This is a genomic window from Streptomyces sp. NPDC006385 (assembly GCF_040612485.1).
Taxonomy (GTDB): domain Bacteria; phylum Actinomycetota; class Actinomycetes; order Streptomycetales; family Streptomycetaceae; genus Streptomyces.
Map to the genome: position 1 here is coordinate 1 of NZ_JBEXQG010000062.1, position 55,547 is coordinate 55,547.

At 72.2% G+C, this 55,547-nt stretch carries 46 protein-coding genes and 4 pseudogenes; 21 read left to right on the forward strand and 29 right to left on the reverse strand.

The window, feature by feature from the left end:
* A pseudogene (locus ABZ078_RS33745) lies at nt 1-93 on the reverse strand (cbb3-type cytochrome c oxidase subunit I); the annotation flags it as partial.
* A 96-nt stretch (nt 94-189) separates the two neighbouring features.
* Here ABZ078_RS33745 and ABZ078_RS33750 point away from each other — a divergent pair.
* Nucleotides 190-513, forward strand: a complete 324-nt coding sequence (locus ABZ078_RS33750) for a hypothetical protein (protein WP_356581644.1) — start codon at nt 190-192, stop codon at nt 511-513.
* A complete protein-coding gene (locus ABZ078_RS33755) occupies nt 510-2,792 on the forward strand; it encodes a glycoside hydrolase family 3 N-terminal domain-containing protein (RefSeq protein WP_356581646.1) in 2,283 nt (760 codons plus the stop codon). The genes ABZ078_RS33750 and ABZ078_RS33755 overlap by 4 nt, the downstream gene beginning before the upstream one ends.
* On the opposite strand, the gene ABZ078_RS33760 is transcribed toward ABZ078_RS33755, so the two are convergent.
* The 6 genes from ABZ078_RS33760 to ABZ078_RS33785 form a co-directional block, all read right to left on the reverse strand.
* Nucleotides 2,756-3,661, reverse strand: a complete 906-nt coding sequence (locus ABZ078_RS33760; RefSeq protein WP_356581720.1) for a carbohydrate ABC transporter permease — start codon at nt 3,659-3,661, stop codon at nt 2,756-2,758. The genes ABZ078_RS33755 and ABZ078_RS33760 overlap by 37 nt on opposite strands.
* Before the next feature lie 5 nt (nt 3,662-3,666).
* Nucleotides 3,667-4,707, reverse strand: a complete 1,041-nt coding sequence (locus ABZ078_RS33765; protein ID WP_356581648.1) for a sugar ABC transporter permease — start codon at nt 4,705-4,707, stop codon at nt 3,667-3,669.
* 2 nt (nt 4,708-4,709) lie between these two features.
* On the reverse strand, nt 4,710-6,080 hold the full coding sequence (locus ABZ078_RS33770) for an extracellular solute-binding protein (protein WP_356581650.1): 1,371 nt from the start codon (nt 6,078-6,080) through the stop codon (nt 4,710-4,712).
* Nucleotides 6,081-6,210: 130 nt separating this feature from the next.
* Complete coding sequence (locus ABZ078_RS33775) at nt 6,211-6,831, reverse strand: peptidyl-prolyl cis-trans isomerase (RefSeq protein ID WP_356581652.1); 621 nt, start codon at nt 6,829-6,831, stop codon at nt 6,211-6,213.
* Nucleotides 6,828-11,063, reverse strand: coding sequence for an NEW3 domain-containing protein (locus tag ABZ078_RS33780; RefSeq protein WP_356581654.1), 4,236 nt, complete (start codon nt 11,061-11,063; stop codon nt 6,828-6,830). The genes ABZ078_RS33775 and ABZ078_RS33780 overlap by 4 nt, the downstream gene beginning before the upstream one ends.
* A gap of 163 nt (nt 11,064-11,226) precedes the next feature.
* Nucleotides 11,227-12,111: a MurR/RpiR family transcriptional regulator gene (locus ABZ078_RS33785; RefSeq protein ID WP_356581656.1), complete on the reverse strand. Its 885-nt coding sequence runs from the start codon at nt 12,109-12,111 to the stop codon at nt 11,227-11,229.
* A 159-nt stretch (nt 12,112-12,270) separates the two neighbouring features.
* On the opposite strand from ABZ078_RS33785, the gene ABZ078_RS33790 reads away from it, so the two are divergent.
* Nucleotides 12,271-13,035 carry an SIS domain-containing protein gene (locus tag ABZ078_RS33790; RefSeq protein WP_356581658.1) on the forward strand — a complete coding sequence of 255 codons (765 nt, stop codon included), beginning with the start codon at nt 12,271-12,273 and terminating at the stop codon, nt 13,033-13,035.
* On the opposite strand, the gene ABZ078_RS33795 is transcribed toward ABZ078_RS33790, so the two are convergent.
* The gene (locus ABZ078_RS33795; RefSeq protein WP_356581660.1) at nt 13,036-16,104 is read right to left on the reverse strand and encodes a beta-N-acetylglucosaminidase domain-containing protein; all 3,069 of its coding nucleotides are present in this window, start codon (nt 16,102-16,104) and stop codon (nt 13,036-13,038) included.
* Between the two features lie 179 nt (nt 16,105-16,283).
* On the opposite strand from ABZ078_RS33795, the gene ABZ078_RS33800 reads away from it, so the two are divergent.
* Complete coding sequence (locus tag ABZ078_RS33800) at nt 16,284-16,865, forward strand: hypothetical protein (RefSeq protein ID WP_356581661.1); 582 nt, start codon at nt 16,284-16,286, stop codon at nt 16,863-16,865.
* Nucleotides 16,866-16,924: 59 nt separating this feature from the next.
* Here ABZ078_RS33800 and ABZ078_RS33805 read toward each other — a convergent pair whose 3' ends face one another.
* Nucleotides 16,925-17,674, reverse strand: a complete 750-nt coding sequence (locus ABZ078_RS33805) for a DUF4142 domain-containing protein (protein WP_356581663.1) — start codon at nt 17,672-17,674, stop codon at nt 16,925-16,927.
* Nucleotides 17,675-17,793: 119 nt separating this feature from the next.
* The gene (locus ABZ078_RS33810; RefSeq protein ID WP_356581665.1) at nt 17,794-18,849 is read right to left on the reverse strand and encodes an alpha/beta fold hydrolase; all 1,056 of its coding nucleotides are present in this window, start codon (nt 18,847-18,849) and stop codon (nt 17,794-17,796) included.
* 196 nt (nt 18,850-19,045) lie between these two features.
* Here ABZ078_RS33810 and ABZ078_RS33815 point away from each other — a divergent pair, with 196 nt between their 5' ends.
* Nucleotides 19,046-22,225 (forward strand): SpoIIE family protein phosphatase, encoded by a 3,180-nt coding sequence (locus ABZ078_RS33815; RefSeq protein WP_356581666.1) that lies wholly within the window; start codon nt 19,046-19,048, stop codon nt 22,223-22,225.
* On the opposite strand, the gene ABZ078_RS33820 is transcribed toward ABZ078_RS33815, so the two are convergent.
* Both ABZ078_RS33820 and ABZ078_RS33825 read right to left on the reverse strand, forming a co-directional pair.
* A complete protein-coding gene (locus tag ABZ078_RS33820) occupies nt 22,197-22,733 on the reverse strand; it encodes an alpha/beta hydrolase (protein WP_356581668.1) in 537 nt (178 codons plus the stop codon). The genes ABZ078_RS33815 and ABZ078_RS33820 overlap by 29 nt on opposite strands.
* Nucleotides 22,734-22,779: 46 nt before the next feature.
* Nucleotides 22,780-23,091, reverse strand: a pseudogene (locus ABZ078_RS33825) (alpha/beta hydrolase); the annotation flags it as partial.
* A 265-nt stretch (nt 23,092-23,356) separates the two neighbouring features.
* Between ABZ078_RS33825 and ABZ078_RS33830 the strand changes: the two are divergent.
* The 8 genes and pseudogenes from ABZ078_RS33830 to ABZ078_RS33865 all read left to right on the forward strand — a co-directional run.
* Nucleotides 23,357-23,734, forward strand: a pseudogene (locus ABZ078_RS33830) (pyridoxal-phosphate dependent enzyme); the annotation flags it as partial.
* Between the two features lie 15 nt (nt 23,735-23,749).
* Nucleotides 23,750-24,457, forward strand: coding sequence for a hypothetical protein (locus ABZ078_RS33835; protein WP_356581722.1), 708 nt, complete (start codon nt 23,750-23,752; stop codon nt 24,455-24,457).
* Nucleotides 24,441-25,706, forward strand: coding sequence for an MFS transporter (locus tag ABZ078_RS33840; protein ID WP_356581669.1), 1,266 nt, complete (start codon nt 24,441-24,443; stop codon nt 25,704-25,706). The genes ABZ078_RS33835 and ABZ078_RS33840 overlap by 17 nt, the downstream gene beginning before the upstream one ends.
* A complete protein-coding gene (locus tag ABZ078_RS33845; protein ID WP_356581671.1) occupies nt 25,703-26,500 on the forward strand; it encodes a class I SAM-dependent methyltransferase in 798 nt (265 codons plus the stop codon). The genes ABZ078_RS33840 and ABZ078_RS33845 overlap by 4 nt, the downstream gene beginning before the upstream one ends.
* Before the next feature lie 16 nt (nt 26,501-26,516).
* On the forward strand, nt 26,517-28,082 hold the full coding sequence (locus tag ABZ078_RS33850) for an ABC transporter substrate-binding protein (protein ID WP_356581673.1): 1,566 nt from the start codon (nt 26,517-26,519) through the stop codon (nt 28,080-28,082).
* A complete protein-coding gene (locus tag ABZ078_RS33855; RefSeq protein ID WP_356581675.1) occupies nt 28,079-29,038 on the forward strand; it encodes an ABC transporter permease in 960 nt (319 codons plus the stop codon). Before ABZ078_RS33850 ends, ABZ078_RS33855 begins: the two co-directional genes overlap by 4 nt.
* Nucleotides 29,035-29,826, forward strand: a complete 792-nt coding sequence (locus ABZ078_RS33860; protein WP_356581677.1) for an ABC transporter permease subunit — start codon at nt 29,035-29,037, stop codon at nt 29,824-29,826. The genes ABZ078_RS33855 and ABZ078_RS33860 overlap by 4 nt, the downstream gene beginning before the upstream one ends.
* Entirely contained in the window at nt 29,823-31,373 is a 1,551-nt protein-coding gene (locus ABZ078_RS33865) for an ATP-binding cassette domain-containing protein (protein WP_356581679.1), read from the forward strand. Before ABZ078_RS33860 ends, ABZ078_RS33865 begins: the two co-directional genes overlap by 4 nt.
* Nucleotides 31,374-31,443: 70 nt before the next feature.
* On the opposite strand, the gene ABZ078_RS33870 is transcribed toward ABZ078_RS33865, so the two are convergent.
* The 3 genes from ABZ078_RS33870 to ABZ078_RS33880 are packed head-to-tail and all read right to left on the reverse strand — an operon-like array spanning nt 31,444 to nt 34,396.
* Entirely contained in the window at nt 31,444-32,151 is a 708-nt protein-coding gene (locus tag ABZ078_RS33870) for a DUF2470 domain-containing protein (RefSeq protein ID WP_356581681.1), read from the reverse strand.
* Nucleotides 32,152-32,165: 14 nt separating this feature from the next.
* Nucleotides 32,166-33,641, reverse strand: a complete 1,476-nt coding sequence (locus tag ABZ078_RS33875; protein ID WP_356581683.1) for a HAMP domain-containing sensor histidine kinase — start codon at nt 33,639-33,641, stop codon at nt 32,166-32,168.
* Complete coding sequence (locus tag ABZ078_RS33880) at nt 33,638-34,396, reverse strand: response regulator transcription factor (protein WP_356581685.1); 759 nt, start codon at nt 34,394-34,396, stop codon at nt 33,638-33,640. Before ABZ078_RS33880 ends, ABZ078_RS33875 begins: the two co-directional genes overlap by 4 nt.
* 144 nt (nt 34,397-34,540) lie before the next feature.
* On the opposite strand from ABZ078_RS33880, the gene ABZ078_RS33885 reads away from it, so the two are divergent.
* From ABZ078_RS33885 to ABZ078_RS33910, 6 genes are all read left to right on the forward strand, one after another.
* Nucleotides 34,541-35,827 carry a ferredoxin reductase family protein gene (locus ABZ078_RS33885; protein ID WP_356581723.1) on the forward strand — a complete coding sequence of 429 codons (1,287 nt, stop codon included), beginning with the start codon at nt 34,541-34,543 and terminating at the stop codon, nt 35,825-35,827.
* An 18-nt stretch (nt 35,828-35,845) separates the two neighbouring features.
* Nucleotides 35,846-36,541 (forward strand): FMN-binding protein, encoded by a 696-nt coding sequence (locus ABZ078_RS33890; protein WP_356581687.1) that lies wholly within the window; start codon nt 35,846-35,848, stop codon nt 36,539-36,541.
* A gap of 1 nt (nt 36,542) precedes the next feature.
* Nucleotides 36,543-37,283 (forward strand): FAD:protein FMN transferase, encoded by a 741-nt coding sequence (locus ABZ078_RS33895; protein WP_356581688.1) that lies wholly within the window; start codon nt 36,543-36,545, stop codon nt 37,281-37,283.
* 104 nt (nt 37,284-37,387) lie between these two features.
* Entirely contained in the window at nt 37,388-38,530 is a 1,143-nt protein-coding gene (locus tag ABZ078_RS33900) for an ABC transporter ATP-binding protein (protein WP_356581689.1), read from the forward strand.
* Nucleotides 38,527-39,213: an ABC transporter permease subunit gene (locus tag ABZ078_RS33905; RefSeq protein ID WP_356581691.1), complete on the forward strand. Its 687-nt coding sequence runs from the start codon at nt 38,527-38,529 to the stop codon at nt 39,211-39,213. Before ABZ078_RS33900 ends, ABZ078_RS33905 begins: the two co-directional genes overlap by 4 nt.
* Entirely contained in the window at nt 39,210-39,875 is a 666-nt protein-coding gene (locus ABZ078_RS33910; protein ID WP_356581693.1) for an ABC transporter permease, read from the forward strand. The genes ABZ078_RS33905 and ABZ078_RS33910 overlap by 4 nt, the downstream gene beginning before the upstream one ends.
* On the opposite strand, the gene ABZ078_RS33915 is transcribed toward ABZ078_RS33910, so the two are convergent.
* The 5 genes from ABZ078_RS33915 to ABZ078_RS33935 are packed head-to-tail and all read right to left on the reverse strand — an operon-like array spanning nt 39,872 to nt 44,814.
* Nucleotides 39,872-40,288 carry a Rid family hydrolase gene (locus ABZ078_RS33915; RefSeq protein ID WP_356581695.1) on the reverse strand — a complete coding sequence of 139 codons (417 nt, stop codon included), beginning with the start codon at nt 40,286-40,288 and terminating at the stop codon, nt 39,872-39,874. The genes ABZ078_RS33910 and ABZ078_RS33915 overlap by 4 nt on opposite strands.
* Nucleotides 40,289-40,334: 46 nt before the next feature.
* The gene (locus ABZ078_RS33920; RefSeq protein ID WP_356581725.1) at nt 40,335-40,862 is read right to left on the reverse strand and encodes an ATP/GTP-binding protein; all 528 of its coding nucleotides are present in this window, start codon (nt 40,860-40,862) and stop codon (nt 40,335-40,337) included.
* 34 nt (nt 40,863-40,896) lie between these two features.
* On the reverse strand, nt 40,897-41,337 hold the full coding sequence (locus ABZ078_RS33925) for a DUF742 domain-containing protein (protein WP_356581697.1): 441 nt from the start codon (nt 41,335-41,337) through the stop codon (nt 40,897-40,899).
* A gap of 19 nt (nt 41,338-41,356) precedes the next feature.
* A complete protein-coding gene (locus ABZ078_RS33930; RefSeq protein WP_356581699.1) occupies nt 41,357-41,833 on the reverse strand; it encodes a roadblock/LC7 domain-containing protein in 477 nt (158 codons plus the stop codon).
* Nucleotides 41,830-44,814 carry an ATP-binding protein gene (locus ABZ078_RS33935; protein ID WP_356581701.1) on the reverse strand — a complete coding sequence of 995 codons (2,985 nt, stop codon included), beginning with the start codon at nt 44,812-44,814 and terminating at the stop codon, nt 41,830-41,832. The genes ABZ078_RS33930 and ABZ078_RS33935 overlap by 4 nt, the downstream gene beginning before the upstream one ends.
* Nucleotides 44,815-45,122: 308 nt before the next feature.
* Between ABZ078_RS33935 and ABZ078_RS33940 the strand changes: the two genes are divergently transcribed.
* The gene (locus ABZ078_RS33940; protein WP_356581703.1) at nt 45,123-46,076 is read left to right on the forward strand and encodes an ABC transporter substrate-binding protein; all 954 of its coding nucleotides are present in this window, start codon (nt 45,123-45,125) and stop codon (nt 46,074-46,076) included.
* A gap of 58 nt (nt 46,077-46,134) precedes the next feature.
* On the opposite strand, the gene ABZ078_RS33945 is transcribed toward ABZ078_RS33940, so the two are convergent.
* From ABZ078_RS33945 to ABZ078_RS33985, 9 genes and pseudogenes are all read right to left on the reverse strand, one after another.
* Nucleotides 46,135-47,514 carry a glycoside hydrolase family 43 protein gene (locus ABZ078_RS33945; RefSeq protein ID WP_356581705.1) on the reverse strand — a complete coding sequence of 460 codons (1,380 nt, stop codon included), beginning with the start codon at nt 47,512-47,514 and terminating at the stop codon, nt 46,135-46,137.
* Nucleotides 47,515-47,707: 193 nt separating this feature from the next.
* Nucleotides 47,708-48,295, reverse strand: a complete 588-nt coding sequence (locus ABZ078_RS33950; protein WP_356581706.1) for an ATP/GTP-binding protein — start codon at nt 48,293-48,295, stop codon at nt 47,708-47,710.
* Nucleotides 48,282-48,641, reverse strand: a complete 360-nt coding sequence (locus ABZ078_RS33955; protein ID WP_356581708.1) for a DUF742 domain-containing protein — start codon at nt 48,639-48,641, stop codon at nt 48,282-48,284. Before ABZ078_RS33955 ends, ABZ078_RS33950 begins: the two co-directional genes overlap by 14 nt.
* Before the next feature lies 1 nt (nt 48,642).
* Nucleotides 48,643-49,062: a roadblock/LC7 domain-containing protein gene (locus tag ABZ078_RS33960; protein WP_147997842.1), complete on the reverse strand. Its 420-nt coding sequence runs from the start codon at nt 49,060-49,062 to the stop codon at nt 48,643-48,645.
* Nucleotides 49,063-49,073: 11 nt separating this feature from the next.
* The gene (locus ABZ078_RS33965) at nt 49,074-51,383 is read right to left on the reverse strand and encodes a nitrate- and nitrite sensing domain-containing protein (protein ID WP_356581710.1); all 2,310 of its coding nucleotides are present in this window, start codon (nt 51,381-51,383) and stop codon (nt 49,074-49,076) included.
* 166 nt (nt 51,384-51,549) lie between these two features.
* Entirely contained in the window at nt 51,550-52,545 is a 996-nt protein-coding gene (locus ABZ078_RS33970; protein WP_356581712.1) for a substrate-binding domain-containing protein, read from the reverse strand.
* A 241-nt stretch (nt 52,546-52,786) separates the two neighbouring features.
* Nucleotides 52,787-52,920 (reverse strand): annotated as a pseudogene (locus ABZ078_RS33975) (SAM-dependent methyltransferase); the annotation flags it as partial.
* Between the two features lie 46 nt (nt 52,921-52,966).
* The gene (locus ABZ078_RS33980; RefSeq protein WP_356581714.1) at nt 52,967-53,377 is read right to left on the reverse strand and encodes a DUF6114 domain-containing protein; all 411 of its coding nucleotides are present in this window, start codon (nt 53,375-53,377) and stop codon (nt 52,967-52,969) included.
* Nucleotides 53,377-54,024 (reverse strand): DUF6230 family protein, encoded by a 648-nt coding sequence (locus ABZ078_RS33985; RefSeq protein WP_356581716.1) that lies wholly within the window; start codon nt 54,022-54,024, stop codon nt 53,377-53,379. Before ABZ078_RS33985 ends, ABZ078_RS33980 begins: the two co-directional genes overlap by 1 nt.
* Before the next feature lie 721 nt (nt 54,025-54,745).
* Here ABZ078_RS33985 and ABZ078_RS33990 point away from each other — a divergent pair.
* Nucleotides 54,746-55,399 carry a Tat pathway signal sequence domain protein gene (locus ABZ078_RS33990; protein WP_356581718.1) on the forward strand — a complete coding sequence of 218 codons (654 nt, stop codon included), beginning with the start codon at nt 54,746-54,748 and terminating at the stop codon, nt 55,397-55,399.
* Nucleotides 55,400-55,547 lie beyond the last annotated feature (148 nt).

Genomic DNA, 55,547 nt, shown 5'->3' on the forward strand with positions numbered 1-55,547 from the left:
GAATCCGATGGCCCAGAGCATGGGGGTCTCGAAACTCAGCGATCCGTTCCACATGGTGCCGATCCAGTTGAAGAACTTCACGCCGGTGGGGAGCGGGCGCTGGGCGTGCCGCAGGACGTCCTGCCGCCGGACGACCCGGGCCCGTACGACGAAGCGCCCTGGACACGGGCCCGGCGCGAGGCCTACCGCATGCACCTCCTCCCCGCCGTCATGGACCGGCCGCCGGTCCGGCTGGCCCGGTTCGCACCGCTCGTCGCCGAGGCCGCCCGGCAGCGGGACGCCGCCGCCGCGGGGATCCTGGAAGCGGCCGCCGACCACCTCACCGGCACGGTCCGCGCGCTCGCCCCCCGGCCCGGCGAGCGCCTCGTCGCCACCGGTGGTCTGCTCGGCCCCGACGGCCCGCTCACCGAGCCCCTCACCGCCCGCCTCCAGCCCCTCGGACTCACCCTCGACTGGGTGCCGGACGGCTCCCTCGGGGCGGTGGCGCTCGCACGCCTGGGGTGTGAGGGATGACCGGCCTCGCCGGACGACGGCAGCACGCCGGCCCCGCCGGCATCCCGATCTACCGCGACCCCACCGCCCCCGTCGACGCCCGCGTCCGCGACCTCCTCTCCCGGATGACCCTGCGCGAGAAGGCCGGCCAGCTCAACCAGCGGATGTACGGCTGGAACGCCTACCGCCGCACGCCCGACGGCGGCTTCGCACTCACCGACGCCCTGTACGCCGAGACCGACCGCTTCGAGGGCCTCGGCGCGCTCTACGGGCTCCAGCGCGCCGACGCCTGGTCCGGTGTCGACCACACGTGCGGACCCCTCGCGCAGGACGGCGCGGCCCTCGCCGACCTGGTGCAACGGCATGTCGTGGAGCGGAGCCGGCTCGGCATACCGGCGCTGTTCGTCGAGGAGGTGCCGCACGGCCTCATGGCCCTGGACGGCACGGTCCTGCCCGTCAATCTGGCCGTCGGCGCCACCTGGGACCCCGAGCTGTACGAGCGCGCCGCCGCCCACGCCGCCGCCGAACTGCGGGCCCGTGGCGGGCATGTCGCCCTGGTCTCGGCACTCGACATCGCCCGCGACCCCCGCTGGGGCCGCACCGAGGAGTGCTTCGCCGAGGACCCGCACCTGGCGGCCCGCTTCACCGAAGCCCTCGTACGCGGCATGCAGGGCGAGCCCGGCGAGTACTTCGACGCCGACAAGGCCGCCGTCGTCCTCAAGCACTTCGCCGGCCAGGGAGCCACCGTCGGCGGCCGCAACTCCGCCGAGTCCGAGCTGGGGCCGCGGGAACTGCACGAGATCCACCTCCCCGCCGCCCGCGCCGGAATCCGCGCCGGGGCCGCCGCCGTCATGGCCGCCTACAACGAGGTCGACGGCATGCCCTGCTCCGGCAACAGGGCCCTGCTCACCGAACTCCTTCGGGACCGCTGGGGTTTCGACGGCCTCGTCATGGCCGACGGCCTCGCCGTGGACCGGCTGGCGCGTATCACCGGCGACACGGTGTCCGCGGGCGCGCTCGCGCTCGGCGCCGGGGTCGATCTGAGCCTGTGGGACGAGGGCTTCACACACCTGGAGGAGGCGGTCGAGCGGGGACTGGTGGCCGAGGAGGCCCTGGACACCGCCGTCGCCCGTGTCCTGCGGCTGAAGTTCCGACTGGGGCTGTTCGACCGGCATGCCGTGACGACCACGCCCCTCCCGGACCACGGCAGGGAGGTGAGCCTCGCCGTCGCCCGCGGCGCGGTCACCCTCCTCCACAACGACGCCGGCGTCCTGCCCATACCCGAGACCGTCTCCCGTATCGCCGTCCTCGGGCCCCAGGCGGCCACCACCACCCACCAGTCGGGCGACTACACCGCCCCGCAGCGCCCCGGCACGGGCACGAGCGTGCTCGACGGACTGCGGCGGCTCGCCCCGACCGGCGCCGACCTCCGCCACGCCCCCGGCTGCGCCCTCACCGGCGACGACCTCTCCGGCATCCCGGCCGCGGTCGCCGCGGCCGCCGCGTCCGACCTGGCCGTGCTCGTGCTGGGCGGCAGCAGCGCCCGTACGCCCGACACGGAGTTCGACGCCAACGGGGCCGCGCGGACCGCCGTTTCACACATGACCTGCGGCGAGGGCGCCGACCTCGCCGGACTGCGGCTCGGCGCCGCCCAGTACGCCCTGCTGGACGCCGTCACCGCGACCGGCACACCCACGGCGGTCGTCCTGGTCCAGGGCCGCCCGCACGCCGTCCCCGAGGCGGCGGACCGGGCCGGCGCGCTGCTCACCGCCTGGTACCCCGGCCCCTGGGGCGGCGAGGCGATCGCCGAGGTCCTCCTGGGACTCCGGGAACCGACCGGCCGCCTGCCCGTCTCGGTGCCGCGCTCGGCCGCCCAGCTCCCCGTCCACTACAACCACAAGGACACCGAGTACGGCGGCTACGTGGACGAGGACGCCGGGCCGCTCTACTCCTTCGGGCACGGGCTGTCGTACACCGGCTTCGCCTACGGCCCGGCGCGGTTGTCCGGGCACACCGTCGAGGCCGACATCACCAACACCGGTCACCGGCACGGCCGTACCGTCGCCCAGCTGTACCTGCGCCGGCTGCGCACCCCCGTCTGGCCGCGCACGCTGGAGCTGCACGGCTTCCAGGCCGTCGAGCTGGCGCCGGGCGAGACCCGCACGGTCGCGTTCCCGCTCGGCGCCGGCCTGCCCGGCACGGGCACGGTGGTCGAGTTCCGCGTCGCCGAGTCGGCTCGGGCGGCACTGACCGCCCTACCGACTCAGAGCTTCACGGCCCCCGACGACACGCCCCGGTAGAACCACCGCTGCGTGATCACGAACAGCAGCAGCACCGGGATCACCGAGATCACCGACCCCGCCATCACCAGCCGCTGGTCGTACCCGAACGACGACGTCTGCAGCCGGGCCAGGCCCAGCGTCAGCGTGAAGTGCTCCTCGGAGCGCAGCACGATCAGCGGCCAGAGGAAGTCGTCCCAGGCGCTGATGAAGGTGTTGATGGTGACGACCAGGATCGCGCCGTACGCGGAGGGCAGGTACAGGTGGCGGAATCGCTTCCACTCGCCCGCGCCGTCCAGCATCGCCGCGTCCTCGATCTCGCGCGGGACGGCGAGGAACGCGGCCCGCATGATGAGGACGTTGATCGCGGCGACGAATCCGGGCAGCCAGACGCCGACGAGGTGGTCGACCAGGCCCATGTCCCGGATGCTGAGGAACAGCGACACCATGATCGACTCGAAGGGGAACATCATGGACGCCATCAGCAGCACCCACACCAGCTTGCGGCCCTTCCAGCCGGGCTTGGAGAGCATGTAGCCGGCCATGGTGGAGAAGAGGAGCTGGCTGGTGATGGAGATGACCGCGACGAACAGGCTGTTCCTGATGTACGTCCACACCGGCACCTGGGCGAAGACCTCGCGGTAGGCCCGCAGGGTCGGGTGGTGCGGGATCAGGGAGGCGCCCGCGCCGAAGACGTCCTCGCCCGCGCCCTTGAGCGACGACAGCGCCTGCCACAGCAGCGGGCCGACGGTGAGGAACAGGACGAGGACCAACAGCAGGTAGCGGACGACGAGTTCGCGGGGGCGGCCGTAGTCGCGCCAGCGCGGCAGCAGCCGTCGGCGCCCCGCCGCGGCCGGCGCGCTCCTCGCGCCCTCGGCGGCGGTCGTCATGCCGGTCATGCGTCGTCCTCCTTCGTCAGGCGCTGGGCGAGCAGCGTCAGGCCCAGGGTGAGTGCGAACAGGGCGACGCTGACCGCCGCGCCGTAGCCGGCGTTGCCGGTGAGGGGGTCGAGTCCGACGTCCCGGATGTAGAAGGGGAGCGTGCGGTCGGCGCCGCCCGGGCCGCCGGTGGCGCCGCCGAGCATGTAGATCTCGGTGAAGACGCGCAGCGAGCCGATGCCGGTGAGGGTGCCGACCAGCATCATCGACTGCCGGACGCCGGGCACCGTGACGTGCCAGAAGCGGCGTACCGCGCCCGCGCCGTCCACGGCGGCGGCCTCGTGCAGTTCCCTGGGCACGTTCCCGAGGGCGGCCAGGTAGAAGATCATGTACCAGCCGAGGCCCTTCCACAGCGTCAGCCCCATCGCCGACAGCAGGATCAGCCACGAGTCGGACAGGAACGGGATGGCCTCGCGGATGAGGTGCGCCTTCTGGAGCCAGGTGTTGACCAGGCCCTGGTCGCTCAGCAGCCACTGCCAGCTCAGGCCCACGACCACGCTGGAGGCGAGGACGGGGGTGTAGAAGGCGGAGCGGAAGAAGCCGATGCCGGGGAGGTTCTTCTCGACGAGGATGGCCAGCAGCAGCGGCAGCAGCACCATCAGCGGGACCACGATCAGCGCGTACAGCAGGCTGTTGCGGGTGGCCAGCCAGAAGTCGGGGTCGGAGAGCATCCGCTTGTAGTTGGCGAGACCCACCACGTCGTACGCGCCGCCGAGCGGTTTGGCGTCGGTGAAGGACACCACGATCGTGTTGAGGAACGGGAACACCCCGAAGACGGTCGTGCCCACGATCGCGGGGAGCATCCACAGCCACGGCAGCCACCAGCGTCGGTAGAGCGCCGCGCCGCCCGCGTCCGCCGTCGGACCGGGCTTGACGGCACGCAGGACACGACGCAGCGGCCCCCACGACGGTGGCGTGGGGGAAGCGCCGGGGCGCGGGGCGCCCGCCCCCGGGGAAGCGGGGACGGGCGCCTTGGCCGGTGCGGTGTGCTGAGTCATCGTCAGCTACCCTGCGCGATCAGCTGGTTGGCCTTGGTCTGGGCCTCGTTCAGTGCGTCCTGCGCGCTCTTCTTGCCCTGCATCGCGAGCTGGATCTGGGCCGAGATGGCGTTCAACTCGCCCGGCGTCAGGGCGATTTCGTCGGCCGTGGCGGTCTGCCGGTCACCGGCCACGATCTTGCGGGCCTCGGCGAAGGGGTCGGTGCCCTCGACCTTCTGGAAGAACGGGTCCTTCAGCGACTCGGTCGTCGAGGGGAAGATGACGACGTTCGGGTCCTTCGCCCAGGCGAGCTGGTTCTTCGCGTTGGTCAGGAACCGTGCGAAAGCGAGTGCGGTCACCGCGTTCTTGCTGGTGGACGCGACCCCGATGTACTGCGGGGCGCCGACGGTGTGGCCGAGGTCGTCCAGCATGTAGCGGGCGACGCCGGTCTTCTTGTAGATGGACGGGTTGTTCTGCTCGATGAAGCGCAGGAAGTTGGGGTTGGTGGAGCCGTAGACCAGCTTGCCCTGGCCGTAGACGTTGGCCGGGTCCTGGTTCGAGGAGAGCGAGTCCTTCGGCATCGCGCCGGCCTTGTAGAGCTTGGTCATGCCCTCGACCCACCGCACGGTCTTCGGGTCGTCGGCGAAGGTGAACTTCTTGCCGTCGGCGGACAGCACCTTGATGCCCATCTGCTGCCAGTCGGCCGGGATGCGCAGCGAGGGGTTGGCGAGGAAGGCGTAGTACTGGCCGTCGGAGACCTTGGCGATCTTCTCGGCGTCGGCGAACAGGCCGAGGACGGACGTCGGGGGTTCGGCCGGGTCCAGGCCCGCCTTCTTCAGCAGGTCGGTGTTGAAGGTCTGCACGATGCCGCCGGAGTACCAGGGCAGCACGCTGTGCACCTTCGTGCCGTCGGCCTGCGCGTAGGTGCTCGACTTCCACATCGAGGCGGTGAACGGCTTGCCCGCGTCCGGTGCCTTCTCGTCGAGGTTCAGCAGGTAGCCGTTCTTGGTCAGCGCCACCGCCGTGTTGACGTTGAGGTTGACGACGTCCGGCAGTGTGCAGCCCTGCGCGTCGGCGACCAGGCGCTGGGTGAACGTGGCGTCGCCCGGATCGTCGATCCACTTCACCTTCGCGCCCGGGTGCTCCTTCTCGAAGGCGTCGATGACGCCGTTGAAGTAGTGGCCGAAGTCTTTCTTCAGATTGGTCGTCTGGAAGGTGATGTCGCCCTTCACCTCGCCGGAGAGCTCGCCGGCCCCGACGTTCGCCTTGTCGACCTTGCAGCCGCCCGCGGTGGCCCCGCCGCCGTCGGAGCCGCCCGAGAGGCCGCAGCCGGCGGCCCCGAGTGCCAGGGCGAGGAAACATGCCAGGGATCCGGGAAGTCTGCTTGCGCGCATGGGTGCCCTCCTGCGGCCGACCGAGACGGTTGGTTCAAATCACCAACTTGGACTCTGATTGATGAAAAGGTGGACCAGAATTCATCGGAGGTCAATGGGTTGCCGGTTGCTTTTACGTTCCGTCCGCGGATCAGTGCCGGTGCTCGTGGTCGGCGTGGGACGGATCGCCCGGGTGCTCGTACCCCGGGGCGTACTCCACCCCCGTCCGCGCCCGGTCGAGCCAGTCGAAGAAGGCCTGCCGCCCGGCCGCCCGCCGCAGCTCGCGCACGATCCCCTCGCGGGCCCGCTCGTACGGCAGGACGTCCGCCGCCTCGTGGAAGGGGTCGGCGCCACGCCTGAGCGCCTCGGGGGTGAGGAAGCGGTCGCGGTTGCGGTCGTAGTAGTCGCGTACGGCCCTCTCCGGGACGTCCTGTTCCGCCTCCAGTTCGGTGAGCAGGAGACGGGCGGCGGGGGAGTGGGCCAACGCCGCCGCGATGATGCTGCCGAGGTCGGCGACGTCCGTCTCGGCCACCGTGAGCAGGAGGGACGGGGACACTTCCTCCGGTGGCTTCAGCCCTCGGTCGGCGCAGGCCCGCCGGGCGAGTTCGTCGGTCACCACCACCTGGGTCGCCCAGCGCCGCCGCTGCCGTTCGGCACGCGCGAGAGCCTCGGGACGGGACTCGCGATCACGGGGTGGCACGGTTTCCAGGAAGGCGTCCACGCGGCCCTTCGGGACCGCTTCACCCTGGACGACGACGGCGTGTTCCGTCACGGCGTCACCTCCAGCTCGACCGCCTCCGTGTAGGCGACGCAGCCGTGCCAGCCCACCTTCGCCATCAGCCAGTACGACCCGGGCGGCACCGCCCCGCCGTCCACCTCGATCGCGCACTCCAGCTGTTCGCCGCCCGGCACGGTGAAGCCCTGGCAGCCGGGGGTCACACCCGCCCAGGTCCCCCATGAGGACACGGCCCACAGCGTGCCGCCGACCGGCCCCCGGGTCGGGTTGCGCAGGGTCACCGGGACGCGGACCCGTTCGCCCCGGCGTACGCAGACGCGTTCCACGCCCAGGGACGTCACGAGCGTCGGGCCCTTGTGCCCGTCCGGCACGTCCAGCGCCACGACGTCCTCGTACGTCTGCCCGCCGTACGACAACCGAGCCGTGAGCCAGTGCCGCCCTGGCTCGGCGTCGGGCGGCGGCGTCACCGTGGCCTCGGCGACCGTGAAACCGGCGGGGCCCAGCGCGTACGGCAGTTCGGCCGGTTCGACGGACCAGCCGGGCGGGACGCGCAGGTCGACCGTGCCCGACACCGGGGCGTCCGTCAGCTCCGAGCCGACCCGGACCGTCGCCGTGACCGGGCCCTCGGAGACGGTGAGCGCGGCCGGCGACAGATAGACCGCGACCGGCATGTTCCCGCGCGGGGCGGGGCCGGAGTTGTGGAGCCAGTAACGGGTGGCGACGGGCTGGGCGGGTTCGTGGGCGGCGACGCCGGCGCCGGGTGCGGTTTCCGCGTCGGTGCCGGCCAGGACGGTGGCCACCTCGAAACCGGTCAGGTCGAGTTCGAGCACCCCCTGACCAGCGGGCGCGAGCGGCTCCCCGCGCCGCTCCAGCACGTCCGCCCGGGCGCCCTCCGTCCACTCCCGCGGTCCGCGCACCCGCGCCCGCACCGAGCGGCCGTTCACCTCGTGCATCCGTACGACGACCCCGCGCCCCGGGTCGGCCGCCGCCGCACTGCCCCGCGCGAGGGGCGACCCGAGCGGCTTGAGCGCGTCGAGCAGCACCTCCCCGGCGGGGTCGAGTCCCAACAGCGCCGTCCTCCTGGGCAGTACGGCGTCTTCGGCGGCCGCCGTCCGCAACCGTGCCGTCAGCGGATGGTTGAACGCATGCCCGGCCTGCGGCAGCCGCAGCTCCCGCCAGTCGCCCGGGCCCGCGACCACGGCGTACTCGAAGGTGTGGGACCAGCGCTGGAGCTGGAAGGCGGAGCCGTCGGGCGCCGTGCGCCGGGGCGGGTCGACCCAGATGCCGGAGGGCCAGCCCGTGCAGGAGCGCATCAGGGACATGTAGAGGTCGCCCGACGACGTCACCACGCACCCGGGTGTGCCCCTGTTCAGGACGGCGAAGCCGCGCCCGTCCCACGCGTCCCCGGGCGGCAGGGCCTCCCCGCCGCCCGCCGCGGTGGCCCCCACGACCGCGTCGTCCAGGTCGGCGATCAGCGCGTCCACCGCCTTGGCGTCGTCCTCGGGCCGGGCGCCCGCCACCACCAGCAGCGGCAGCCGCTCCAGGTCGCGCAGGTCGGCGCCGGGCACCCACTCCTCCCGCAGCGAGGCGCGCGGCGCGACCCAGACGGCCGCCACGCCCCGCTCGGCGAGCTGCCGCCGCAGCTCCCGCCCGGCCGCCGGATCCCAGCCGAGGGCCTCGGCGACCACGGAGTTGCGCTCGGGGGCGCCGACCGCGATCCGGATGTCGGGCAGGTTGGAGTCGACCTCCAGGTCGCCGTAGCGCGGGCCCCCGGCGATCGTCGAGGTCGCCGTCACACCCACCCGCACCAGGGCCGCCGCGAGCGCGGTGCCCAGCTCCCCGGCGTCGTCCCAGGAGGAGTACACCAACTCGGCGACACCGATGGACCGTTCGCCGAGCGGACGGCCCGACCCGTCGGTCAGCGCGACCCGCGCGGTGGAGCCCAGCCCGAACCAGGTGTTGGCCGGATTGTCCAGCGTCCACGGGAACCGCTCGCTGTCCACCTCCACGAACCCGAACCCGCGCCCGATCACCGCGTCGGCCACCTCGTGCACCGGGAGCCCGCCCCGTACGTCGGAGGGCCAGCGGACCCGGATGAGGCGGTCGGCGCCGTCGTAGCCGTCGAGGGTGGTGGTGACGTCGAGGCGGTCCACGCCCTTCCACAGCGTCAGGCGCTGCGTGTACCGGAACAGGCCCAGGTCGGCGCGGACGGTGATCCGCGATCCGGCGGGGGAGTGCTCGACATCGATGTCGGCCGCCACGTCCCGGCTGCGGGCGGCCGTGGTGCCGGTCGGCGTGAGGTGCCAGGGGCCCTCGCCGAAGCGCGGGTGCCTCGGGTACTCCTCCTGCACGACGAGTTCGTTGCCGATGTCACCGGGACGCAGCAGCTCCCGGCCGCCCTCGGAGAGGGACCGCAGGCCGCTGACGGCGCCGCCGCGCGCGGGATCGACCGTCACCTCGTAGAACTCGTTGCGGATGGTGGCGCCCTCGCCGCGCGTCCACTCGGGGACGGTGCCCTCGGCGAGCGGAAGCGCCTTGAGGCCCATGCCGGGCACCTCCGGTACGACGACACGCAGTTCGCCGTCCTCCCGTACGGCGGGCAGGGGCAGCCCGGTGTCGTCCAGCGGGACGAGCCCCGGGTCCTCGACGGCCAGCACGTCCCGCCGCTCCCAGGTCGCCGCGTTGAAGACCACCAAGTCCTTTGCACCGCCCGGTAGTTGGGCCACCCTGCGGGCCAGGGCGTCGGTCGCGTCGGCGTGCACGGCCTCGGCGAGGTCGTACAGCTCCCGCCAGCCGGTGAGCAGGTCGATGTAGACCTGGTCGGACTCCGAGCCGGTGATGGCGTCGTGGTGGGCCCCGTAGATCAGCTGCCGCCACGCCTTGTCGAGCGCCGCGTCCGGATAGGGGTGCCCGGCCACCAGCGAGGCGAGCGTCGCCCAGGCCTCCGCGTCGGCGAGCAGCGTCTCGCCGTACCGCTGGGCCTGCTTGGTGTCGATGTAGGAGACGTCCTTGCCGGTGTAGATCGGGTTCATGTCCCGTGTCTGCGGCGACGCCTTGCGGCCCTCGGCGTCCAGCTCCGCGCGGACGGCGGCGAAGAAGTCCCGCGGGATCCCGCTGACGAAGCGCGGCCAGACGTACCGGGCGTTCCAGTCCCGGTGGATGCCCATCACCCAGCGGCACGGCGGCGCGTAGTCACCGCCGACCGGGAGCAGCACATTGCGGGTGAGCGCGACCTGCTTCAGCCCCTTGAACAGCTTGAACGCGGCGGCCTCCGCCTCGGGCAGGGTGGGCGCGTTGTCGATCGCCCAGCCGGCGCCGTAGTGGTTGACCATGTAGGCGGTCAGCAGCCCGCGCCCGGACGGGGCGATCCAGCTGAACTCCGCCGGGAACTGCATCCGCCGCGGGTCCCGGGGCTCCTCGCCGAACACGGAGAGGGTCGGCCCCCACTGGTGGAACGGCCCGCGCGCCCACGAGCTGGAGCTGACCCCGGCGTCCGCCATCAGCCCCGGGAACTGCGGATCGTGCCCGAACGCGTCCAGCTGCCAGGCGGTCTCCGGCGACGCCCCGATGATCCCGCGCTGGAAACCGTCGCCGTACAGGGCGTTGCGTACGGTGGCCTCGGCGCCGGTGAGGTTGGTGTTGGGCTCGTTGTAGGTGCCGCCCATGATCTCGACGCGGCCGGTGCGGATCAGCTCGCGCAGGAAGGCGCGCTCCTCCGGGAAGGCGTCCCAGTAGGGCTTGAGGTAGTCGACCTCCGCGAGCACGAAGGTGTACGCCGGGTCGCGGCGGGCCAGGTCGCAGTGGGCGCGGACGAGACTCATGCCGGACTGGCCCCGCGAGTCGAAGGTGCGGGCGGGCAGGCCGGTGGTGGCGGGGTCGTCGGCGACGTCCCAGGTCTCGGTGTAGGCGCCCTGGGTGTTCCACCACACGGGGTCGTAGTGGAAGTGGCTGACCATGAACATGGTCCAGCCGGGTTCGGCGGCCGTGAACGCGCCGCCCTGCCGGGCGACCTGGTCCCCGTCGGCCGCGGTCACCGTGATCTCGCGGCGGTCGCCGGGGGCGAGGCCGTCGGCGGTCACGGGTATCTCGGCGCGTACGGTGCCGTCCTCGCCCACGGTCGCCTCGGCGGAGCCGTGGACGCCGGCCCCCTCGACGGTGAGGCGGACTGCCTGGCCGGGTGTGTGGCCGACCTCGACGGCCACCACTTGGTGCGGGTGGTCCTCGGTGCCGACGAAAAGCTCGGTGGACTCGACAGAGATGACGCGCATGGGGCTCCTACGAGTGCTCGCGGGGAGCCCCATCCTGGCATCGGCAGATGGTTCAAACAACCACCAGAATGTTTTCTCGGTGGTTCATCCATGCAGTCCCGGACAGGCGGTCCCGGACAGGTGGTCCCGGACAGGCGGTCCCTGCGGGCCGGTCCGGACGGACTCAGCGCCCCCGGCGCGACTTCACCGCGTGCTGCGGGGTGATGTGGTCGGTCAGCGCCAGCGAGGCGCTCGCGCGCTGGTAGGTGAGCTGGGCGACGCGGACGTACAGGCAGTCCACGAGCATCAGGACGGAGTGCCGGCTGCTGATGCTCTCGGCGCGGAAGCTGGTCTCCGAGGACGACGAGATGAGCCGGATGTCGGCGGCCCTGGCGAGCGGGGAGCGCGGGTCGGTGGTCAGGGCGATGGTGGTGGCGCCCCGCTCCTTGGCCATCTCGAACGGTTCGAGGGTCTCGCGGGTCGCCCCGGAGTGGGAGATGCCGATGGCCACGTCCGCCGGGGTGAGCAGGGCCGCGGAGGTGGCCGCAGCGTGCACCTCGGTCCAGCCGCGCACCGCGCAGCCGATGCGGAACAGCCGTGTCTCCGTCTCCTGCGTCACGGCACCGCTGCCGCCCACGCCGTAGACGTCGATACGCCGGGCGCGGGCCAGGGCCTGGGCCGCGCGTTCGAGCGCGTCCAGGTCGATCCGGTCGATGGTCTGCTGGATGGCCCGCAGGTCGGCGGTGCCCACGACCTGGACGACCCGCTCCAGGCTGTCGTCGGGGGAGATGTCCGGGCCGATCTCGGCGGTGCCCCAGTCGGAGACCTCGCCGCGGCCGCGTTCCTGGGCCAGTTCGATCAGCAGGTGCTGGTAGGAGTCGAGGCCGATGGCCCGGCAGAAGCGGGTCACCGTCGCCTGGGAGGTGCCGGTGCGGCGGCCCAGCTCGGCGGCCGAGCAGTGGGTGACGGCGGCCGGATCCTCCAGGATCAGCTCGCCGACCTTCCGCAGGGAGCCGGCCAGCCGGGGCAACTCGGTGCGGATGAGGGTGGTGACGTCCGTCGGAGGCATGGGAAAGAAGGTACCAGCCACCGTTTGCCGCGCAGCTTGAATACCAGGACCGAGCACGGGCCGAGCCGGGCTCATTGCCCGTGCCGACCGCTCTGTGATTTATTGATTCACCCATGGAGTCGTACAGGGTGGTTCAATCCACCCGGTGGGGAGTGACGCGTGTCCGACGAGTCTGTGAGCGCCCGGCGCTTCACGCGCGAGAGCATGGCCCTCCTCGACCATATGACCGAGTCCGCCCGCGACGACGTGGCACGCGCCGCCGAACTGATCGCCGACTGCGTACGCGCGGACGGCGTGATCCAGGCGTTCGGCACCGGCCACTCCCAGGCCATCGTCCTCGAACTCGCCGGACGGGCCGGGGGACTCGTGCCGACGAACCGGCTGAGCATCGCCGACCTCGTCCTGTACGGCGGCGAAACCCCGAGCGTCCTCGACGACCCGCTCCTGGAGCGGAAGGCGGGCGTCGCCGACCGCATCTACGACCTGGCCGCACCGCGCCCCCAGGACCTCTTCGTGGTGATCTCCAACTCCGGCGTCAACAACGTCATCGTGGAGATGGCCCTGCGCGTCAAGGAGCACGGCCACCGCCTCCTGGCCCTCACCTCCCTCACCCACAGCCGCGCCGTCCCGGCCGGACACCCCAGCGGCCAGAAGCTCGCCGACCTCGCCGACGTCGTCCTCGACAACCGGGCCCCGCGCGGCGACGCGCTGCTGGACCTGCCGGGCGGCGGCGCGGTGTGCGCCCTGTCCACGCTGACCGGCGTGATGCTGGTCCAGATGGCGGTCGCGGAGGCGACGAAACTGCTCCTCGCCGCCGGGGAGCGCCCGCCGGTGTACGTCTCGGCCAATGTGCCGGGCGGCTTCGAGGGCAACTTGGAGCTGGAGAGGCGGTACGCCGGACGGATCCGGCGCACCGCGAGCTGATCACTCCACGGGTACCGGCGTCAGCGCCACGGCCAGCGGATAGGCGCCGGTCTTCAAGGGCGCCCGAGTGGTGCCCGACGCGGTGTCGACCGGTACCAGGGCGTTTCCGTCCGCGGTGGTGACGTAGGCCGTACGACCGTCCCAGTCCAGGCCCACGTCGAAGGCGGACCTCCCGACCGTGACCTCGGCGCCGGGGGCGCCGGTCACCGTGTCGACCGGCGTGACGTGGTCGCCGTTGCTCGGGCTGACCCACAGCGTCCGGCCGTCCGGCGACAGACCGAGGCCGTACGCCTGGCCGGAGACCAGCAGCGTCGGCTCGGTGTCGTTCGTCGCCGTGTCGATCGGGGTCACCGTCGAGCCGCCGGAGTTGGAGACGTACACCGTCCTGCCGTCCGGCGCCGCGACCACGTTGAAGGGACGGGGGCCCACGGGGATGGCCTGGCCGGCGACCTCGGTGGTGAGGTCGACGGGGCTGACCGTGTTGTCGTGGATGTTGGCCACGTACAGCGTCCTGCCGTCCGGTGTGATCGCCATGTTCTCCGGACCGGAGCCGACCGCGACGGGCGGCCCCGCCTTCAGCGTCCCGGTGTCCACGGGCTGGACCGTGCCGTCCGTGTAGTTGGCGACCCAGAGCGTGTCGCCGTCGGGGGTGAGGGCGAGACCGGCGGGGACCTTGCCCACGGCGACCGTGGCGGTGACCGTGCCGCGCGCCACGTCGATCACGCTGACCGAGTCGGAGCCCTGGTTGGCGGCGTAGGCGGTACGGCCGTCCGCGGCGACGACGACCTCGCCGGGGTTGTTCCCGACGGCGATGTGCGTGGTCGTACCGGAGTCGAGGTCGAGGGAACTGACCGACGCGCCGCTGAAGTCGGCCGTCAGCGCCCGGGACGTGCCGGCGCCGTCGGTGACCCGGACCGGGAGCGCGCGGGTGAGGACGCCGTCTCCCGACACCACGACCGAGTGCACGCCAGGCGTCCGGGCGGTCAGCGTGACGGTGGCCGACGCGCTGCCGCCGGCCGGTACGGTCACGCTGCCCCCGGTGGGCGAGGCCGTGACCCCGTCGGGCACGTCCAGCGTCCAGGTGACCGTCCTGGCGGCGGTGGACCGCTCCTCGGACAGGGCGAGGGTCACGGTCCCGGAGGAACCGGGCTTCAGCGAGAGCGAGCCGGGTGTGAAGGAGGCGTCGACGCCGGGGTCGGGGGCGTTCTCCAGCAGCGTGGTGTAGAGGAACTGGTCCATCACCCCCGGGGACACCTGCTGGGGGATGGCGTCCAGTTCCTTGCGCTCGCCCCTGAGCCGGTTCCAGTACCTCGACACGGCCTCGGTGTCGCCGCGCCTGCCCGCGAGCAGCAGGTCCACCGCCGTCTCACCCGCGGTGCCGTAGCGGCCGAGCTTGTCCAGCCAGGCCGAGGTCTCCTCCAGGAACCCGGGGTTGTCGAGGCGGGCGCGCAATGCGGTGGGGGTGGCGGCCATGTCGCTGAAGTAGGCCCTGAGTGCCGCGGCGGCCCGGTCGAGGCCGGTGTCGTCGTCGTGGGCCTTGCGGAAGGCGGCGATGAGGGCGGTGAGCGTGGGGGACTCGGTCGGGTCGAGCTGGGAGGAGTGGTTGTTCTCGGCGAAGATCCGCAGCCATCTCGCGGCCCCGGGTCCGGCCAGGTCGCGGACGGAGGCGAGGAAGGCCGCTCGCGGGTCGTAGGCGTCCGGGTTCCAGAGGTAGGCGGCCGAGGTGAACAGGGCGATCCTGCTCGCCTCGCCCTGGACCATCGGGTTGGCGGTCACCCCGGTCACGGCGCTCGCCACCCCCGCCTCGCGGCCGGTGTAGGGGCCGAGGAGGAGACGGCTGGTGACGTAGTCGTTGACCGGATAGTTGTCCCAGATCAGGATCGGGTGGCCGTAGATCTCGCGCGCCCGCTTCACCTGCTCGGTGGTGATGGTGGGCGCGATGACGCCGACGCCGGTCCACTCGACGACCACGGACTCGTCGAGCCGCTCCCGAAGCGCCTTCTTGTACGGGGAGTCGGCGAGGTCGGAGTACTCGGTGGGGACCATCTCCAGCGGCTGGAGCCCGGTGTGGTCGCCGGAGAACTCCTTCCAGACGGTGTTGAGCAGGTGTGCCTGCGCGGCCCCGGCCGCACCGCCGCCCGTGCCGAACTCCCGCTCGTCCTCGGCGCAGTTCCACTTGGTGTAGCTGATGTCGTCCAGCGGGACGGCGAAGGAACGCACCCCGATGTCGTACAGCGAGTCGAACTTGGCGGTGAGCGCCTTGATGTCGGCGTCGGAGGAGTAGCAGACGGAGAGCCCGGGGGAGAGGGCGTAGGTGAAGCGGACGTGGTTGGCGCGGGCCCGGTCGACGAGTTCCCTCAGCTTCGCCAGTTCGGCGGGCGGGTACGCCTCGCGCCAGCGGGCGCGCAGGTAGGCGTCGTCCTTCGGGGAGTAGACGTAGACGTTCTGCTTCGTATGGCCGTAGAAGTCGAGTTGGCGCAGTCGTTCGGCGTGGGTCCAGGGGGTGCCGTAGAAGCCCTCGATCACACCGCGCAGGGCGGCGGTGGGCCAGTCCCGGACCGTGGTGACGGGCACCTTCTTCCTGTGGTCGATGAGCTGGCGCAGGGTCTGGGCGGCGTAGAAGGTGCCGGTGGTGTCGGTGCCGGAGAGGGCGACGAGGGCGCGGCCGTGGGAGCGTCCGGAGGCGAGGACGTAACCGCCGGAGGGCAGGCCCGCCGGGGACTTGGCGCCGAGTCGTCTCAGCGCGGCCCCGGTGGCGGTGTTCTCGGCGGGGCCGCCGACATAGACCGTCAGGCCGGCGGGGGGCGGCTTCTCGCCCGCCCGCACGGTGACGACGCGCTGGGCGCCGGCGCCGCGCAGGACGGTTTCGACGAGGTGCCGGGCGGAGGGGTCGGTGTCCGGGCCGACGACCTCGACGACCCGGTCGGGGACGGTGAGCCGGCCCGAGCCCGGGTGCAGGCTCTTGGGGGTCGGCCACACCTGTGGGGCGGGGGTGGCCGGCTCGGGTGCGGCCGCGGCCGGTGCGGTGAGGCCGAGGGCCAGGAGCAGGGCGGCGACGGTGGCCGACATGACCCGGCGCCGTGGACGTCTGACGCGAGGGGCTGAAAGCACAGGTCCTCCCGGGATGAATGTATCCACCGGGGGATGCTAGGGATGGCGAATGTTTCATTCAATGGTCGGAACTGCGCGGCCGACGGCGGGTGGGCGCACACTGGAAGAGTGCTGTCGGTGCTCAAGGGGGTGTCGGCATGGCTGCGTCGGAGTGCACGAGGGTGCGGCTGTGGCGGTGGCGGCGCAGCCCGCTGAGGCGGCGCAGTGACCTCGTCGAGGCCTGGGTCGTGCTGTGCGGGTGGGTGGTCGCGCTGGTCGGCGGCGTGTTCGGGGGCCTGCTCGCGGCGGACGCGGTCGTGGCCTCCGCGGAGCAGCAGCGGGCCGAGAGCCGCAAGGTGACGGCCGTGCTGGTGAAGGACGCGGAGGATCCGGGGCCCTCGCGGGTCACCACCGACCATCTCGTGTGGGCGACCGTGCGCTGGACCGATGCCGACGGCACCACCCGCACCGACGAGGCACGGGTGTCGCCCAGGACACAGGCGGGCAGCAAGGTCGAGGTGTGGACGGACCGCGACGGCGCCGTCGTCAACGAGCCGCTGTCCGAGAACGAGCTCCTGCTGCACTCGATCGCCGGAGGCGTCCTGGCCGCGGCCGGTGTCGGCGGCGTCGTGCTCGGGTGCACCTGGACGGTGCGGCTGGGGCTGGAGCGGCGGAGGCTGGAGCAGTGGGCCGCCGAGTGGGAGCGGATGGACACGCCGTGGGGGTGGAAGACGGGCTGAGACGCCCTCTCCCGCCCGCCGCGGCGAACACCACGGTCAGCCGCGGCCCACCGCCGCCGTCACCTGACGTCCGCGCTCGGCAGCGCCGACGGGGACGCGGTGTTCAGGTCCTCCAGGCCCTTGGGGATGGCCAGCGTGAGCACGGGCGCGCCCGGCTGGGGCGCGGGCGGCGTGAGCTGCTCCTTGGGGAGCTTGGGGGGCGTGGTCTGCTGGAAGTTGTTCGCGTCGAAGTTCACCAGGCCGGTCTTCTCCAGGACCGTGATGTGGTCGAGCACGGTGTCGTTCGCCAGGTCGGCGAGCTGGCGGACCATGGTGTTCTGCGTGTTGGCCCGGATCTTCGCGATCACCGGGAAGATCTGCCCGTGCGTGACGCGCATGATGGCGACTCCGGTGGCGTCGAACTCCTTGCCCGTCTTGGAGTCCACGGTCGCCACGAACTGCTCCTGCTGCGGGCTGGCCTGGTTCGGCAGCGTGATGTTCAGCTCGGTCGCGATCTTGCGGCACGCGAGGTCGAGCCGGGCGTGGCCGACCACCAGGTGCTCGCCGGCCTCCTTCATCTCCGGCGTGGTGCCCCGCTCCATCGCCATCATGCCCAGCGGGTGCTCCCACAGACCTGCCGCGCGGACCTTGACCACGAAGTCGCGGTCGGCCTCGGTCAGCGGGCCGTACTGGGTGTTGGCGATGACGCGGTCCTGCGAGGAGGAAGCGGTTTCCACGCCGAGCATGGCGGGGTAGGCGAGAGCGGAGAGGGTGAGGACGAGGGCGCCTCCCACGAATACGGTGCCTACCATGCGGCGCGAGATGGGCATCGTGCCTCCTGACGTGAGCGACTGGGTCCCCAGGAGGTACGTACGGAACGCGCGAAACAATCACCGCCGCGGGCAGAAAGTCGGGGGCCTGCTGTGCGTCGTGCGTCACACTCCCGGTCTCAGCGCAGATGGCGCGCGAAGAAGGCCAGGGTGACGTCCATGGAGTCCGGCCACCGCGGCCCGAACGTGTGCCCCTCGCCCGGATACGTCCGCAGCTCGACGTCCTTGCCGGCCGCCTCGAACGCGGCCGCGGTCCGCTTCGACCAGGCCAGGGGGCAGCTCGTGTCGGCGGTGCCGTGGTGGATCAGCAGGGGTTCGGTGACCCGGTCGACATAGGTGATCGGCGAGACCTGCCGCCAGAACTCCGGGTTCTCCTCGGGCGTGCCGTGCGCGGCCTCGATCTCGTCGACGACCGGGTCGCCCTCGGGCCGCTGGAACTGGTCGATGTTCTCCTCGGGCCGCGAGCTGACCGGGGCGAAGACGACGGCCGCGTCCACCAGCCCGGGCGCCACGACCAGCGTGTTGTGGACGACCCCACCGCCCATCGAGCGCCCCAGCAGGCCGATCCGCTCGTCGTCCACGTTCGGCCGGCCGGCGGCGCGCAGAGCGTGCACGGCTGCGATGACGTCCTCGGTGTAGCCGAGCCGCAGATTGACGTCGTTGTCCGGGTCGTCGTCCGAGCCCGCGTGGTTGCGGTAGTCGGTGTGCAGGACGACGTAGCCGTTACGGGCGAGGAGGTCCTGCTCGCGGGGCAGGCCGCGGCCGGTGGTGTACACGTCCGGGTCGATGTAGCCGTGCGCGAGGACGAGCGCCGGGAACGGGCCCTCGCCCCGGGGGACGTTCATGATTCCCGAGATCGTCAGGCCGTCGGACCGGTAGGTGACGGCGTACTGCGTGTAGGCGTCGGTGCGCAGGCGTACGGCGGCGAGGCGGAGGTCGGAGCCCCGGTGCTCGCGCCGCATCAGGGCCGGGAGGGAGACCGGGTCGGCGGGCGTGGGGACGGTGGGGGAGGACGAGGGGGTCGTGGCGGGGGGTTCGCCGCCGGTCCGGGTCGATGCCGCCGGGGTGCCGGCCGGCGCGGTGTCCGGGCCGCCGCCGGCATGCCCGGTGCAGCCGACGGCGGCCACCAGCACGAGCCCGGCGGCGAGACAGCCCACGCTCCGCGGTGAGCGCATGCCGCCAGTATCCCGCGCTCCGGTTCCATCGGGCCGGTGGCTCGGAGGGCCGGGTCTCGGATGACCGGGCCGCCGAGACCCGGTGAGCCATTGTGATGCCCATCACATTGGAGCTAGGGTGAAAGCGCCTGGTGCAGCCCACGGGCCGTGGGCCGAATGACGGCGCCCGCGACGTGGCCGACTCCAGGTGAGGGAAGTGATCCCGTTGTCCGTCGCCTGGGACGACATCGGCGGCCTCGTCGATGCCCATGAACGGTTCCTCGCCGGCTCACTGGTCGAGGCGGACGTCCGCGACGCGGTGCTCGATTCCTGGAAGCGCTGCCGCTCCGCCGGGCTCGATCCGGACCGCCTGCTGGTCCGCTACACCGAGGACGTCTCGCTGGACGACCGGCTGCTGCGCGCCGCCGACCCGGTCCTGAAGAACCTGACCGCCTCACTCACCGAGGTGGGCATGACGATCGCGCTCTGCGACGGGCAGGGCCGCATGGTCCAACGTCTCGGTGGCGGCCGGCAGTTGTGCGAGGTCCTCGACGAGGTGCAGTTCGCCCCCGGGTTCGACGCCTCCGAAGCGGTCGTGGGCACCAACGGGGTCGGCACCGCCCTCGCCGAGCGCAGCCCCGTCTATGTCGCCGGCCGGGAGCACTTCGCCGACTGCATGCAGCCCTTCACCTGCGCGGGCGCGCCCGTACGGGATCCCCTCAGCGGGCGTATCGAGGCCGTCCTCGATCTGACCTGTCTGCGCGATCAGGGCGACCCGGCCATGGTGCGGATGGTCCGCGAGGCCGCCCGGAACATCGAGGCCCGGCTGCTGGAGCAGGCCACGGAGCGCGAACGTGCCCTTCTCGCCGCGTACCGCAGGGCCGACGGACACACGCGGGGCTGGCCGAAGCAGCCCGAGGGGCCGCTGCGCGGCGAGGACGGCGGCGCGCTCGGGCGGATCGACCTGGCGGTGCTGCGCGAGAAGGCCGAGGAACTCCTCGCCTCGCCGCATCGCACCCTCGACGAGGTCACCCTGCCCAGCGGCCGGACCGCCACGCTGCTGCGCCGTCAGGTCCAGGGAGCCGCGGGGGAGACCGGCGTCGCCGTCGAGGCCCGCGTCCTCGACGGCCCTCGCCTGCGCCACGTCCACCGGCCCACGCCGGCCACGCGGGGTCCGGTCGGGGTGGTTCCGCCGGCGCCGGTCGCGCCGGTTGGGCAGGGCGTACCGGCTGGGCAGGGGATGCGCATCGCGCAGGGCACGCCGATCGTGCAGGGCACGCCCACCGCGCCCACCGCGCCCACCGCGCTGACCAAGCCGAGCGTGCGGGACGAGCCGACCAGGCGCGGGGAGCCGCCCGCCGCCGCGTCGGCGCCGCCGCCCGTTTCCGCCGAGCCCGTGCCGCCCGCCTCCCCGGCACCCCCGCTCCGGACCACCCCGCAGCCCGCCGAGGCACAACCCGCGCCGGCGGAGACCGCACCACCGTCCGCGCCCCACCGGGACGCGGCACCACCCGTCCCGACACGCACCGGCGAACCCCCACCCCCCTCCCCGCGGCCCTCGACCCCGGACGCCGACGGCGACGGCGCCGCGCCCACCTCGCTGCTCGGCCTCCCCGTGCCCCAGCCCCCCACCACCGCGCCCCACCCCGACGGCGACGACGGCGGTGGAGCCGAAGGCTGGTTGCTGCTCGTCGGGGAGCCCGGGGTCGGCCGGCTGGCCGTACTGGCGCGGCGGCGGCTGGAGTTGCTGCATGACGCCAGCGTCCGCATCGGCACCACCCTCGACGTCACCCGCACCGCGGAGGAACTCGCCGAGGTGACCGTCCCCCGGTTCGCCGACTTCGCCGCCGTGGACCTGGTCGACTCGGTGCTGCGCGGTGAGGAGCCGGAAACGCTCGACGGGCGGACCGCGTTGCGCCGGGTGGCCATCCGCGCCGTACGCGAGGATCCGCACCATCTGTACGAGGTCGGCGACCTCGTCGAGTACGTGCCGTCCACGCCGCAGGCCCGCTCCCTGGAGACCAGGAAGTCCGTGCTCGAACCCGTTCTCGAGGAGGCGGGCGGCTGGTTGGCGCAGGACCCGGAGCGGCTGAGGAAGGTGATCGCGGCGGGCATCCACTCCCTGATCACCGTGCCGCTGCGGGCCCGCGGCACGACCCTCGGCGTGGTCAGCTTCTACCGTTCCCTGCAACCCGCCCCCTTCGAGGAGGACGACCTCTCCCTCGCCCAGGAACTGGTCGGCCGCGCGGCGATCTGCGTCGACAACGCCCGCCGCTACACCCGCGAGCACAACACCGCCCTCACCCTCCAGCGCAGCCTGCTGCCCCGCGGCCGCCCCGAGCAGAGCGCCGTCGAGGTCGCCTACCGCTACCTGCCCGCGCAGGCCGGTGTCGGCGGTGACTGGTTCGACGTCATCCCGCTGTCCGGCGCCAGGGTCGCGCTCGTGGTGGGCGACGTGGTCGGGCACGGACTGCACGCCGCCGCGACGATGGGCCGGCTGCGCACCGCCGTGCACAACTTCTGTTCCCTGGACCTGCCGCCCGACGACCTCCTCACCCACCTCGACGACCTGGTCGGCCGGCTCGACCGGGGCGAGGGCTGGGCGGCGGAGGGCACCCCGGACTCCGGCATCGTCGGAGCGACCTGCCTCTACGCCGTCTACGATCCGGTGTCCCGGCGCTGCACCCTCACCCGCGCCGGGCACCCCATGCCCGCGGTCGTCGCCCCCGACGGCACGGTCGAGTTCGTCGACCTGCCCTCCGGTCCTCCCCTCGGCCTGGGCGGCCTCCCCTTCGAGACGGTCGAGCTGGAGCTGGCCGAGGGCAGCCAACTCGTGCTCTACACCGACGGTCTGATCGAGGACCGGCACCGCGACATCGACGCCGGCCTGGACAAGCTGCGCACCGTCCTGGCCAGCACCGACCGCCCGCCGGAGGAGACCTGCGAGGCCGTCCTCGACGCCCTGCTCCCGGCCCGCCCCGGCGACGACGTGGCCCTGCTCGTCGCCCGCACCCGCGCGCTGGGCGCCGACCGGGTGGCGCAGTGGGACCTGCCCAGCGATCCGGCGGTCGTCTCCCGCGCGCGCGAGGCGGTCACCGGCCAGCTGACCGCCTGGGGCCTCGACGACCTGGCCTTCACCACCGAACTGGTCGCCAGCGAAATGGTCACCAACGCCATCCGTCACGCCGCCGGCCCCGTCCAGCTCCGCCTGCTCCGCGACCGCGCCCTGATCTGCGAGGTCTCCGACAGCAGCGCCACCTCACCGCGCCTGCGCCGGGCCCGGAGCACGGACGAGGGCGGGCGTGGCCTGTTCCTCGTCGCCCAGCTCACCGAGCGCTGGGGGACCCGCTACACGCCCGACGGCAAGGTCATCTGGACGGAGCAGCCGTTGCCGTGACCGGCAGCCCCGGACCGGAACAGCGCACGTCGGCCGCGGGCACCGTCCCGTCGACGAGGTGGGCACCCACCGCACCGTCCACGCACGTGTTGCCGCGGCTGGCGAACACGCCGTGGGAGTAGTCGTCCTCCAGGGTCACCAGGCGGGACCCGGGCAGCACTTCCCGCAGCCGGCGGGCGCCCTCGATCGGCGTCACCGGATCGTGCGCGGAGGCGACCAGCAGGACGGGCGGGGCGTCGGGGCCGCCGAGGGGGGTGCGGTGGGCCGGGCGGTGGTGCCAGTACGCGCACGTCGACGCCTCCATGCCGGTCAGGATCGGCTGCGGGTCGAGACGCCGGGTGCGGCGGACGTCCGCCACGATCCGGTCAGGCGTCGGTCCGGGGCCGTCCGCGCATTTCACGATCCGGTTGGCCGCCTCGTAGGCGCGGGACTCCGGGCTGTCGAAGGCGGCGGCGGGGCGCAGACCGTCGGTGCTGCCGTCGGCGAGATACGGGGCCGTACGAGACACCGAGGAAGCTCGTGCGCGGCTCGCCCAGCGCGGCGCGGATGGCGTCCATGTCGTACGCCGTCCACTCGGTGGACAGGTACGGCAGCACATCCGGGCCCGCGCCCGCCGCGCAGTCGTCGGCCATGTGCCGCAGCGACGCGAGGTACGCCCGCTCGGCCCGCGGGGTGGTCGGCACCGGATCCGCTCCCGGACCGGTGAACAGCCCGCCCATCGCGCCGCAGTCCACCGGGACGCTGAGGCCGACCCCGCGGGGATCGAAGCCTATGACGTCGTATGAACGCCGCACCCTCTCGGGGAGTTTGGCGCGCTTGGTCACCGCGTAGGGGAGGCCGGAACCGCCCGGGCCGCCGGGGTTCACCAGCAGGATGCCGCGTCGCTCGGCGGGGGTGCCGGAGGCGGGGACGCGGGAGACGGCGATCTCGACGCGAGGTCCGGTGGGGCGCCTCCGGTCGAGCGGGACGGAGAAAGGGGTAGCAAATGAAAATGATTGTCGCTAGCGTGTGCGCGTCAAGTCCGCAACCCCTCCGGCCGAGGGGTGTCCCGGGCTGTCCGGAAGTCTGAACTCGCGGCACGAAAAGGGGAGTTGTGGCTCATCTGCTGGTGGTGGAGAGCTGGGTCGGGTCGACACCGCCGGTTACGCCTCCCTCGCCGCCGAACTCAGCGTCCAGCTCGACCACCTGGATGTCCTGGTGTGCAGCGTCGGCACCGGCGGCCACAGCGCCGGCGTCATCGGCCCGCTGCGACGGCACTGGCCCGCGCTCCGGCTCATCGGCGTCGACGCCACCGGCTCCACGATCTTCGGCCAGCCCGCCCGACCCCGTCTGATGCGCGGCCTCGGCAGCAGCATCCACCCGCGCAACGTCGCCTACGACGCCTTCCACGAGGTCCACTGGATCGGCCCCGCCGAGGCCGTGGACAGCTGCCGAAGGCTCGCCCAGGGCTCCTTCGTCAGCGGCGGCTGGAGTACGGGCGCGGTGCGCGCGGGTCGCCGATCCACTCTCTCCCGGAAGGACACAGTGAAGGCCCACCTGCGCACCGTACGTCTCGAACTCGCCGAGCCGTTGCGCATCTCCCGCTCCACCATGACCGCCCGCGACGCCGTGTGGCTGGGCGTCGAGCACGACGGCGTGACCGGATACGGCGAGGCCGTCAGCAGCGTGTACTACGGGCTGGACGCCGACACGCTCGTGCGGCTGATCTCGGCGGTCGGTGTGGAACGGTTCGCCGATCCCGAGAGCGCCCTGGAGGCCCTGCCCTCGGGTGCCGTACCGCCCGCCGTCATCGCCGCCGTCGAGTCCGCGCTGCTGGACCTCGTCGGCAAGCGGGACGGTGTGCCCGTCCACCGCATGCTGGGGACCGAGGCGTCGTCCGGCGTCGCCACCGCACGCACCATCGGCATCACCTCACCCGCGCACGCCGCCGCCGAGGCCCGGCGCCTGGCCGCGAGCGGCTTCCAGGTCATCAAGGTGAAGGCGGGCACCCCCGACCCCGAGATCGAGGGCAGCGGCACCGAGCTGATGCTCGGCTGCCTCACCGCCAGCACCCTCGGCCTCGCGCCCGCCGTCCACCTCGCCGACCGCGCCCGCTGGACCGACCTCGACGGACACCTGCTGCTCGCCCACGACCCGTGGCGCGGGATCGGCGGCGCCGACGGCTGCGTACGCCCAAGTGGCCGCCCCGGACTGGGAGTCGAGGAGGTGACAGCCCATGCGGACGTGGCGTGAGATGCGGGGCTTCCCGCTCGCGGTCCGGCTCCTCCTCGTCAACCAGCTCGGCGTCAACACCGGCTTCTACCTCCTCATCCCGTACCTCGCCACCCACCTCGGCGAGAACCTCGGCATGTCGGCGGCGGTCGTCGGGATCGTCCTCGGCGTGCGCACTCTCAGTCAGCAGGGCCTGTTCATCATCGGCGGCTCGGCCTCGGACCGGCTCGGGGCGCGAGGCGTGATCATCGCCGGGTGCGCCCTGCGGACCGTCGGCTTCGGGCTGTTCGCGCTGGGCGACGGGCTGCCGGTGCTGCTCGCCGCGTCCGTGCTCAGCGGGCTGGCCGGGGCCTTGTTCAACCCGGCCGTGCGGGCGTATCTCGCGCAGGAGGCGGGGGACCGCAAGGCGGAGGCGTTCGCCCTGTTCAACGTGTTCGCCACGACGGGCGCGCTGATCGGGCCCCTGCTGGGCAGCGTCCTGCTCCTGGTCGACTTCCGCACGTCCGCGCTGACCGCCGCCGGCATCTTCGCCGTGCTCACCGTCGCGCAGGCCCTCGTCCTGCCCGCGCGGAAGGTCGAGCCCAGCGGCAACAGCGGTGTCCTCGCGGACTGGCGCGAGGTGCTCGGCAACCGGGCCTTCCTGGCCTTCGCGCTCGCCATGGTCGGCATGTTCACCCTGGAGAACCAGCTCTACCTGCTGCTGCCCGCCGGGGCCCGCGAGGCCACCGGCTGGGAGGGCGCGGCGGGCATCGTCTTCCTCGTCGGCACGGTCGCCAACCTGGCGCTTCAGCTCAGAATCACGCGGAGCCTCAAGTCCCGCGGCCCCAGAGCGCGTTGGATCGCCATCGGGCTCGCCGTGATGGGGGTGGCGTTCCTGCCGCCGGCCCTGTCGGCGGGCGCGGGGTCCCCTGGGTGGGCCGACGCCGGCCCCGTCCTGCTCGGCGCGCTGCTGCTCTACCTCGGCGTCATGATCGCCTCGCCGTTCGTGATGGAGCTGATCCCCCGGTTCGGACGGTCCGAGCTCACCGGCACCTACTTCGGGATCTTCTACGTCATGTCCGGTATCGCCGCGGCCGTCGGCAACACCGTCGTCGGATGGGCCATGGACACCGGCGAGAACGCCGGCCACGCCTGGCTGCCGTGGCTGTGCTGCACCGCCTTCGGCCTGACCTCGGCGGCCGGCGTGGCCCGGCTCCACCGGCGCGGGGCGCTGCCGGCCGATCCGGCCACGACGACACCGGCACGCCCCGAGGAGCGGAGCAACGCATGACCAGTGGCAACCTCCTCACCGACAACCCCGCCCTGTACGAGGCCCGCTTCCCCGACCCCGACCGGCTCGCCGGACGCTGGGTCGAGGACTGTCTGCGCCGGCACGGTGCCGGGGGCCGGGTCCTGGACATCGGTTGTGGCACCGGGCGCGACGCCGCTCACCTGCACTCCGTCGGTCGTACGGTGACCGGTGCCGATCTGTCCGAGGCGATGCTCGCGTACGCCCGCGCCCGCCACCCGGGGCCGGCGTACGTCCGGGCCGATCTGCACGGCTTCGAACCGCGTGAGGTGGGCGGCGTCGGTTTCGACGCCGTCGTCTGTCTGGACAGCTCCCCGCTGTACTGCCACACCGACGACCAGCTCGACGGCTTCCTCGCCTCCTGCCGCGGCGCGCTCGCGCCGGGCGGGCTGCTGGTCGCGGAGATGCGCAACGGGGCGTATTTCCTGGGACGTACGGACCTGCTCGACGCCCCGTCCGTCCACGCCTTCACCTGGCAGGGCACCGGCTACCGGTCGACCACCACCCTGACCGTCGACCGCACCGCCCAACTGCTTCGCCGTATCCGCGTATGGACGGCCGACGACGGATCACCGCCGGTCGAACAGCTCTCCGCCTGGCGGCTGCTGTCCCCGCAGGAGCTGCGGTACCTCCTCGCCGCGCACGGCTTCGAGGTGCTCGAACTCCACGACGGACCCGGGCCGCGCACCGAACCCCCCTGGCGCGAGGGCGAGTCGCCCGGCAGCGCCGCCGACGGCGACCGGCTGCACGTCGTCGCCCGCCGCCACACCGACTGACACGAAGGACCGAGTCATGTACGACGAACGTTTCCCCGGCCTGCGCCGCCGCGGCTTCCTCGCCGCCACCTCGGGCGCCGCCGCCCTCGCCCTCGTCGGCTGCGGAGGCGGCACCGACGACAAGGCGGACAGCGCGTCCGGCGCCCCCAAGCGCGGCGGCCGGCTGCGCGCGGCGTTCGCCGGCGGCGGCGCGAGCGAGACCCTCGACCCGCACCTGGCCAACCTCTTCGCCGACGTCGCCCGCGCCAAGGCCCTCTTCGACAAGCTCGCCGACTACGGCGCCGACCTCTCCGCCCAGCCCCGCCTCGCCGAGAAGTGGGAGTCGAACAAGACGCTGGACCGCTGGAAGGTGACACTGCGTCAGGCCACCTTCCACGACGGGAAGCCGGTCACCGCCAAGGACGTCCTCTACAGCTACCGCCGGATCGCCGACCCGAAGCAGGCGTTCCGCGCCAAGGCGTCCCTGGAGCCCATCGACCTCGATGCCAGCCGCGCCACCGGCGAGCGGTCCATCGAGTTCGTCCTCAAGCGGCCCACCGCCGAATTCCCGAACATCCTGGCCGCGTTCGGCGCCTACGTCGTCCCGGAGAACGCCACCGAGTTCGACAAGAAGCCCATCGGTTCCGGCCCCTTCCGGTTCGTGTCCTTCGCGCCCGGCCGCTCCGCCGTCTTCCGGCGCTACGACGACCACTGGGACGGCGCCCCGCTCCTCGACGAGATCGAGTTCGTCGTCGCCAACGAGGAGTCCGCCCGCGTCAACGCCCTCCTCGGCGGCCAGGTCGAGTACGCCCACGAGCTCAACCCGACCACCGCCCGCGCCCACGAGGGCAAGGGCCAGATCGAGATCGTGCGGCTGCGCAACAGCGCCATGCAGGCGTTCTGCATGAAGACCGACCGGGCGCCCTTCGACGACAAGCGGGTCCGCGAGGCGTTCTTCCTCATCGCCGACCGCCAGGAACTCGTCGACGGCGCGCTGTCCGGCGCGGGCGAGGTCGGCAACGACCTGTTCGGCAAGGGCTACGAGTACTACGCCGCCGACCTGCCGCAGCGCGAGCAGGACCTCGACAGGGCCCGGGCCCTGCTGAAGCAGGCCGGTGCCGAGAAACTCAAGGTCACCCTGGACACCTCGGCCGTCGCCGCCGGGTTCACCGAGGCCGCCGGCATCTTCCGCGACCAGGCCGCCAAGGCGGGGGTCACCATCGAGGTGAAGATGGGCAGCAAGGACTCCTACTGGAGCGACATCCTCGACGGCGGCGCCCTGTGCTGCTACCGCTCCGGCGCCATGCCCATCGAGGCCCACATCTCCCAGCGCCTGCTCACCGACTCCACCACCAACGCCACCAAGTGGCAGCACAAGGACTTCGACGCCCTCTACCAGCAGGCGCAGTCCACCCGCGACAAGACCGAGCGGGCCGCCGTCTACGAGCGGATGCAGCGCCGCCTGTACGCCGAGGGCGGCTTCCTCGTGTGGGGCTTCGCCGACTGGATCATCGGAACCGCCCGCACGGTGAAGGGAGTGGAGACGAAGGCGCCCGCCAACACCCTCGACTGGGCCCGTTTCGACAAGGTGTGGCTCGCGTGAGAACGAGCGGACTGCGCTCCTTCGTCGCCCGGCGGCTGCTTCTCGGCGCCGCGCAGACCATGGCCGTCGTGCTGCTGGTCTTCGCGCTGACCGAGGCGCTGCCGGGCGACGCGGCCGTGGCCCTCGCCGGCGACCAGCCGGACCCCGCGCGCATCGCCGCGATCCGCGAGGCGATGGACCTGGACCGGCCGGCGTACGAGCGGCTGGCCGACTGGGCGGCGGGCCTGCTGCACGGCGACTTCGGCACCTCCCTGGCCTCCGGCCGCCCGGTCACCCAGTACATCGCCGACGGTTTCGGCCCGACCCTGCTGCTGGCCGCGCTCACGGTGGCGCTCCTCGTCCCGCTCGGCCTCGGCCTCGGCGTGCTCGCCGCCCGCCACGAGGGACGGCTCGTCGACCGGCTGGTCAGCTCGGTGACGCTGGCGGTGTACGCGGTCCCCGAGTTCGCCCTCGGCGTCCTGCTGGTGACGGTCCTCGCCCTGAAGCTGGCCTGGCTGCCGCCGACCGCGCTCGGCTACGGCACCGACCTGCTCGCCCATCCGGCGGCACTGGTCCTGCCCGTGCTGGTCCTGCTGTCCCGGCCCGTGTGCTCGCTGTCCCGCCTGGTGCGGGCCGGCATGGTCGACGCCCTCGCCTCCCCCTACGCGGCCCACGCCCGCCGCTACGGCGTCCCCGGCGCCCGGGTCCGCTACGCCCACGCCCTGCCGAACGCCCTCGCCCCGGCCGCGCAGCAACTCGCCCGCACCGTCGACTGGCTGCTGTGCGGGGTCATCGTCGTGGAGGCCCTCTTCGTGATCCCGGGCCTGGGCACGGTCCTCCTCAACGCCGTGGCCGAACGCGACGTACCGGTCGTGCAGGGGCTGGCCGTGGTGTTCGGCGTGCTGACGGTCCTGCTCAACCTCGGGGCCGATCTGGTGGCCCACCGGCTCACACCTCGCGCGGGGGTGGCCGCATGAGGCAACGCCGTTTCGCGCTCGGCCTCGTCGTCATCGCCGTCCCCCTCGTCCTCGCCCTCCTCGGACCGCTGCTCGCCCCGGACCCCGGCCCCCGCGCCACGTCCTTCACCCTGGGCGGCGGTCACTGGCTGGGCACCGACTTCGTGGGCCGCGACGTCTGGCACCAGGTCCTGCTGGGCGGCCGCACGGTGGTGGTCACCGCCCTGGCCGCGACCGCGCTCGCGTATCTCGTCGCCGTGCCGGTCGGGCTCGTCAGCGCGCTCACGCGCGTGCGGCGGCTGGAGGAGTTGCTGATGCGGCCGCTGGACGTGCTGCTCGCCGTACCGTCGCTGCTGCTGATCCTGCTCGTGGCCTCCGTGTTCGCACCGGGCGCGGCCGGGCTCGCGCTGCTCGTGGCGCTGGTGAACGTGCCCGACGCGGCGCGGATCGTGCGGGCGGCCGCGGGGGAGGCCGCCGCACGGCCCGCCGTGGAGGCGCTGCGCATGCAGGGGGAGACGTGGTGGCGGATCGCCGTCGGCTACGTCGGCCGGTCGGCGCTGCGCACCCTCGCCGCCGACGCCGGCATCCGGCTGACCGGCGTGCTCTACCTGGTGTCGACGGCGGCGTTCCTCGGTGTCGGCGTCGCTCCGGACGCCGCCGACTGGGCGGTCATGGTGGACCGCAACCGCACCGGCCTGTTCGTGCAGCCCTGGGCCGTGGTGGTGCCCGCGCTGCTGATCGTGGCGCTGACGATGGGCACCAACCTGATCTTCGACGCCGCGCTGGAGAAGAAAGGACGACGTTCGTGAGCCGGGCAACGGATGAGGCCGTCGCCGAGATCCGCGGCCTGCGCGTGGAGATCGGCGGCCGCGCGATCGTGGACGGGGTGCACCTGCGGGTGCTGCCCGGGAAGGTGACCGCGCTGGTCGGCGCCTCGGGCAGCGGCAAGACCACGACCGGCCTGGCGCTGCTGGGGGAGTACCCGCCCGGCGCCCGGATCACCGGCGACGTGCGCCCGCCCTCCGACGGCCCGGTGGGCTACGTGCCCCAGCACCCCGCGGCCGTCCTCAACCCCGCCCGCCGCGTCAGCGCCCTCCTCGACGACATCGCCCGACCCCAGGTCCGCCACCTGCCCCGCGCCGCACGCCGCGAGGCGGCCCGCGAGCTGGTGCTGCGCGCCCTGTCCGACGCCCAACTCCCGGACGGCGCGGCCCTGTTGCGCCGCCATCCGCACCAGCTCTCCGGCGGCCAGCAGCAACGCGTCGTCCTGGCCCAGGCCCTCCTCCTCGGTGCCCGTGTCATCGTCGCCGACGAACCCACCACCGGCCAGGACGCGTTGACCAAGAGCCGCGTCGTCGAGCAGTTGGCGGCGGTGGCGGCCCAGGGCATCGCGGTCGTGCTGCTCAGCCACGACCTCGACGTCGTACGCGCCCTGGCCGACGAGGTCCTCGTCATGCGCGCCGGCCGGGTCGTGGAGTCCGGCCCGGCCGAGCGGCTGTGGTCGGCGCCCCGCCACGAGTGGACCCGCCGCCTGCTCGACGAACAGCGCGCGGCACCGAACACCGGGGCGAGCACCGACGCCGGACAACCCATCCTCGAAGTACGGGACTTGACCGCCGTACACGATCGCCGAACCGTCGTGCTGCGCGCCCCGCGTCTCGCTCTCCACTCCGGCGAGTGCCTGGCCGTGGTCGGCCGCTCCGGCAGCGGCAAGACCACGCTCGCCCGCTGCCTCGCGGGCCTGCACCGCGACCACGACGGCGAGATCCTGCTCGACGGCACTCCGCTCCCGCGCAGCCTGCGTCACCGCGATCGGGCCCGACTGGCCGCCGTGCAGTACGTCTTCCAGGACGCCCGCGCCGCCTTCGACGAGCACCGGCCCGTCCTGCACCAGGTGGCCCGTACGGCGGTACGGCTGCGGGGCGCCGACGAACGGGCGGCGAGGGACGAGGCGGCGACCACCCTGAGCCGCCTCGGACTGCCGGAGGAGCTGCTCCACCGCCGGCCCGGCGAACTCTCCGGCGGCGAACTCCAGCGTGCCGCCCTCGCCCGCGCCCTGCTCGCCCACCCCCGGGTGCTGATCTGCGACGAGGTCACCTCCGGCCTGGACACCGTCACCCGGCGCGGCATCCTCGACGTCCTCGCGGGCCTGGTCGGCGAGGGCGACAACCTGTCCCTCGTCCTCATCACCCACGACCTGGACACCGCGCGCCTGGCTCACCGCATCGCCGTACTGGACGCGGGTGAGCTGGTCGAAGAGGGGGTGGCACAGCGGGTCCTGACGGCGCCTCGGCATCCGTTCACGATCTCTCTGATGGAGACGACCGAGCGTCTGGAGGCGGGCAGCCGCGTCTGAGCCGGCCTCCGGAGGCAAGTCCTCGCCCACGACGTGGTCGGCAGGCGCCCACGACGTGGTCGGCAGACGCCTACGACGTGGTCGGCAGACGCCGGCGGCGCGGGCGGGCGGTGGCCTCGGCGAGCAGGGCGTGGATCTGACGCACGGCCTCTCCCGGATGCGTGGCCGGGGTGCCGAACGGCAGGCGGGTGTCGTGGTGGGAGTCGGGTGTCTCCACGCGCAGCACCAGGCCGTACCGGTCGAGCCGCAGCGGCCGTACGGCGGTGGCGCCGAGCTGCTGCCGGGCCGGGAGCAGGCGGGCGAGCGGGGCCACGGTGTGGGTGTGGGCCGCGTCCAGCCGGGCCAGCATCTCGGCCTCGTGGGTGGCCAGCGGGTCGGGGGCGGCCAGGGTCAGTTCGTCGAGGCCGATGATGGTGGTCCCGTCGTCCTCGGTGAGCACGGCGCGGGCCGGATGGAACACCAGGGCCTTGGGTCCGAGGGCGGTGAGCCAGCCGCCCAGCGTCAGCCGGGCGCGCACGCGCTCCCGTACGGCGACGGGCGCGACGTCGGTGAACTCCACGAGGGCGGCCAGATCCCCCTGCGGTGCGACCGCGAGTTCGGCGGCGAGGTGCGCGTCGGGCGGGTTCTGCAGGAGCAGTCGCGCGGCGGCGTCGACGGTGTGCAGGCCGATCAGCTCGACGCGATGGCCCTGCGTGGTGACGGTCAGCGAGCCGGCCGCCGAGAGCACCGAGCGGGCACGCTCGGCGGGCGTCGGCTCAGGGCAGGGGGCAGCAGACATGGCGACCTTTCAGATTAGGTAAGCCTTACCTTACCTTCTTTGGGTCTCTTGTCCACCACTGCCAACGGAATGGTCACCGTGAACACCGTCGCCCCCGGCTCACTGGTCACCTCGATCAGACCGCCGTGGGCCCGCACCAGGGACTGGGCGACCGCCAGACCCAGGCCGCTGCCGCCGCGGTCGCGGGTACGGGCCTTGTCGACCCGGTAGAAGCGGTCGAAGACCCGTTCCCGGTCGCCGGGCGGGATGCCGGGGCCGGCGTCCGCGATCCGGACCTGCGCCGCGCCGTTCGCCACCGACACCGCCAGGGACACCCGCGTCCCGGCCGGGGTGTGCATCGCCGCGTTGGTCAGGAGGTTGTCCAGGACCTGGCGGATGCGCTGGGGATCCAGGCGCAGCCTGAGGGAGGAGGGCCCGGGGGCCACCGTCAGCGGGTGGTCGGCGTGGGTGACGCGGAAGGCGTCCGCCGCCTGTTCGGCCAGCTCCACCAGATCCGCCTCCGCCAGGCGCAGCGGCGTCTCGACCTCCGCCGCGTCCAGGCGGGCGAGCAGCAGCAGGTCGTCGAGGAGGAAGCCCATCCGTGCGGCCTCGGCGCGCAGCCGCGCCAGGTGCTTGTCGCGTTCCTCGGGGGCGTTGGCGGCCGCGTACTGGAACAGATCCGCATAGCCGCGCACCGACATCAACGGCGTACGGAGTTCGTGCGAGGCGTCCGCGACGAACCGGCGCAGCCGCTGCTCGGCCTCCGCCCGCACCGCGAGGGAGTCGTCGATGTGCTCCAGCATGGTGTTGAACGCGGTGCGCAGCTCCTCGACCTCGGGTCCGCCGCCGCGCGCGTCGTGCCGCACCGGCAGCCGCCCCGAGTCCGTCAGATCGTGCGAGGTGATGTCGCGGGCCGTGTGCGCCATGTCGCTCAGCGGCTTCAGCCCGCGCCGCAGCATCCCCCGTCCGAACACCACGAGCGCCAGCAGCGCGAGCCCGAAGGCCACGACCTGGATCGTGATCAGCTCGCCCACGGTGTCCTGGATCTCGTCCATGGGCGCGGCGCTGACCAGGACCACGCCCGGCTCGACCTCGCAGGCACGCAGCCGGTACAGACCCGCGTGCCTGAGGTACTCGGTGCGCAGCAGCTCCGAGTGAGCGGTGGTCTGCGCCCGGGCCAGGTCGGTGAAGTCGTCGACGTCCTTCGGCAGGTCGGCGGGGTCCTCGGGCTTGCGCAGCTCGGGGGCGCCCTCCGACACGTCGTACACGGCGTAGAACCAGCTGTAGTACTTCTTGCCCGAGAGCGTGCCGTAGTCTGCGATGCTCTTGGACTGGCCCATCTGGGCCTGTGCCAGTTGGGTGTCGAGCTGGGCCGACAGGTAGTCCCGCATGTACGTGGTCAGGGCCGTGCCGACGACGGCGAACACGACCAGCGACAGCGCGCCCAGACCCAGCGCGAGCCTGGTGCCCAGCCGGAGCCTGCCGTACGTCCGCCGCAGCCGCCCGATCACTCGGCCGCCTGCCGGATCACGTACCCGAAGCCGCGCACGGTGTGGATCAGCGGTGCCCCGCCGTCGCCGGCCTCGTCGAGCTTGCGGCGCAGCCGGCTGACGACCAGCTCGACCACGTTCGAGCGGCCGCCGAAGCCGTACTCCCACACATGGTCCAGGATCTGCGCCTTGGTCAGCACGGTCGGCGACTTGCGCATCAGATAGCGCAGCACCTCGTACTCGGTCGGCGTCAGCGTCAGCGGCCTGTCGCCGCGGCGCACCTCGCGGGTGTCCTCGTCCATGGTCAGGTCGCCCACTCGCAGCACCGAGCGCTGGAAGCCGGGGCCGGCGCTGCGCCGCAGCACGGTGCGCAGCCGGGCCATCAGCTCCTCCACCGCGAACGGCTTGACCAGGTAGTCGTCGCCGCCCCGGGTCAGCCCGGCCACCCGATCGGCCACCCCGTCGCGCGCGGTCAGGAAGACCACCGGCACCATGGTCCCGGCACGGCGCAGCCGGTCCAGGACGCCGAAGCCGTCCACATCGGGCAGCATCAGATCCAGCACCACGATGTCCGGATGGAACTCGGCGGCCAGCCGCAGCGCCTCCTCGCCGGAGTTCGCCGTGACCGCCTCCCAGCCCTCGTAGCGGGCGACCGTCGCGACGAGGTCGGCGATGGGCGGGTCGTCGTCCACGACCAGCAGGCGTACTTTCTCCACCCGTTCATACTGCGGCACCCGGCCCCCTCCTCGGCGGCGGGGAGGGCGCCGCGGCCACATCGATAACCAGTTGAAAGAAGTACGACAGCTTTTCGACAGCCATCGCCGGACAAGCTCGTTGTCCCAGACCAGATCAAGGAGCTGTCGCCCGTGACGACGACCGTCCCATCGCCCCCTGCGCCTCCCACGGCGATACGCCCCAGGGTGGTCGCCCGCACGGGCCTGTACGCCGTCCTGGCCGGGAACGTGGCCGTGGTCCTCTACTTCTTCCTCGCCGCCGGCTTCGCCTCGAACACGCTCATCGTGCTCGGCCGGCTCACCGGCCTGTTCGGCGCGCTGCTCATGGCGTTCCAGCTGCTGCTGGTGGCCCGGCTGCCCTGGCTGGACCGCCGGATCGGCATGGACCGGCTGACCTCCTGGCACCGCTGGACCGGCTTCAGCGTCCTGTGGACCCTGCTCGCGCACGCCGTGTTCATCACCTTCGGCTACGCCCAGTCGTCCTCCCTGGACCCGGTGAACCAGCTCATCGACCTCGCCGAGACGGTCGAGGGCGTGCTGCGCGCCGTCGTCGCGCTGGGGATCATCATGGTGATCGGTGTCGTCTCCGCCCGGTTCGCGCGGCGCCGGCTGGCGTACGAGACGTGGCACTTCATCCACCTGTACACCTATGTGGCGGTGGTCCTGGCCTTCACGCACCAGGTCGCGGTCGGTACGTCCTTCACCTCCTCCGCCGCCGCCACGGCGTACTGGTACGCGGTGTGGGGCGTCGCCCTCGGGGCGGTGCTCGTCGGCCGACTGGTCCTCCCCCTCTGGCGGAACTGGCGCCACCAGCTGCGCGTCTCGGCCGTCGTCCCCGAGTCCGACAACGTGGTCTCCGTGTACGTCACCGGCCGCGACCTGGACAAGATCCCGGCCCGGGCCGGCCAGTTCTTCCTGTGGCGGTTCCTGACCAAGGACCGCTGGTGGCAGGCCAACCCCTTCTCCCTGTCGGCCGCGCCCGACGGCACCCAGCTGCGGCTCACCGCGAAGGCGGCCGGGGCCGGCTCGGCGGGCATCAGGCACCTCAAGGTCGGCACGCGCGTCTTCGCCGAGGGCCCCTACGGCGCCTTCACCACGCTGCACCGCACCCGGCCGGAGGCCGTGCTCATCGCCGGCGGCGTCGGCGTCACCCCCATCCGGGCACTGCTGGAGGAACTGCACGGCCACGCGGTCGTGATCTACCGGGTGGCAACCGACCGGGACGCGGTCCTGTACGGCGAGCTGGTGGAACTCGCCCACGCCAAGGGCGCCGAGCTGCACCTGGTGACCGGACCGCCGGTCCCCGACAAGCTGGCCCCGGCCGAGCTGGCGCTGCTGGTGCCGGACATCACCGACCGGGACGTCTTCCTGTGCGGGCCGCCGCCCATGATGGACGCGGTCATCGGCAGCCTGCGCGAGCTGGGCGTCCCCAAGCAGCAGGTCCACTTCGAGCGCTTCAGCCTGGCCGGCTGAGAGGACGAGGAAGACACCGTGAAGCGAGCAATACCCGTCCTGGTCCTGAGCGTCGCGGGCCTCATCCCGGTCTGGCGCTACGAGCCGTCCCTCGGCACGCCCACCACGGCGGCCGCCGCCCCCGCCCCGACACCCTCGGCGCAGTCCTCCGCCCCTGCCTCGGGCAGCACGGTCGTCAAGGGCCCGACCGTGCGGACCGACAAGGGCCCCGTGCAGGTCGAGGTGACCTTCGAGGGCGGCAGGATCGCGTCGGTGCGGATGCTTCAGCAGCCGGATCATCCGCAGACGACGGCCGCGGTGCCGAAGCTGATCGCGGGGACGCTTGAGGCGCAGAGCGCGGACATCGACTCGGTGTCCGGGGCGACGATCACGAGCGAGGGTTACAAGGAGTCGCTCCAGGCCGCCCTCGACGCGAACGCCGAGACGGCCGCGTCGGCCGCGCCGTCGCCCGCGTCGCGGACGGTCGACGGCCCGACCGTGCGGACCGACAAGGGTCCTGTGCAGGTCGAGGTGACCTTCGAGGGCGGCAGGATCGCGTCGGTGCGGATGCTTCAGCAGCCGGATCATCCGCAGACGACGGCCGCGGTGCCGAAGCTGATCGCGGGGACGCTTGAGGCGCAGAGCGCGGACATCGACTCGGTGTCCGGGGCGACGATCACGAGCGAGGGTTACAAGGAGTCGCTCCAGGCCGCCCTCGACGCGAAGGGCGCCTGACATGCACCGCGTCGAGCATGTGATGGGTTTCCCCGTCTCGCTGCGGGTCGACGACGAGCACGTCGGGGAGCGGACCGCCGACGCGGTGTTCGCGTGGCTGCGTGAAGTCGACGCCCGGTTCAGTCCGTTCAGGGCGGACAGCGAGGTGTGCCGGCTGGACCGGGGCGAGCTGTCGGCCGCCGAGGTCAGCGCGGACCTGCGCGAGGTCCTCGACCTGTGCGAGGAGTACCGCGGCGCGACGGGCGGCGCCTTCGACGTACGGCTGCCGGGGCGCGGGCTGGATCCGTGCGCGGTGGTGAAGGGCTGGTCCGTGCAGCGGGCCGCCGAACTGCTGACGGCGGCGGGCGCGCGGCGCTTCGTCCTCAACGCCGGAGGCGACGTGGTCGCCTCCGGCGGGCCCTGGCGGGTGGGGGTACGGCACCCGGAACAGGCCGACAAGGTGTGCACGGTGCTGGAACTCACCGACGGGGCGGTCGCCACGTCCGCCCGCTACGAGCGCGGCGACCACATCATCGACGGCCGCACCGGACGGCCGGCGACCGGCCTGCTCTCGCTCACCGTCGTCGCCTCCTCCCTGACCGTCGCGGACACCACGGCCACCGCCGCCTTCGCGATGGGCACGGAGGGCGTCGCGTGGGCCGCCGCCCGGGAGGGCTGCGAGGTGTTCGCGGTGGACGCCGAGCGACGGGTCCTGCGTACGGAGGGCTTCCCGGCGGCAGGGGCGCGGGCACAGGCGGCCTGAACAGGAACCCCGCACCACAGGAGGTCTAGACTCTGCCGTCTGTGGCCAGGAGCCCGTGATCGCGAACGGGCGAAAACTGCCAAACCCGAAGGGTATTCGGCGTTTTGATACGGATAGAGTCAGTCACCAAGCGATACCCGGACGGCACGGTGGCGGTCGACCGGCTCTCGTTGGAGATACCCGACCGCTCGATCACCGTACTCGTGGGGCCGTCCGGCTGTGGCAAGACGACCACGCTGCGGATGATCAACCGGATGGTCGAGCCCAGCGAGGGCACCATCCTCATCGACGGCGTCGACAGCCGGCAGCAGCCCGTCAACACCCTGCGCCGGTCCATGGGGTACGTCATCCAGAACGCCGGCCTCTTCCCGCACCGCACGATCCTCGACAACATCGCCACCGTGCCCCGCATGCTCGGCTGGGGCAAGGAGAAGTCCCGGGCCACGGCGCGGGAGTTGATGGAGCGGGTGGGGCTGGACGCGGCGCTCGCCAAGCGGTACCCGTACCAGCTCTCCGGAGGCCAGCAGCAGCGCGTCGGTGTGGCACGGGCGCTCGCGGCGGATCCCCCGGTGCTGCTGATGGACGAGCCGTTCTCGGCCGTCGACCCCGTGGTGCGCAAGGGACTTCAGGACGAACTCCTCAGAATCCAGGAGGAGTTGGGCAAGACCATCGTCTTCGTCACCCACGACATCGACGAGGCCGTCAAGCTCGGCACGATGGTCGCCGTGATGCGCACCGGTGGCCATCTCGCCCAGTTCGCCCCGCCCGCCGAGCTGCTGTCCCACCCCGTCGACGCGTTCGTGGAGGACTTCCTCGGCGCCGACCGCGGCATCCGGCGGCTGTCCTTCTTCCCCTCGGCGGACCTGGAGCTGCTGACCGCGCCGCTCGTCGCCGTCGACGCCACCGCCGAGCAGATCGCCGCCGCGGGCGCGACCGGCGCCCCCTATCTCCTCGTCACCGACGCCGGCGGCAAGCCCCTCGGCTGGAGCGAGCCGCGGGATCTCACCGCGGGGGAGGTCAGGACCGACCGACTGCTGGCGCACGGCCGCCCGTTCGTGGCCGGCACCGACTCGCTGCGGGCCGCCCTCGACTGCGCCGTGCTCTCGCCCACCGGATGGGCCGTCGCCGTGGACGCCGAGGGCCGGGCCACCGGGGTCGTGTCGCAGCAGACCATCGGCGAGGCCATCCGCGGGGCGCACGCGGAGCGACGGCGTACGCACGACGACGTCCGGAAGGTCGCGCCGTGACCGAGTTCTTCGACATGCCGAGCTACCTGGAGCACAGCTACCTCGGCCTGGTCGGCCTGCACCTGCGCGAGGCACTGCTCCCGGTGCTGGCCGGGCTGGTCCTGGCACTGCCCCTGGCCCAGCTGTGCGTCCGCTTCCGCTGGCTGTACCCGCCGGTGCTGTGGGTGACGACCGTGCTGTACGCCATCCCGTCGCTCGCCTTCTTCGTCATCCTCATCGACTACACCGGCCTGAGCGAGCTCACGGTGATGATCCCGCTGGCCGTCTACAGCCTGGTGGTGCTGGTCCCGGCCATCGTGGACGGCGTGCGGTCGGTGCCGCAGGAGACGCTGGCCGCCGCCACCGCCATGGGCTTCGGGCCGATACGGCGCTATGTGCACGTGCAGTTGCCGATCGCGGCGCCCGCGATCCTCGCCGGACTGCGGGTGGCGTCCGTGTCGAGCATCTCCCTCGTCAGCGTCGGCATGCTGATCGGCAACGAGGGAGCCCTCGGCAACCTGCTCGACAGCGGCATGAAGTACCACCAGCCACGCCTGGTGTGGCTCTCCGTGGTGGGCACGGCCGTCCTCGCCATCCTCGTCGACGCCGCGCTGATCGTCCTGCGCACGCTGGTCACGCCCTGGATGCCGCGCGGCACCCGTAAGTCCTCGCGCACGCTCGTGGCGAAGGAGGGCGCCCGGTGAACGTACTGAGCCACATCAGCGCCTTCTTCGGCGACAGCGCCCACTGGCAGGGCTACGACGGCATCCCGACGCGCCTCAGCGAGCACATCGAGTACACGCTGATGGCGCTCGGCATCGCCGCCGCCGTCGGACTGCCGGTCGGCCTTCTCACGGGCCACACCGGGCGAGGCGGCAACGTGCTCGCCCTCATCGCCACCTCCGCCCGGGCGCTGCCCAGCTTCGGCCTGATGGTGCTGATGTTCATCCTGCTGGGCCTGGGCATGGCCCCCGTGATGATCCCCCTGGTCGTGCTGGCCGTCCCGCCCATCCTGGTCACCACCGACGAGGCGATGCGCTCCGTCGACCCCGCGCCGGTGGACGCCGCCCGCGGCATGGGCATGGCCGAGGCCGGGATCCTGTTCCGGGTCGAACTGCCCGTCGCCCTCCCGCTGATCCTCAGCGGCCTGCGCTCGGCCGCCATCCAGATCGTCTCGACGGCCACCATCGCGGCGTACGTCAGCTTCGGCGGCCTCGGCCGCTACATCATCGACGGCCTCTACCAGCGCGACTACGAGAAGGTCGTCGGCGGCGCCACGCTGGTCGCTCTGCTGGCGCTGCTGACCCTGGCGGTGTTCTGGCTGCTGGGACGGCTCGCGGTGTCGCCGGGGGTGCGCAGACCCTAGGCGCGCGGGAACGGCCGTACGGCGACCGCGTCCACCTCGAACAGCATCCCGGGCAGCGCCAGCGAGGCGACGCCGCTCAGGGTCTGCGCGGGGAGGCGGTCGCCGAAGCGGGCGTGCAGGGCCTTGCCGAGGGACTCCAGCTTGGCGGGGTCGTGGTCGACGATGAACGTGCCGAGGCGGACCACGTGTGCGAAGCCGAGGCCGACGCCTTCAAGCGCTGAGCGCAGCCGGTCGAAGGCCAGCTCCACCTGGGCGGCGAAATCACCGGGCATCGGCGAGCCGCTGGCGTCGGAGGCGTACTGGCCGGCGATGAAGACGAGTTCACCGGGCGCCGAGACGGCGTGGCTGTAGCCGAACGGGGTCGGGTCGTGCAGGGCGGATGGGTTGGTGATCGCGCGCTCGTCGATGTTCATGACACCGCCAACACCCTTGCGACCGCGGCCATTCCGCCCCCCGCCGTCATCCGTCCGTGCGGGCCAGCGCCAGTTCCAGTACGACGAGCAGGGCGTCCCGTACCGAGCCGGTCTTCCGGGCGTCGAAGACGACGACCGGGACGCCGTCGGTGACGTCGAGGGCCCAGCGGACCTCCTCCAGGGTGTGCTCGACCCTGCCGTCGAAGGCGTTGACGGCGACCGCGAAGGGGATGCCCTTGTGCTCGAAGTAGTCGACGGCGGCGTAGCAGTCGTCGAGGCGGCGGGTGTCGACGATCACGAGTCCGCCGACCGCCCCCTCGACGATGTCGTCCCACATGAAGCCGAACCGCTCCTGGCCGGGCGTGCCGAACAGGTACAGCTTCAGGGTGGGGTCGATCGTGATGCAGCCGAAGTCCATGGCCACGGTGGTCGTGGTCTTGCGCGGCGTGTGCGTGAGGTCGTCCACGCCCGCGGCGACCTCCGTGATGGCGGCCTCGGTGGTCAGCGGCTCGATCTCGGATATCGAGCCCACGGTCGTGGTCTTGCCCACGCCGAAGCCGCCCGAGATCACCATCTTCACCGGCAGCGGCGGTCGTACGGTGGCCGGTTCAGTCGGTGTCACTGAGTACCCCTCGTGCGTCGGGGATGGCGCGCAGGCCGTCGATGACCCTGCGCAGGACGGAAGCGTCGTGGACGAGGCCGGTGTCGGGCACGTGCACCGTCAACTGCCCCGCGGCGCGCAGGTCCTCGGCGAGGACGCGCACCACGTTCAGGTGCAGCCGCAGCCGGGCAGCGATCTCCGCGATGGACTGCGGCAGCCGGCACACGGCCACGATGTCGTGCCGCTCGAAGACGAGCCGGTCGAGCGCGTCGAGCCCCTCGGTGGTGGCCACCACCTGGGTCTCGACGGGCATCGAGCGGCCGTCGGCGCCGTCCGCCACGCGGCCGGCGGTGAGCAGGAACGGCCGTACGGCGGAGGCGGGACCGACCGGTTCCGGACCGCTCGGGTCCGGACCGCTCGGGTCCGGCGGTGGGGTGCCGTCCGCCATGGCGTCGTCCGTTCTCGGGTCAGCGGGCCGACGCGGCGCCGACGCTGTTCTTCAGCTCCAGCACGAGCTGCGGGCTGAGGGCGGCGCCGACGCGGTTGGCGAACACGGTCATCTCGTAGGCGATGTTGCCCAGCTTGGCCTCCTTGTCGGTGACCACGCCGAGCACGGCGCCGCTGCCGATCGCGGAGACCAGGACGTGACCGCCCTCCAGGTCGATGATGACCTTGTTGAGGGCGCCGAGGCCGTAGTTGCCGGACGCGCCGGCGGCCAGGCTGGTGATACCGGAGACGATCGCGGCGAGCCGCTCGGAGTCCGCCTGCTCGCGCAGCTCGGACACGGCGATGAGCAGGCCGTCGGACGAGACGGCGATGGCGTCCACGACGCCGGCCGTCTCGGTCGCGAAGCGGTTCAGCAGCCAGGTGAAGTCGGCTGCGGCGGCCTGCAGTTCGGCCGGTGTGGTGCCTTCCGCCGGGGTGTCACCTGTCGACGTGCTCACTGCTGCGCTCCTTCCGGGAGGTGGTTCTGGTCCTGCGTATGGGGGGCTGGGGGTGGGACGGGGACGGAGTGGTCTCCGATCGCTCGGGTCCCGTCGGCTCGGCTGTCGCGGTGCGCGCGTTCCACGGCGGCCTCGAACTCCTCGATCGCGGCCCGCACGGCCTCCGCGTCCACGGTCCGCACGCCCTGCCGGGGCGCCGCCCGCGAGGCGGAGGAGCCGGCGTTCACCCGGAGGGTCGCACCCCGGACGCGGCGCCGCAGGGGGCGGGTGGCGGCGGGGGCCTCGCCGGCTGTCGGCGTCGCGGTGGTCCGGAGGCGTGGGGCCCCGGCGGCGGAGGACGGCGGATCCGGGCGGCCGACGGGAGCGGGGGCGTCCCGGTCGGTCCGGGCGCGCGGCGACGGGTCCGGCCGGTCGGCCCGGGCGTGGCCGTCGGCGGGGGCCGTGCCGCCGGTGCGGGCGCCTGCCCGGGGCCGGTCCTCCATCGAGGTCTTCGCGCTGGGAGCCCCGGTGCCGGACGGCGTCGCGTTCGGCCGGGATGTGGACGGCGGTGCCGCGTTCGCCTCGGCGCGCGGTGCCGTCGCCGCGTCGCCTGCGGTGCCCTGCCGCTGGGAGGACCGGCGGGGGAGCGGCCGCGGTCCGTCCGCGCCCGCCGGCTCCGGTGCGCCGGACACCGACGACGCCTGGGTCGATGAGCTGTCGGCGGCGTCCATCTCCGTGGCACTGCTCGCCCCGGCATCGGAACTCCCGGAGACGGTCGTTGGCTTCGTCAGTGGGCTGTCGGTGGCGTCTGTCCTCGTGGCACTGCTCGTCCGGGCATCGGAATTCCCGGTGACGGTCGTTGGCTTGTTCAGTGGGCTGTCGGTGGCGTCTGTCCTCGTGGCACTGCTCGTCCGGGCATCGGAATTCCCGGTGACGGCCGTTGGCTTCGTCAGTGGGCTGTCGGCGGCGTCCACCCCCGTGGCACCGGTCGCCCCGGCCTCGGCGCCCCTCGAGACCGCTGCCAGCGCCGCCGTAGGCGTCGTCCCGGTCGTGCTCCCCGTCACCAGCAGGGTCGACGGCACCGTCACCTCGGCCGTCACGCCGCCGCCCGGGGTGCGCGACAGGGTGACCGTGATCTCCCAGCGGCGCGCCAGCGTGCCGACGACGAACAGGCCCAGGACCTTCGTCGGCACCAGGTCCAGTCGCTCGCGACGGATCAGGCGGGCGTTCTCCTCGTCGAGGCGCTCGGGGCTCATGCCCAGGCCGTGGTCGGCGACGACGATCACCGCGTCACCGCGCTCGCCGTTCGCCACCGTCACCTCGACCGGACTGCCCTGCGGCGAGAACGACACCGCGTTCTCCAGGAGTTCGGCCACCATCAGCGTCAGGTCGCCGATGACCTCCGGCTCCACCACGGCCCCGGTGCGGGCGCGCAGCTCCACCCGCTGATAGCCCTCGATCTGGCCGAGTGAGGCGCGGACGACGTTGGTGAGCGCCATGGGTCCGGCGTCGAAGTCCGTCTCGTGGATGCCGGCGAGCAGCATCAGGCTGTCGGCGTTGCGGCGCAGGCGCACCGCGATGTGGTCGATGGAGTAGAGGCGCTCCAGGAGCGCGGGGTCGGTCTCGCCCCGTTCCACCGCGTCGATCAGCGCGAGCTGACGTGTCGTGAGGTTGCTGACCCGGCGGCCCACGTTGCCGAACATCTCCGCGACGTTGCGCCGGCTGAGCACCTGCCGCTCCAGCAGCGCGGCAGCCCGCGTCTGCATCTGGTTGAACGTCTCGGCGAGTTCGCCGATCTCGTCGCGCGCCGTGACCGGCATCGCGCCCAGCCGCGGCGGACCGTCGTCCTCGGCGTCGTCGTCGGCCACCCGGGCCAGCTCGCGCTCCGCGACCTCGGCGACCTGCCGCGCGGCCCCCGTGAGCGCCTGCACCGGGCGGACCACCGAGCGGCGCACCAGCACCGCGAGGACCAGCCATACGGCGAAGCCGAACAGGGCGAGCCCCAGCAGCAGGACGGCGCGCCACGCCGCCTCCTCGGAGGCGTGGTCCGCGCGGTCGGCGATCTGACCGATGAGCGAGGTGGTGATCGCCAGACGGGTGTCGGCCTGGTCGCGGTAGGCGGGGTAGGAGTCGAGCGCCGCCTGCAGCGACTCGCGGATCTCGGCGGGCGAGTCGGCCTGCACCGAGCCGGGGGCGATCTGCAGCTCCGCGTAGTGCCGGCTGATGGTGGCCTGTGCGGCGGTGTACTTGATCCCGTTGAGCTGGGCGGTCTGCGCCTCGGTGGCGAACCGGGCGAAACGGTCGGCCTGATGGGTGTACTCGTCGTAGGAGCCGATCGCGCCGATGAACTGGATGAGCGCGTTGGAGTCACCGGTCGACGCGGAGAAGACGCCGGTCTCGAAGGCGCTGTGCGCCGCCCCCGCACGCAGCAGCGAGTCGAGGAGGTTGCCGGTGAACGTGGTGGCCAGATCGGGGTTGCGGTCCAGCCCCAGGCCGTCGATCAGCCCCTGCGCGGCGTGGCTGTACGCGGGGTCGATGTTGTCGGCGGGCACATACCCCCGCTCGACGGTGTCGCGCAGGCTGCTCAGGCCCTCGACCCCCCGCAACGCCTGCGCCTCGGTCTTCGGCAACTGGTCCCCGAAGGCGTCGCGCACCCGCTCGACCTGGGCGTTCACCAGGGACTGCGCGGTGCGGTAGGCGGCGGCGGAGGGCGTGCCGCCTTTGGTCGCCTCACGTCGCACGGAGAGCAGGACGGCCTGCTGGTGTTCGGCCGCGAGCCGGTCGACGAGCGTCGCGACCTCGGTGCTCTCCCGCACCAGCCGGGCGGCGTCCGCCGCGTCGCGCGACTGCGCGAGCTGGTCGGTGATGAGGTGGGCGAGCAGCACCGCGACGGCGGTCAGCGGCACGCCGACGAGCAGATTGAGCTTCCGCCGGAAGGGCCAGCGGTCGGCGAAACCGCGTAGACGACGCGGGCGGGGCGCGCCTGCCTCGTTCGTGGACACCGAGTTGCCTCCTTCGGGGCGTCCGCACGGCGCGCGAGGTCTCACGTGACCGCGGTTGTTCGAGTATGGACCGGCTCTGTCCGGGGGACGGTACCGCCCCTTGATCACCGTGACCGGAACTGTACGTCAAGAATCCGTTAAAGCCCCCTGCACCCCAACCGTCCCGCCTTCAAATCGGAGCCCAACTGCCCGTTACCTTCCGATTTTCGAGGCCAATCGGTGACCTGAACACCCTTGACTGACAGAGAACCGGCTGGATTGGATCAGTTGAAGAGCTCTCCCAACCCCCTGAAACCGGAACGGGAATCGTGACTTTCACCGCCGCACGCAGCAGGTCCCTCAGGAACCGTCCCGGCGTGGCCGCCGTCGCGCTCGCCGCCACGGCGGCGCTGCTGGCGGGATGTTCCTCCGCCGACAAGTCCGACCCGCTCGCCGAGGGAGAGGCGAGCGGGGACACCGTCGTCGTCGGCTCGAACAACTTCGCCGAGAGCGTCCTGCTCGCCGACATCTACGGCGAGGCCCTGAAGGCCAAGGGCATCAAGGTCAGCTACAAGCCCAACATCGGCAGCCGCGAGACGACCTACGGTCTGCTCAAGAACGGCTCCGTCACCGTCCTGCCGGAGTACAACGGCTCGCTGCTCGCCTACCTGGACCCGAAGGCGGAACAGAAGTCGACCGAGGCCGTGAACACCGCGGCGAAGGCCAAGCTGGACAAGAAGCTGACGCTGCTTCAGTCCTCGCCGGCCGAGAACAAGGACTCCGTCAGCGTCAACGCCGAGACGGCGAAGAAGTACGGCCTGACCTCCGACTCCGGCCTTCAGGACCTCAAGGACATCGCCCCGGACCTGGTGATCGGCGGCTCGCCCGAGTTCCAGACCCGGCACCAGGGTCTGAAGGGCCTGGAGGCCGAGTACGGCCTGAAGTTCAAGTCCTTCAAGGCGCTGGACGCGGGCGGCCCGCTGACCCAGACGGCGCTGGCGAAGAACGCCGTGCAGGCGGCGGACATCTTCACCACGGACCCCACCATCACCAAGGAGGGCTTCGTCGTCCTGAAGGACCCGAAGAACCTCTTCGGCTACGCCAACGTGACCCCGCTGGTCCACAAGAGCGGTCTCTCCCAGGAGGGCGTCGACGCGCTCAACGCGGTCTCCGCCAAGCTGGACACCAAGACGCTCCTGGAACTGGACTCCCAGATCCAGCTGGAGAACAAGGACCCGCTCGACGTGGCGAAGACCTGGCTGAAGTCGGCCGGCCTGGACTGACCTCCAGCAGGCTCCCGCGGGGTTGTGACGGGCTCTCGTCACAACCCCGCTGTGCTGCTCAGTAGCCGACGTGGAACGTGGCGTCCTGGCGCTCGGTGGCCGTGGAGACCGGGTCGATGCGCAGGGCGTAGTCCGCGTGCCTGATGTAGCGGGTCGGGTGGTTGTGCGAGCGGAACGACGTCCAGGAGGCGTCGGCGAGCCCGGCCGTCCGGTGGAAGGTCGCGTCCGCGGCGAACGTGGACGTGCCGTCGTTCTCGTCCAGGCGCAGGGCGTAGTTGTAGTGCCGTAGGTAACGGGTCGGGTAGTTGACCGACTGGAAGGACACCCCGGAGGAGTCGGCGAGACCCGGCACCAGCTTCCACTGGGAGTCGGGGAACGGGTCGAAGGGGTACTCGTCGATCCGGCCGGCGAAGCCGCTGTGCCGGACGTAACGCGCCGGGAAGTTGTAGGACTTGAGCCGGTTCCAGGCGGGGGCGCCCCAGCGCGCGACCAGGTTGGTGTACTGGGCCTGGGTGATCGGCTGGATCCCGCAGTGCTTGGAGTTGAGCGGCTGGGTGTAGAGGCGCTGGTCGAGCGCCGTCCAGGTGCCGGCCGCGAGGTTGCTCGACTGCCAGGCGTAGAAGACGCCGTTGGGCGTGTACGTGTCGCCCCACAGGTACCAGGTGTTGGACGTCAGGGACTTCACCACCGTCGGGGCCTCGGTGCCGCCGTGGGAGACCGCGGTGCTGAAGGCGGTGAAGCTGCCGGGGTTCAGCGAGGTGGACCGGGCACCCACCAGCGTGTGGTTGCGCTTGAAGTAGAGGTAGTTGACGCCGTTCACGCCGATGGTGAGGTTGCCGTCGATGACGTCGTAACCGGGGTCGAAGAAGACCTGCGGATTCGTGGTCGTCCGGAAGTCGGTGGTGTAGCTGACCATGATCACGTTGTGGCCGCTGCTGTTCACCGACGAGTAGAGGATGCCGTACTGCCCGCGCCCGGCGTCCCAGTAGGCCTCCGGCGCCCAGCTGTGGGTGCCCGTCATGTCGTGCAGCTTCAGCAGCCGGTAGCCGGTGAAGGACCGCAGGTCGACCGAGTCCCAGACGTGGATGTAGACGCTGTTGCGGTTCCAGTCGGTGCCCTTGAGGTCGGTGGCCAGCACGACGAACGTCCCGTCCTGCTTGCGCAGGACGAACGGGTCGCGCAGGCCGCCCGCGCCCGAGGTCGGGGTGGCCACCGGCCTGTTCTGGTTCAGCGGCATCCAGCGCAGACCGTCGGTGCTGACGGCGAGGTGCAGGCCGTAGTCGGCTTCGAGCATGGTCGTGGACTCGGTGAAGTACGTCATGACGTACGCCGAGTCGGCGGCGTGGGCTGTTCCGGAGCCGAGCGTCAGGGCGCCGGTCGCGGCGAGCGGAACGGTCGCCGCCATGCCGAGGACGTGTCTGCGGGACGGGTTCGTCATGGGCTCTCCAGGGGGTGCGGGCCTTCTGACCGAGATGCCGAGCGGCCGAGTGGTCGATATATCGAACGGAGTTCGGTTGATCGACCAGAAGGTAGGAGAGCATGGGGTACGCGTCAATCACCTGGTCGGCCTTGGCGGATTCCCGCCACCCGGCCGACCAGGGACGCTTGCGGCCGGCTCGGCCGGCTCGCGCTCAGCTCGCCTTGCGGGCGTCGGCGATCAGCTGGTCGATCAGGGCGATCAGCACGTCCCGGCACGACTCGCGCTCCCGCGCGTCGCACAGCAGCACCCGCACCTGCGCCGGGAGCGCCAGCGCGTCCCGGATGTCCTCGACGGGATAGGGGTGTTCGCCGTGGAAGCCGTTGACGGCGACGACGAAGGGGATGCCGCGCCGCTCGAAGAAGTCGATCGCCGCGAAACTGGACTCCGGCCGCCGCACGTCCACCAGGACGACGGCACCCAGCGCGCCGATCGCCAGGTCGTTCCACATGAACCAGAACCGCTGCTGCCCGGGCGTGCCGAACAGATACAGCACCAGCTCCCGGCTGATGGTGATCCGGCCGAAGTCCAGGGCCACCGTCGTGGCCCGTTTCTCCTCGATGCCGTCGAGGTCGTCGATGCCGAGGCCCGCGGCGGTCAAGGGCTCCTCGGTGCGCAGCGGTGCGATCTCGCTGACCGATCCGACCATGGTGGTCTTGCCGACTCCGAAGCCGCCGGCGATGAGGATCTTGACCGTGTCGGGCGGCGCGACCGACGTCGCGGGGGTGTCAGAGCCGGCCAAGGCCGTCCCTCACTTTCTGCAGCAGGTCCAGGTCCGGGGTGCGGGGGGTGACGGGGTGCGGCGGGTGGACGGTGATCAGGCCCGCCTCCAGCAGATCGCAGAGCATGATCGCGACCACGCTCACCGGCAGGTCGAGATGGGCCGCGAGCTCCGCGACGGCGATCGGCCGGGCGCTGCGCCGCAGGATCCGTGTCTGCTCGGGCTGCGGACGCGGTGCCCGCTCCGGCGGCGGGTCCACCGCCGTCACCGTCGTGATCAGGGTGAAGTCGGTGCGGCTGGGCCGGGTCCGGCCGCCGGTCAGGGTGAAGGGACGTACCAGCCGGCCCGCCGTATCGTCTCCGCCCACCTCACGCGCCAGGGCCGACGTGGGCCCGCGGTGCCGCCGACAGATGCTCGCCGATCTTCTTCACCAGCATGTTCATCTGGTACGCCACCACACCGACGTCCGCGCCCTGGTTGGTGAGCACGACGAGATGGGCGCCGGGACCGGCGGAGGTGAGGATCAGATAGCTGTTGGCCATCTCGATCAGCGCCTGGCGCACCGGGCCGCCCCGGAAGTCCATGCTGACGCCCTTGCTCAGGCTCATCAGGCCGGACGCGGTCGCCGCCAGCCGCTCGGCGTCGTCGCGCAGGAACCCGGTGGACTTGCTGACCACCAGCCCGTCCTCGGAGAGCACCACGGCGTGGTTGACGTCGGCGACCCGCTCCACGAGTCCGGTGAGCAACTGGTCGAGCTGGGTGTCCGTGGCGGGGGTGGGGCGTGTCATAACGATGTCCTTCATGAACGGTCGGCGGTCGGGGTGGAGGACGTGGGGGCGGAGGCGGCGCCGGCCGTGGGCGGCTCCTCGTCGGCACCGTCGTCACGGGCCTTGAGCGTGCCCCGCTGGAAGCAGGCGAGGGAGGAGGCGGCGCGCTCGGCGGTGAAGTCGTCCGCGGAGCCGTCCTCTTCGGCGGGCGGTGCCTCCTCGCGCAGTTCGGCGGCGAGGCTGGTCTGCGGCACACGTCGGGGCAGCGGGGTCAGGCCGTCACGACGGGCGGCGGGCGCGGCGGTCCGCTCGGGCGCGGTACGGGCCGGGACGACGGGGCGGGACTCCCGTACGGGCTCGTCCGGTTCGGCGGCCCCGGCGTGCTCCACCTCGTCGCGGTCCGGGGCGGGCACGTCCCGCACCACCACGTCGTGCGGGATGAGCACGATCGCCGTCGTGCCGCCGTACGGCGAGGAGCGCAGCGTGACCGCGATGCCGTGCCGGTGGGCGAGCCGGCCGATCACGAACATGCCCAGGCGCAGGTCGTCGGCGAGCGCCACCACGTCGAACTGCGGCGGGTCGGACAACTGGGCGTTGAAGGAGTCGTAGTCCTCCTCGGACATGCCGAGCCCGCGGTCCTCGACCTCCACGACCAGGCCCTTGGCCACCATCGCGGCCCGCACTCCGACCGGCGCGGGCGCGGGGGAGTACAGGGTGGCGTTCTCGATGAGCTCGGCCAGCAGATGGATCACGTCCGCCACCGCGGGCGGCGCGAGATGCACCTCCTCGTCGGTGTGCACCTCCACCCGCTGGTACTCGGCGACCTCGCCGACGGCACTGCGCAGGATGTCGATCAGCGCGACCGGCTCGCTCCAGCTGCGGCCGGGCCGCTCACCGCTGATGATGACGAGGTTCTCCTCGTAGCGGCGCAACTGACTGGCGGTGGAGTCCAGTTCGTACAGTCCCTTGAGGACCTCGGGGTCCTGGTGCGCGCGCTCCAGCGCGTCCAGCTTGGTGAGCTGGAGGTTGACCAGGTTCTGGCTCTGCCGGGCGATGCTCAGGATGACCTTCTGGAAGCCGCGCCGGGTGTCGGCCAGTTCGACGGCCGTGTGCACGGCGGTGCGCTGCGCGGTGTTGAACGCCTCGGCGACCTGCCCGAGTTCGTCGTGGCCGTAGTCCAGCGGCGGGGTCGCCAGCTCCACGTCGACCTTCTCGCCCCGCTCAAGACGGGCCACCACGTCGGGCAGCCGCTCCTGGGCGAGGCCCAGGGTGGCCTCCCTGAGGCCGCGCAGCCGCCGCGACAGCGAGCGGGTGATCCGCCAGGACATCCACACGCACAGCAACAGCGCGACCAGACCGCCCGCGCTCAGGGAGGCGGCCTTGACCAGCAGGCCGCGCGCGTCCTCGGCGCTGTTCTGGAGCAGTGCGGCCGTCTGCTGCCGGATCAGCGCGGAGTACTCGTCGGAGACCGCGATCAGCGCCGCCCGCCACTCCTTCTGCACGTCCGGGAGGGCGATGTCCCCGGTGTCTCCCGCCGCCCGGGCCGCGAGCACCCGGTTCTCGATGGACTCCAGGGCCCGCCAGTGCGGGCTCCGCAGGATCCGCTCGGTCTCCGTCTTCGCGTTCCCCGTGAGCGAGGGAAGGACCTGGTCCTCGACGAGCCAGCGACGGGTGTTCACCGTCTTCGCGAACTCGGTCCACGTCTTCTCGTCCATCTTCCCCGCCGGCCCGGCGAGCGTCAGCAGCGCGTCCTCCTGGGACACCAGCTCCGCCGCGTGCTCCAGCGAGACGAGCGGACCGGCCTGCGAGGTGAGGTCGCCGTCGTCGACCTGGGACAGCTCCTGGAAGGCGTGGATCTGGGCGTCGATGATCGACGTGTACTGGCCGAGCGCCTGCACGGCCGTGATGTCGGTGGGCTTGTCCACCTGGCCCCGGTAGTACTCCAGGCTGCTCAGCGACGCGACGACCGAGTACAGCCGGTCCTTGACCCGGGACGGCGCCTGCTGGATCTCGTCCGACTGGCCTAGGAGCTTCGTGACCGCCTCGTCGGTCTTGCGGCGCTGCGCGTCCAGCGCGCCGCGGGCCTCCTTCTCGCCGGAGGCGAGCCATACGGCCGAGAAGCTCCGCTCCTTCTGCAGCGCGAGCGTGGCCTCGGTGCCCATGGCCCCGGTCGACTTGCTCAGGCCGGTCTGCGAGCGCAGCTCCAGGCCCTCCGAGAACATCTGGATCGTCGTGACGCTCCAGACGGCGGCGAGCGTGACGCTGGGCACCAGCGCGAGGAGGATCAGGGAGAGACGTATGGAGCCGAGGCGGCGGCGCCGGGGACCTGTCTGTGGAGACATTGTCGTCCTAGGGCGATCAGCGGAGGGGGAGGCGGAAGGGGACGGCCGCGAGGGGTGGCGGCGGGTCCGGGACGGCACAGGGGATGCGCAGGATGCTATCCGCACATCTGAGCGTGCGCGTCATACGTGACCGAATCTTTGGGGACACCGTGGGGCGAAGCGTCCGTCAGCGGGTGCCGGCGGCGGCCAGCTTCGCCACCGCGCCCACGTTCGCCTTGGTGACGAACGCCGGGCCGGTGAGGACGGGCTTCTCGCCACCGCCGAGCGTGTTGCCGTTGGTCTTGTAGAGCCACAGTGAGTCCACCGCGAGATAGCCCTGCAGATACGGCTGTTGGTCCACCGCGAACTGCACGTCCCCGTCCTGGACCGCCTCGACGAGGTCCTTGTTGAGATCGAAGGTCGCCACCCGGGCCTTGCTGCGCGCCTGCCGAGCCGACTTCACCGCGGCCGGCGCGAACTGCGCGCCGTTCGTGACGACTTCGTCGATGCTCGGGTCCTGGGACAGCCGCGTCGCGATGGAGGCGGTCACCGCGTCCAGGTCGGTGCCGTCCACATAGAGGTTCTCGGTCTCGCCGCCGAACGCCTTCTTCACTCCCGCGCAGCGCGCCTCCAGGGAGACGTTTCCGCGCTCGTGGATCACGCACAGGGCGTGCCTGGCCTTCAGGTCGTCCAGCTTGTCGCCGACGGCCCGGCCCGCGACGCTCTCGTCCTGGCCGAAGAACCCCAGCAGACCCGCGGACCGCCAGATGTCTATACCGGAGTTGAGGCCGACCACGGGTATGCCGGCCGCCCGGGCCTCCTTGACCGGACCCGTCATCGCCGACGGCTTGGCCAGGGTCACGGCGATGCCGTCGACCCTCTGCTTGATGGCGTCCCGCATCAACGCGGCCTGCCGCGCGGGGTCGGAGTCGTTCGCGTAGGTCAGGTCGATGCCGTCCTTGGCGGCCGCGGCCTGGGCGCCCTTGTGCACCAACTCCCAGAAGTCGTCGCCCTTGCCGCCGTGGGCGATCAGGGCGATCTTCAGACGCGGGCCGCCCGCCGCGTTCGCGCCCGACGCCTCGTCGGTCCCGCCGACCGCGGAGCAGCCGGCCAGCAGGAGACAGACGGCGGCCGTGAGGGCCGCGACGCGAGCGAAAGCGAAGGAGGGGGGTGGGGTCTTCATGAGGGTGCGGCACCTCGCTGTGCGGCCGAGCCGGAGGAACGAACGAGAGTGCGGCCGGAACCGCACGGAAGTGCGCCGACCTGCTGAACTCTCGCTGGTGGGGAGCCAATCGTGTGTGACCAGGGGTAGTCAAGTGTGCAACCACGCCGTGTGAGTCGTCGCTGCCACATCGTGATGAACCGCTGGCGGGAGGGCGGGCCGGGGGCCGGCCCACCCACACCGATTGCACTGGCAAACCGAATCAACTCGGTTTGTGCGCCACCGCTCCGCACCTCGCGATGTCCTCACCTCGGATCACCTCGGTACCCGCGCCGTCCGGACGCCACCCGCGGACCTGGCGACGCCCGGCTCGACGAGGTCCAGACCGGTGAAGAATACGCGCCGTCGGCGCAAGAGTGCCTCCTGGCATACGGCAGGACGCCTACGGCGCTGTCACGGCTGCTTTCCGCCGCTCCCTTCGACGACGCCGCGGCTCCTGATCCGGCAGCCACCCGAAGGCGAGGGAACTCCCCACCACGCCCAGCGCCAGCCCGACGAAGAACCCGCCCAGATTGGACGTGGGCCAGGTCCCCAACGACACCAGGACCCCGGTGATCGAGTAGAAAAGCCGCTGGGCCGGGTTGAACAACGTCAGCAGTCCCAGCAGCACCATCAGCGCCGGCAGCAGATACCCCGCCAGCCCCTGCATCCCGACATGAAGCACGACCTTCATCGACGCCTTCATCGTCAGCAGGATCTCCGCCCCGCCCAAGGTGAGCAACACCCCACCCCAGAACGGCCGGTCGGCCCTCCAACGACGGAAGGCCGACCGCGCATCCGCGCCCGCGCGCATCAGCAGCCCGAGTCGCTGAAGCGGAGTTTCAGGCCCGGAAGCTTGAACACCCCGGCGGTGGTCGCGTAGTTGGTCTGGCGCAGATTGGCGATGCGCACGGTGTCCGCCTGCTGGCTGAAGACACCGATCGGACCCTTCACCCCGGCCTTGGTCAGGGTGCTCGCGTCGTTGCCGATCTCGATGTTGTTGAACGCCGCGTCACCCGACAGCTCGGTCGAGTCGGTGGTCAGATCGCTGGCGCTCACCTTCTCCGCCCCGCTGCCCGCGGTGATGAGCAGGTTCGTGCCGCCGAGGTCGACGCTCTGGCACAGTTTCGTGAGCGTCGCGTTCTTGATCGCGGACGTGACGACCAGCACCTGTCCGCCGGTGTCCCCTTCGTTGGGGCTGCCCGGCGCCATGTGGTCGAGGCCGCCGAACTGCTCGAACCCGGTGCCGTTGAGCTCGGTCGCGGTGACCGTGAAGGGCATGCCGGAGATCGCGAACTGCACGCCCAGCGCGCCCTCGGCGGTGAGGACCGCGAGAGCGCCGGCGACCAGGGTCGCCGGAACCGCCATCACGGCGGCCCGGCGCGCCCGGACCCGCCCGCGTCTCGCGGGGCCCTCGGGGGTGTGGTCGGCGGACGAGGTGACGTCCGAGGACGAGGCCATAACTGCTCCCAGTGCAGGAAAGTGCGAGTAGGGCATCAGTGGCACGTTGTCCTGGCGCGGACAGCGCCTACGGCGCACGCCCCTCACACCTCCCGGCGGGGGCAAGGGCTTTCTCGTACTCCGCAGTAGCCAAGCCGGAAGTTACCGGTGGTTACATGCGAGGGTCAAGGCGGTTGTGGAAAAAGAGTGTTGATTGTGTGTCACCTGTGGGTCATGGGCTTCCAGGGCCATCGGGCAGCGTCGCCTGGAGCACCAACTCCCCTGCAAATCCTTGACGTTGACTGACCCATGGGTCTACAACTCTCCCTGGCTCCCCCCTGGATCCGTGGCGCCGGATCCGCCGCCGCGTGGCCTCGGCCCGCGTTCCCGGACCTGATGTCCTTCACATTCCGCGAGATCACTCCACGGCGCCGTCACGGTCGCTTCCCCCCTCGGCCCGTGCCGGACGCCCCCGTCCGGTCCGGCCGGAGCCCCTCCACGGCTCCGGCCGGTCACCGGTCGGCTGTCGTCGCCGGTCCGTGACGTACGGAGAAGGCGTCACGGACCGGCAACGGCATCCCGTCGACTCGCGCCCCCCGAGCGCCGCCTCCGATCCCCGAACCCCCCACTTCCCCGAACCCTCCACCTCCCCGAACCCTCCACCTCCCCGAACCCTCCACCTCCCCGACCCCCCTGATCCCCTCAGGGCACACCCCCGCAACGAAAGCCGAGGTACACCCGCATGCGTACGCGCACCCTCCTCACCCTCGCCGGCACCGTCGCCGCGCTCACCCTCCCCCTGGCCGGCCCCGCGTCCGCGGCCGACGGCGCCGTCCTCACCACCGGCTCCGTCGGCGGTACGGCCGTCGCGGCCGGGGAGGTCCTCACCGCGCCGCTGGCCACCGGCACCGCCGCCACCTTCTACTCCAGCGCGACCGGCACCAGCGGCATCTCCTGCACGAAGTCGCAGTTCACGGCGACCGTCACCGACAACCCCGGTGCGCCGGGGACGGCCACGGAGTCGGTCAGCCAGCACACCTTCGACCCCGCGAGCTGCACGACCAACGTCCTCGGTGTGCTCGGCGTCACCAGCATCACGGTCAACAACCTGCCGTACTCCGCCGCCGTGTCCTCCGACGGAGCCGTCACCGTGACCCCGGCCGCGGGCTCCACCATCCAGACGACGGTCGTCCTGCGCACCCTGCTGGGCAGCATCAACTGCGTCTACCAGGCCCCGAGCCTGAGCGGCACGGCGAGCAACGACGACAACAGCATCAACTTCACCGGCCAGCAGTTCACGAAGGTCTCCGGCTCGTCCCTCTGCTTCGCCAACGGCTACTTCACCGCCAAGTACGCCCCGGTGACCGGCAACGGCGAAGCCGTGTACGTCAACTGACGTCCACGGCCGCGGAGTTCATCTCCGTCGCGGTCGCAGCGCCAGGGCGGCGCCCCCGGTGAGCACCAGCACCGCGGCGGTGCACCGGTTGACCGCCTGTCGGACTATCCGGTGCTTGTCGGCGAGTGCAACGGTGAGCGCCACGTCC

Excerpts from the sequence above, each read along its gene's own strand:
- ABZ078_RS33805 (WP_356581663.1), bottom strand. The coding sequence starts at position 17,674 with ATGCCCATCTCGCGCCGCATGGTAGGCACCGTATTCGTGGGAGGCGCC.
- ABZ078_RS33845 (WP_356581671.1), top strand. The coding sequence starts at position 25,703 with ATGACCAGTGGCAACCTCCTCACCGACAACCCCGCCCTGTACGAGGCC.
- ABZ078_RS33860 (WP_356581677.1), top strand. The coding sequence starts at position 29,035 with ATGAGGCAACGCCGTTTCGCGCTCGGCCTCGTCGTCATCGCCGTCCCC.
- ABZ078_RS33915 (WP_356581695.1), bottom strand. The coding sequence starts at position 40,288 with ATGAACATCGACGAGCGCGCGATCACCAACCCATCCGCCCTGCACGAC.
- ABZ078_RS33850 (WP_356581673.1), top strand. The coding sequence starts at position 26,517 with ATGTACGACGAACGTTTCCCCGGCCTGCGCCGCCGCGGCTTCCTCGCC.
- ABZ078_RS33755 (WP_356581646.1), top strand. The coding sequence starts at position 510 with ATGACCGGCCTCGCCGGACGACGGCAGCACGCCGGCCCCGCCGGCATC.
- ABZ078_RS33990 (WP_356581718.1), top strand. The coding sequence starts at position 54,746 with ATGCGTACGCGCACCCTCCTCACCCTCGCCGGCACCGTCGCCGCGCTC.
- ABZ078_RS33800 (WP_356581661.1), top strand. The coding sequence starts at position 16,284 with ATGGCTGCGTCGGAGTGCACGAGGGTGCGGCTGTGGCGGTGGCGGCGC.
- ABZ078_RS33750 (WP_356581644.1), top strand. The coding sequence starts at position 190 with ATGCACCTCCTCCCCGCCGTCATGGACCGGCCGCCGGTCCGGCTGGCC.
- ABZ078_RS33895 (WP_356581688.1), top strand. The coding sequence starts at position 36,543 with ATGCACCGCGTCGAGCATGTGATGGGTTTCCCCGTCTCGCTGCGGGTC.
- ABZ078_RS33840 (WP_356581669.1), top strand. The coding sequence starts at position 24,441 with ATGCGGACGTGGCGTGAGATGCGGGGCTTCCCGCTCGCGGTCCGGCTC.
- ABZ078_RS33780 (WP_356581654.1), bottom strand. The coding sequence starts at position 11,063 with ATGCGCGTCATCTCTGTCGAGTCCACCGAGCTTTTCGTCGGCACCGAG.
- ABZ078_RS33880 (WP_356581685.1), bottom strand. The coding sequence starts at position 34,396 with ATGTGGCCGCGGCGCCCTCCCCGCCGCCGAGGAGGGGGCCGGGTGCCG.
- ABZ078_RS33760 (WP_356581720.1), bottom strand. The coding sequence starts at position 3,661 with ATGACGACCGCCGCCGAGGGCGCGAGGAGCGCGCCGGCCGCGGCGGGG.
- ABZ078_RS33810 (WP_356581665.1), bottom strand. The coding sequence starts at position 18,849 with ATGCGCTCACCGCGGAGCGTGGGCTGTCTCGCCGCCGGGCTCGTGCTG.
- ABZ078_RS33785 (WP_356581656.1), bottom strand. The coding sequence starts at position 12,111 with ATGCCTCCGACGGACGTCACCACCCTCATCCGCACCGAGTTGCCCCGG.
- ABZ078_RS33980 (WP_356581714.1), bottom strand. The coding sequence starts at position 53,377 with ATGCGCGCGGGCGCGGATGCGCGGTCGGCCTTCCGTCGTTGGAGGGCC.
- ABZ078_RS33965 (WP_356581710.1), bottom strand. The coding sequence starts at position 51,383 with ATGTCTCCACAGACAGGTCCCCGGCGCCGCCGCCTCGGCTCCATACGT.
- ABZ078_RS33765 (WP_356581648.1), bottom strand. The coding sequence starts at position 4,707 with ATGACTCAGCACACCGCACCGGCCAAGGCGCCCGTCCCCGCTTCCCCG.
- ABZ078_RS33920 (WP_356581725.1), bottom strand. The coding sequence starts at position 40,862 with ATGGTGATCTCGGGCGGCTTCGGCGTGGGCAAGACCACGACCGTGGGC.
- ABZ078_RS33945 (WP_356581705.1), bottom strand. The coding sequence starts at position 47,514 with ATGACGAACCCGTCCCGCAGACACGTCCTCGGCATGGCGGCGACCGTT.
- ABZ078_RS33870 (WP_356581681.1), bottom strand. The coding sequence starts at position 32,151 with ATGTCTGCTGCCCCCTGCCCTGAGCCGACGCCCGCCGAGCGTGCCCGC.
- ABZ078_RS33960 (WP_147997842.1), bottom strand. The coding sequence starts at position 49,062 with ATGACACGCCCCACCCCCGCCACGGACACCCAGCTCGACCAGTTGCTC.
- ABZ078_RS33770 (WP_356581650.1), bottom strand. The coding sequence starts at position 6,080 with ATGCGCGCAAGCAGACTTCCCGGATCCCTGGCATGTTTCCTCGCCCTG.
- ABZ078_RS33985 (WP_356581716.1), bottom strand. The coding sequence starts at position 54,024 with ATGGCCTCGTCCTCGGACGTCACCTCGTCCGCCGACCACACCCCCGAG.
- ABZ078_RS33925 (WP_356581697.1), bottom strand. The coding sequence starts at position 41,337 with ATGGCGGACGGCACCCCACCGCCGGACCCGAGCGGTCCGGACCCGAGC.
- ABZ078_RS33795 (WP_356581660.1), bottom strand. The coding sequence starts at position 16,104 with ATGTCGGCCACCGTCGCCGCCCTGCTCCTGGCCCTCGGCCTCACCGCA.
- ABZ078_RS33970 (WP_356581712.1), bottom strand. The coding sequence starts at position 52,545 with ATGAAGACCCCACCCCCCTCCTTCGCTTTCGCTCGCGTCGCGGCCCTC.